Raw genomic sequence first — 57,256 nt, forward strand, 5'->3', positions numbered from 1 at the left:
GTGTTCTGGCAGGGCGACCGCCTCACCGTGCTCATCGACGACACCGTCGCCGCCAGCCTTACCCTCGACCGCACCATCCGCTACCAGCGGACCACCAACCTGTCTCCGATGCGCTGAGACAGACCTGTGCCAGATGTGCTGAGACACCACACACGGCTATAGCCGTGGAAAGTGCTCACATGGGATTCGGGAACCACGTCGGTTGATCACGACGTCGGGCCCCACCGTGACCTGTCGACCTGGACATGTCCAGATGGACTGCTAGCGTGCGCCCATGTCGCTGCGCCACGCCCTCCTGGGTCTGCTCGCCCACGGCCCGGCCAGCGGCTACGACCTCACCCGCGCCTTCGACGGCAGCATCGGCCGCTACGCCTGGCACGCCGGCCACAGCCGCATCTACCCGGAGCTCGCCAAGATGACCGAGGCCGGGCAGGTCGTCGTCGAGGAGACGGGCCCGCGCGGGCGGAAGACCTACGCGCTCACCGACGACGGCCGCCTCGAGCTGCGGCGCTGGATGCTGCACTGGCCCGAGCAGACCACCGTGCGCGACGAGACGGTGCTGCGGATGTTCCTCGTGCAGTCCCTCGAGCCCGAGGACGCGCGCCGGCTGCTGGAGGGCATCGCCGCCCACTGCGCGGACCGGATCGCGGAGCTGCGCCCACTGATGGACGCCGAGGACGCCGAGCACTCTCCGGGCGCGCAGGTCCCGTTCGGCCGGCTCGCCGGCGAGTACGGGCTGCGCCAGTACGAGGCCGTGCACGGGTGGGCACTGTGGAGCCTGGCGCGGCTCGGGGCTACGGTGCCGGGCTGACCAGGCCGGTCACGCCGTAGCGGTGGGCTCCTGCGCGTGCGCCTCGGCCCACGCGCGGGCCTTCGGCCCGGTGCGCGCGCCGTACCAGCCGTTCCAGACCGAGAGCCCGACGATGACGGCGACGAGCATGGCCGTCGACAGCCCGACCATGACGTCGAGCGGCAGCAGGTAGATCAGCGGGACGCGCACGATCGCCAGGAGCAGCAGGCCGACGCCCCACACCACGGCCGACACCCGGAACGTGCGGCGCACGGGCGGCAGCGTCCGGTAGAGCTCCGCCATCTCGCGGGCCCGGCGCGGCTGCGAGGTCTGGTACGCCGAGAGCGTCAGCGGCGTGCCGCCGAGCAGGCTCGCGAGGAAGACCAGGCCGACCAGCCCGGTGGTGAACGAGTCGGTGACCAGCAGGAATCGCGGGTCGCCGTCGACGAACGCCAGCGCGAGCCCGACGCCGAACACCGTGAGCATCAGCGCCGCGAACCACGTGACCCGGCGCGTGCGCACCGCCACCCACGCCAGCCGCACCCCGGCGACGAGCGAGGCGACGAGCAGCGCCACCCAGTCGGTCGCGCCCGCGAGCCGCAGCGCGTAGTAGGCGACGAGCGGGGCGCCGACGTCGAAGAACAGCCCGGAGAACTGCTGCAGGACCGAGTAGCCGGGCTCGTCGTCGCCCTCGTTCTTCCCGTGCTCCACGGGAGCAGCGTCCACCTGTCCAGCACGACATGTCAACCAGGACATGTCACTCGTCGGCGTCCAGACCGCGCTCGATGGCGTATCTCGTCAGCTCGACGCGGTTGGTGAGCTGGAGCTTGCGCAGGGAGTTCTGGACGTGGTTCTCCACCGTGCGGTGCGAGAGCGTCAGCCGGGTGGCGATCGCGCGGGCGGTGAGACCCTTGGCGACGAGGCGGAGCACCTCGGTCTCGCGCGGGGTGAGCTGCGGGGCGTCCGGGGCCTCGGTCTCGCGGCGCCGGTACTCGCCGAGCACGAGGCCCGCCAGGCCGGGGGAGAACACGGCCTGGCCGGCGGCGGTGCGGGTGACCGCGTCGACCAGCTCGTCCATGCCGGCGGACTTGACGAGGTAGCCCGACGCCCCGGCGCGCACGGCCTCGATGACGTCGCCGTGCTCGGTGCTGGCCGAGAGCACGAGCACGCGGGTGTCGGGCAGCGCCGTCCGGATCTGCTCGGTCGCCTGCGCGCCGGAGAGCTCGGGGAGCTGCAGGTCCATGAGCACGACGTCGGGGCGCACGGCCTTCGCGATGCGCACCGCGGCGGCGCCGTCGGGAGCGGTCGCGACGACGTCGACCTCCCGCTCGGCGAGGTCGCGGGCGACGCCCTCGCGCCAGATCGGGTGGTCGTCGACGACCATGACCCGCACCGTCACGGCTTCCTCCTCCGCGGGACGACGACCTCCCACTCGGTGCCCTCGCCGGGCCCGGTGTGCAGCGTGATGGTGCCGCCGAGGGCGTCCACCCGTCCCCGCATCGACGCGGCCACGCCGAGGTGACCCTCGGCGACGGCCTCGTCCAGCCGGCCCTCGGGGATGCCGACGCCGTCGTCGCGCAGGCTCACGGTGACCGCCGCCGGGTCGTCCTCCACGAGCACCCACAGGCCGGCGCCGGGACCCGCGTGGGCGGCGGCGTTGCCCGCGCCCTCGCGCACCACCGCGGCCAGCTCGTCGACCACCGTGGCGGGCAGGAGCACCGGCTCCGCGGGCACGGCGAGGGATGCGTGGGCGGGCAGGACCCCGGCGAGCCGCGACGACAGGTCGACCGTGCCGTCGGGACCCGGCGTCGGCGCCGACGTGATCAACCGGCGCAGCGCGACCTCCTGCTCGCCGGCGAGGCGGGCCAGCTCGAGGCCGGGAGCACTGTCGTCGGCGGTGCTCGTCCTCGCCAGCTCGTCGCCCCGCCGCCGGACGAGCGCGAGGACCTGGAGCACGCCGTCGTGGATGTCGCGGGCGAGGCGCTCGCGCTCGGCGGTCGCGGCCTCGCGGGCGGCGGCGGCGCGCAGCTGCTCGACCAAGCGGCGCATGGTGTCGGCGGCGAGCCCGACCGCGAGCCCGGCGATGACGAGGAGCTGGGCGTCGAAGAGCAGGTCGCCGTCGAGGGCGCGCCGCACGCCGAACAGCACCCCGACCGTGACCACCGCGCCGGCGAGCCCGCCCCGCCACCCCAGCGCGATCGCCATCGCCAGCACCGGACCGGCCGACCACACCGTCGTGATCACCGAGCCGCCCTGCGCCAGGCGCTCCGGGGTGTCGACGAGCAGCGTCGACGCGGTGGCGAGGGCCGTGATCAGCAGGTCGGCGACCGCGGTGCCGGCGTCGCCGCGGCGCAGGTAGCGCACCGACGACACGGCGGTCCACGCGACCATCACGGCGACCACGGCCACCCCGAGCGCCGGGCGCGCCCACTCCCCGGCGAAGCGCGCGACGTTGACCAGCGCCGCGACCAGCGTCACGACCCGGTACACCACGAGGCCGCGCCACAGCGGGACCAGCTGGGGGTGCGCCCGCGCGCGCGGCGAGACGTCGGGGCTCGTCACGGCACCTCCCCCGGCGTGGTCGGCGAGCGTCGCGGGCACGGACGACACCCTCGCCCCACCCGGCCGTGGGCGGGATGGGGGGAACTACTCACCGGAGGACCCGTCCTCGTTCCCCGGACGGATGCCCCCGGTCACTGGCCAATCGGCGAACGGCCTACCGCGAGGTATCGATCGTGGCAGAAGATCCCGGAAGGGCTAACGCCGCGCCACGTGGGGCCGAACAGCCGAGCACCAGAACGCCTGCTCGGACCCACGTCGGGCGCCATCAGAGGGGGACACATGGATCGATGGACGATGGTCGTCGAGGCGGTGCCCGACGCCCTCCGGGCGATCCGGGTCGACGAGGAGGACCACCGCCCGATCGACGTCGGGCTCGTCGACGGCGACGCCGGGACGCTGGGTGACTCGCTGGCCGCGGCGGTCGCGGCGCAGGACGGTCCGCCGGACCACCTCGTGCTGGTCGTGCCCGGCGATCTCGACCAGCACCGCTTCGCCGCCCTGACCGAGGCCGTCGAGCTCGCCGGCCTCCCCGACCCGTCGTGGCTGCCGGAGGCCGTGGCGTTCGCGGGCTCCCGCCTCGTGACCTTCGCGGCCGGCACCCCGGTCGTGGTCGTCGACGCGCGGGGCGACGAGCCCGTCGTCTGGCGGACCCGGACCGCGGACGACGGCGTGGAGATCGGCACCGGCGGGGCGGGCGATCTCGGCGCCCGGCTCGACGCGCTGCTCACCGGCGTCGTGCACGCGAAGCTCGCGGTCGTCGCGCCCGAGATCGCCGAGGCGCTGCGCCGGCGGACCGACCCCGTCGGGCGCCGCGACGCCGCCCACCTCGGCCGGGAGCTGCGCGAGGCGCGGCGGCTGATGTGCGCCACCGACGGCGAGGAGCTCGTCGTGACCGCCGGCGAGGCCGAGGTCTACCTCGACCGCGCGGAGTTCACCGACCTCCTCGACCACGCCCTGCGCGACACCGCCGACGCCTCCGAGGGCGCCCGCGCGCCGCACGCGGTCGTGGTCGCCGACGAGCACACCCCCGTCGTCGAGCACCTCGCCGGCGCCTGGCGGGCCCGCGTGGTCGCCGCGCCCGCCGGGGCGAGCTCGTTGGCGGGTGCCGCGGCGCTGGTCCTGCCGCGCCCGAACCTCGTCGACGACCCGGCCCCGACCGACGACCTCCCGCTCCTCGCCCGCACCATGCGCGCGTCGCACGGGACGGCGGTCGTCCAGGTACCGCGGCCGACGCCGGTCCCCAGCGGCCCGCCCGGCTGGGCCGTGCCCGCCCTGACGGGCCTGCTCGCGCTGAGCCTGGTGGGCGCCGCCGCCGTGCTCGTGACCGACGCCGGCGCCCCGCCCGCCGCCGACGCGGGCGCGGCGGTGCCGGCGACCCCCGTGCAGCCGATCGGGTTCGACCTGCCCGGGGAGGGCGGTTAGGCCTGGCTCGGCGAGGTGACGGCCTGGACGTACTGCTCCGGGTCCTTCTCCTCGAACGACAGCCCGCGCCCCTCGGCGTGCTCGACCTTGAACTGCTCGAACTTCGCCCCGAGCTCCTGGCGGAAGGCGAGCGAGGTGCCCTTGCGGAAGGGCGCGAGGTCGTCGCGCTCCTCCTCGGCCATGTGGTGGTTGTTCGCCTGATCGGTCTCGTCGATGGCGTCCCACCACTCCTGGCTGCCGACGGTGGCGTTGCGCGCCTTCTCGGTGCCCTCGCGGATCTCGTCGTGGTCGCCGACGGCGTCCTCGGTGGCGGACGCGTCCTCGTCGTCGACGCGGCGCGCCATCGACGGGTAGAAGTGCTGCTCCTCGGCCGACGCGTGGATCTCGAGCTGGATCGCCAGCGAGTTCCACACCTTCGCGGCCTCCTCGGGCTGCTCCCGCAGGTCGGCCAGCTTGAGGAACTGGCGCCGGAACCAGTCGTGGTCGTCGAGGATCATCTCGGTGATGTCGGCGGACATGGGGACCTTCCGTTCGCGTGGTGGCGTGCCGGTCGTACCCCGAGCCCGTCGGGAGCAACCGGTAGGTCAGCCTCACCTCGCGTGCACGGACCCCGCGGCGTCGACGAACCACACCTCGGTGCCCGCGCCCGCCAGCGACGCCGCGCGCTGCTCGGTGAGGCTGCGGTAGCGGCGGGTGTCGGGCAGGGCGATGACGATCCGCGCGCGCGGGTGTGCCCGACGTCGCTCGGCGGCGGCGTGCTCGGCGGCGGAGAACCAGTCGCCGGCGATCGTCGTCGGGTGGGTCCGCGCCCCGTCGGCCGGCCAGCCGGTGACCTCGACGTGCACGTCGTCGCCGTCCAGCGACGCGACGAGGTCCCGGGCCGGGCCGGTGCCGTCCGCGGAGGCCCGGCGCAGCGTCGCCCCCCGCCGCACGAGCCAGCCGGCGACCAGCGACTGCACGTTGACCACCCGCGACCACGCCTGCAGCGCGTCGTACGGCGGGGGGTCGTAGCAGGGGGAGGTGGTCGGCTCCGCCGTCGTCCGCGTCCGGGTCTCCGGCGCGACCTGCGGCACCGGGTCACTCGCGGGAGATGCTCCGGTTCCCGAAGCGTTCGGCGCGGCGACGACGGGGTCGGCCGTTGTGGGCGGCTCGGTCGCCGGGGACGCGTCGGTTCCCGACGGACTCGCCCCGGCGAGGAGGGGGTCGGTGGCGGCTGCCGGAGGTGCTGCGGTGTCCGCGGTGTCCGGCGACGAGGGGACGGCCGCGACCGTGCGGGACCGCTTCGTCCTGCTGCCCGCACCCGTCGTCCGACGCCCGCGCCGCGGCTTCGGCGCCGGCAGCCGGTTGAGGATCGGTCGGGTGCCGACGCGCTCGAGCTCGCCCTCGGCAGCCAGGCGCCGACAGAGCTGGTTGACGGTCTGGGTCCGCACGCCGCCGCCGAGCTCGCGGGCCAGGGCGGCGTCCGACAGGCCCTCCGGTGACGCGCTGAGCATTCGGAGGACAGCAGCGCGCCGTTCGGTGGGTTCGGGGCTCACCGGGAGGGCCATCCTGTCGTTCCCCTCCGTGTTCGACGCGTGGAGCTGGGGATCCGTCGCGTGACGGCACGCGCATCCACGTGCGTGACCAATCCGTGACCCGTATGGTAACGAGGCATGCTGGCACTGACGGAGACGGCGGCCGAGGCCATCTCGTCCATCCTCGAGTCCAACGAGATGCCCGAGGGGTCGGGTCTGCGCATCGCGGCCACCCCGAACATGGCGGAGGAGGGCCTCGAGCTCTCGGTCGCCCCGACGCCCGCCGCGGACGACACCGTGCTCGAGGGCGGCGGCGCCGTCATCTTCCTCGAGCCCCAGGCCGCGTCGGCCCTGGACGACAAGGTGCTCGACGTGGAGCGGGTGCCCGACGCCGAGCGCGGCGACGGGGACGAGTTCCGCTTCGCCATCACGCCGCAGTCCGAGCTCCAGGACTGACCCCAGGACCGACCCCAGGACCGACCGGGGTCGCCGGGGCCGCCCCGGCGCCCCTCATCCCTGCGCCGGGTCGTGGGTGAGCGGCTGCCCGTCGCCCTCGACCCGTTCCCGCGGGAGCTCCCGACGCCACCCCGCGAGGTGGGGGTGCCCGGGCTCCAGCTCCTCGCACTGTCGCAGCGCCAGCTCCACCGTCGCCCGGTACGCGCGCTCCCGCGCCCACGCCGGCGGTGCCGTCGACGTCGCCAGCGCCTCGGCCACCGCCGCCTTCGCCGCGACCGCCTGCGGGTCGCCGTAGCGGGCCAGGACCTCCTGCGCGCGCCGGTGCCGCTCCGGCCGCGCCCGGATCGGCCGGCCGTCGACGGACCGGGTCGGGTGCGGGAGGTGGATCGTCGCGCCGGGCACGTAGCCGGCGGGGATGGGGTCGGTCGCCGCGTGCGTGCGCCCGCGGGCGAGCAGCCGCGGCAGCAGGTGGGTGTGCGGGCCGTCGGGGCTCGTCCCGTCCGGTGGCGGGATCGGCGTGAACACCTCGAGCCGCGCCACGCCCGTGCGGAACACGCGGTGCGGCCCGGCCTCGACCAGCGTCCCGGCGACCGCGCCGGCCTCGCTCAGCGGCCGGCCCTCGACGGACCGCAGGGCCGCCAGGAGCGCCGCATCGCTGGTCCGCACGCAGGCCTCGAGGTGCGGCGCGCCGACGCCGAGGTCGACGAGCACGGCGTCGCGGTCCTCGTCGCGCAGCGCGTCGACGTCGGGGCCGAGCTCGGTGACGACCGAGCGCCCGCCCGCGGGCAGGAACAGGCACAGCGCGACGGCCTGGCTCCAGCTCTCGCCCGCACGCCGCTCCCACGCGACGGGCCGGACGTCCTCGGTCAGCCGGACGTCGACGCCGCCGCGCGGGGTGACGACGGTGGCCCGACCCCCCGCGTGCGTGACCTCGGCCGGCTCGTCGGGGTCGCGCAGGAACTCGGCGAGGGCACCGAAGGTCCCCACGCTCCAGCCGGCGTCGGGGTCGTCGACCCACGCCAGGAGGTCGTCGGCCACCTCAGGCGGTCGGGCCGCCGACCGTGGTGACGAGCTCGCCGTCCGACGACACGACCAGCTCGACGTCGCGCACCCGCCCGGCCGCCCGGACGTCCGCGAGGGCCTCCCGCAACGCCTCGAGCGCGGCCGGCGCGGCCTGGACCGACAGGCTCTCGACCTCGGTGCGGATCGAGAGCTTCTGCTCGGACTTCGCGCGACGGATGCCGCCGATGACGTCGGAGGCCACCGTGAGGACCTGCGGGTCGGCCTCGGCCGAGGTGGCGAGCTCGTGGATGTCGGGCCACGACGCGAGGTGCACCGAGCCCTCCTGCCACCACGACCAGACCTCCTCGGCGACGAACGGCAGCACCGGCGCGAACAGCCGCTGCAGCACGCGCAGGGCCGCCGCGAGGGTGGCGCGCGCCGAGTCGCGGCCGGCCTCGTCGAACTCGCCGTAGGCGCGCGACTTGACCAGCTCGAGGTAGTCGTCGCAGAAGAACCAGAAGAACTGCTCGGTGACCTCGAGGGCGACGGCGTAGTCGTAGTCGTCGAGGGCCGCGGTCGCCTTCTCGACGACCTCGGTGAGCCGCGCGAGCAGCGCGCGGTCCAGGGGCGCCGACACCGCGGACAGGTCGGGCTCGCCCCCGGCGTCGACGGGTCCGGCTCCGCTGCGCTGCGTGTCCCCGTCCACGGGTCCAGCTCCGCTGCGCTGCGTGTCCCCGTCGACGGGTCCAGCTCCGCTGCGCTGCGTGTCCCCCACCCCGACCCCGAGGATGAACTTCGAGGCGTTGAGCAGCTTCATCGCGAGCCGCCGGCCGACCTTCATCTGCCCGCGGTCGAAGGCCGTGTCCACACCGGGTCGCCCGCCAGCGGCCCAGTACCGCACCGCGTCGGACCCGAACTCCTCGAGCAGGCCCATCGGGGTGACGACGTTGCCCTTGGACTTGGACATCTTCTTGCGGTCCGGGTCGAGGATCCACCCGGACAGCGCGGCGTGCGCCCACGGCAGGCTGTCGTGCTCGAGGTGGCTGCGCAGCACCGTCGAGAACAGCCAGGTGCGGATGATGTCGTGGCCCTGCGGGCGCAGGTCCATGGGGAACACGCGCGCGAACAGGTCGTCGTCGACGCTCCACAGGCCCGCGATCTGCGGGGTCAGCGACGAGGTGGCCCAGGTGTCGAGGACGTCGGGGTCACCGGTGAAACCGCCCGGCACGTCGCGCTGCTCGGCGGTGTAACCGGGCGGGACGTCGGTGGTCGGGTCGACCGGCAGGGCGGCGTCGTCCGGGGTGAGGGGCTTGTCGGGGATGACCTCGCCGTCGCCGTCGAGCGGGTACCAGACGGGCACCGGGACGCCGAAGAAACGCTGGCGGCTGACCAGCCAGTCGCCGTTGAGGCCGCGCACCCAGTCCTCGTAGCGGTGGCGCATGTACTCCGGGTGCCACGCGAGCTCACGGCCCCGGGCGAGCATCTCGTCGCGGACCCCCGCATGATCTCCGGCTGCCTCGCGACCGCCGTTGCGGATGTACCACTGGCGGCTGGAGACGATCTCGAGCGGCTTGTCGCCCTTCTCGTAGAACTTCACCGGCCGGGTCACGGGGCGGACGTCGCCGACCAGCTCGCCGGTCTCCTGGAGCATCGCGACGATCCGCTCCTTGGCGGTGTGCACCGTCGCGCCGGCGAGCTCCTCCCAGCGCTGCCGCCCGGCCTCGGAGGTGATCCAGTCCGGGGTGTCGCGCAGCAGGCGGCCGTCGCGGTTGATGATCGTGCGGTTGGGCAGGTCGAGCTCGCGCCACCACGCGACGTCGGTGAGGTCGCCGAACGTGCAGCACATCGCGATGCCGGCGCCGCGTTCCATCTCGGCGGCCGGGTGCGCGAGCACGGGGACCTCGACGTCGAACAGCGGCGAGCGCACCGTCGTGCCGAACAGCGGCTGGTAGCGCTCGTCGTCGGGGTGGGCGATGAGCGCGACGCACGCCGGGATCAGCTCGGGGCGCGTGGTCTCGATGAACACGTCGTCGGACGCGCCGTTCGGCCCCCCGTCGCCGGGCTCGCCCCGGTGGTAGGCGATGCGGTGCCACGCACCGGTGTGCTCGCGGTCCTCGAGCTCGGCCTGCGCGACCGCCGTGCGGAACGTGACGTCCCAGAGCGTCGGGGCCATCGAGACGTAGGCCTGACCGCGCTCGACGTTGTGCAGGAACGCGCGCTGGCTGATCGCGCGGGCCCGGGCGTCGATGGTCTGGTAGCCGTGCGACCAGTCGACCGACAGGCCGTTGCGACGCCACAGCGCCTCGAACGCCTTCTCGTCCTCGGCCGTCAGCGTCTCGCAGAGCTCGACGAAGTTCTTGCGCGACACCGGGATCTGCTGCTTGCCGGGCTTCTCGGGCGGGGTGAAGTCCGGGTCGTAGGGCAGGCTCGGCTCGCAGCGCACGCCGTAGAAGTTCTGGACGCGACGCTCGGTGGGCAGCCCGTTGTCGTCCCACCCCATGGGGTAGAAGACCTTCTTGCCGCGCATGCGCTGGAACCGGGCGACGATGTCGGTGTGGGTGTAGCTGAACACGTGCCCGACGTGCAGCGACCCCGACACCGTCGGCGGCGGGGTGTCGACCGAGAACACCTGCTCGCGCGTGGCCGACCGGTCGAACGCGTAGGTGCCCTCGTCCTCCCATACGCGCGCCCACCGGTCCTCGAGGCCGTCGAGGGTCGGCTTCTCGGGCACGCGCGTGCCGGGATCGGACTGCACCATGACGCCCAGTTTACCGAGGGGCCTCCAGCCACTTCCGCCCTGCTCAGGGTGTGCTCCGAGCGCCGCGCGGGCACGCCGGGAGCATGACCTCGACGACCACCCCGACCACCATGCGACGGATCACCCAGGACGCTCCCGGCGGGCCGGAGGTCCTGCGCGTCGAGGAGGCGCCGGTCCCCGAGCCGATCCCCACCGAGGTCCGGGTCCGGGTGACGGCGGCGGGCGTGAACCCGGTCGACACGAAGGTCCGCGCGGGCGGCGCCGGCCTCGGCTCGGCCGGCGGGGACATGGCCGCGCCGCCCTTCACGGTCGGCTGGGACGTGGCCGGCGTGGTCGACGCCGTCGGCATGGGCGTCACACGGTTCGCGGTCGGCGACCGCGTGTTCGGCATGCCCTGGTTCCCGCGCCAGGCCGGCGGCTACGGCGAGTACGTGACGGCGCCGTCGCGGCACTTCGCGCACATCCCCGACGGCGTCGACGACGTCACCGCCGCGGCCACCCCGCTCGCCGCGCTCACCGCCTGGCAGATCCTCGTCGACACCGCCGACGTGCAGCGCGACCAGCGTGTGCTGATCCACGCCGCGGGCGGGGGCGTCGGGCACCTCGCGGTGCAGATCGCCACGGCACGCGGCGCACACGTCGTCGGCACCGCCTCGGCCGGCAAGCACGCCGACCTCGTCGCCCTCGGCCTCGACGACGCGATCGACCACCACACCGAGGACATCGCCGAGGCCACCCGGGACATCGACGTCGCCGTCGACCTCACCGAGATCAACGGGCCCTCGTCTCTGGCGGTCCTGCGGCCCGGCGGGCTGGTGGTGTGCGTGCCGTCCGGCGTCCCCGAGGGGCTGCGGGAGCAGGCGGAGGCCGAGGGCAAGCGGGTCACCGACTTCCTCGTCGAGCCCGACGGCGTCGCGCTGACCGGCATCGCGCGGTTGATCGCGGAGGACGTCCTGAAGGTCCGGGTCGCCGGCACCTTCCCGCTCGAGGACGCGGCCGCCGCGCACCGCGAGCTCGAGAAGGGCTCGACGTTCGGCAAGCTCGTGCTGACGCTCTGACCTGCGACGACCCTCGACCCACTCGTTCGGGTGAGGGCTGCTAACGGATCGCGTACCCCGACGACATGAGCGGCAGGTCCGTCGCACGGCGGACACCACACATCTCGTCGGGGGATCGCGCACCATGACCACTGTCCAGCCGCCTCGTCACCGCGCTGCCGCGGGAGCCCGCGAGCCGCACCCGTCGGGGCCGGTGGTCTCCCTGCGCCCGATCGGCACGGAGGACGCCTCGGTCGAGCCGCCCACCGCGCCGATCTCCCGCGCCGCGCTCCACGCCGCCGCGGGGACGCGGGGCGCCCCGGCGCCGGCGCCCGTCATGGCTCCCGTCGCGGCACCGCCGATGCCGCCCGCGATGCCCCGGCCGACCGGCCACGCCGTGCCGGTGGCTGTGCCGGTCGCCGCGCCGATGGCCGCCCCGCGCAACGGCCTGGGCATCGCCGGCCTGGTGCTCGGCCTCTGCGGCCTGGTCGTCGGGCTGATCCCGCTGCTCGGGATGGGGGCGATCCTGCTGGGCGTCGTCGGCCTCGTGCTCGGGCTGGTCGGCGTGACCCGCGCCCGCCGCGGCGCCGCGACCAACACGAAGACCGCGGTCACCGGCGTCGTCGCCTGCGTGCTGGCGGTGGCCCTGGGCATCTGGGGCCTGGTCATCGTGGCCGACGCGGTGACCCAGCTGAACGAGGACCTGTCGTCGATCGGCGCCACCACCCCCGCGGCGAGTGCGCCGGCGGCTCCCGCCACCACGGCCGTCGGCTTCGGCCAGACCTTCACCTACGCCGACGGCCTCGCCGTCTCGGTCAGCGAGCCGACCTCGTACGACCCCTCGCGCTACGCGGCCGGCGCCACGAACCCCTACGCCTACAGCGTCACGGTCCGGATCACGAACAACACCGGCGCCGCGTTCGACCCGGTGCTGCTCCAGGCCGCGATGTCGACCGGCGGCGCCCCGGCCTCCCAGATCTTCGACGCCGAGACGGGCATGCCCCCGCAGAACCAGCTGCAGCCCGGCCGCAGCATGACCTACGAGGTGGCCTTCTCGACGACGACGAACAGCGGCGAGGCCCAGGTCGACATCACCCCGTCCTTCGACCACGAGCCCGCGGTCTTCACCGGCACCCTCTGATCAGACCCCGCCGTGCTCGCGCCACAGCGTGAGCAGGTCCGCCGCCCCGAGGACGTCGACCCCGACGTCCTCGGGGCGTTCGCGGCTGGTGAGGACGGTGAGCAGGGCCCGGGCGGGACCGCGCACCGCGGCGTCGCTCTTGCGGTGTGCGTGCTCGACGACCGGGCCCTCGGCGCGCAGCGTCACGACCCACTCGCCGGCGTCACCGAGCCCCTCGTCCGTCGCGTGCAGGTGCAGCGTGGCCCCGTCGGCGTGCAGGTCGGGCCGGCGCCTGGCGCTCAGGGTCACCATCGCCAGGTGCTCGTCGACCGCGTCGGCGGCGATCACCGGGTCGACGTCGGCGAGCGGGTCCCGGCCCGCCGCGATCTCGGCGTCCGCGCGGTGCACGAGCGTCTCGTGGCACTGCCGGCGCGCCCAGAACGACACCGGCACCGGCCCGCCGAACCCGCCGACCACCGTGTCCTCGCCGGCCGTGCGGATCGCCTGGGTCAGGGCCGCGGCGCCCTCGAGGAGCCAGGTCGACACCTCGTCGTCGGACTCCGGCATCGGCGGGTCGGTCGGTCCCCGACGCACGAGCTTCTCGCCGGGCCGGGAGACGGTGCCGGCGCACCAACGGTGCACGCCGCCGAGGTGGTCGGCGAGGTCGCGCGCGGTCCACTCCGGGCACGTCGGCACGCGCGCCTCCTGCCCCGCGGTGTGCACGGCGTCGGCGAACGCCGCGGTGTGCAGGACGACCTCGTCGAGGAAGCGCTCCGTGGTGGGCACGGTGATGGGCACGGACGCATCCTCGCCCACCACGGGAGACACCGTCAGCGCAGGCGCACGACCAGCTCGCCGTCCTCCTCGGTGGCCGCGTAGGCCGCGACGTCGTCGGCGCCCGTGGCGCAGGTCCCGTCGGCCAGCGAGAACTGGTGGTTGTGCAGCGGGCACATCACCACCTCGCCGTCGATCAGTCCGTCGGCGAGCGGACCGCCGCGGTGCGGGCAGATCGCCCGGAGCGCGTGCAGCCCGCCCGAGCGCGGCCGGAACACCGCGACCGGCTCGTCGCCGACGAGGAACGCCCGCCCCTCGCCGAGCGGGATCTGGTCGACCGGTCCGAGGCGCGCCTCGACCGCCGGCTGTGCGTCGGTGCTCATCGGTGCGAGCCCTCCCGGACGGGGACCTGCGGCAACGGGACCAGCGGCAGCGCGTCGTGGAACTGCCCCGGCGTCGACTCGGTCTGGTCGGCCGCCCACGGGTCGACGTAGCGGTCGACCGAGGCCTGCATCCGCGCGTCGAGCTCGGCGGCGATGCCCTCGGTGTCGTCGACGACGACGGCGATGAGGTGGTCGAGCCCCATCCGCGGCACGAAGTCGTACGTGCGCTCGAGCCAGTTCGCGTTCTCGCGGTAGTACTGCAGGAACCGGCCGGTGATCGTCATGGCCTCCTCGTGGGAGTCGACGGTCGCGAGGATGTCGCCCTTGCGGATCGTCGCGCCCGCCGCGCCGCCGACGTAGATCTGCCACTGGCCACCTTCGATCGCCACCAGCCCCACGTCCTTGACCATCGACTCCGCGCAGTTGCGCGGGCAGCCGGACACGGCGAGCTTCATCTTCGCCGGGCCCTCGATGCCCTTGTAGCGCTCCTCGAGGTCGATGCCGAGCCGCGTGGAGTCGCCGAGCCCGAAGCGACAGAAGTCGGTGCCGACGCAGGTCTTCACCGTGCGGAAGCTCTTGCCGTAGGCCCAGCCCGACGGCATGTCGAGGTCCGCCCACACCTCCGGCAGCTTCTCCTTGGGCACCCCGAGCAGGTCGATGCGCTGCCCGCCGGTCAGCTTGATCATCGGGATGTCGTGCTTCTCGGCGACGTCGGCGATGCGCCGCAGCTGGGCGGCGTCGGTGACCCCGCCGGACATCCGCGGCACCACCGAGAACGTCCCGTCGCGCTGGATGTTGGCGTGCACCCGGTCGTTGATGAACCGGCCGTCGCGCTCGTCCACGACGTCGTCGGGCCACATCATCCGCAGCAGCGCCGTCAGGCCCATCTTCGAGCCGACGTGCTCCCTGCCGTCGGGCGCGAGCGCCGCGAACACCGACGAGACGCTCTTGAGCTCCCGCGTGCGGATCTCGTGCATCAGGGTCGGCTTGTCCAGCGGGATGCCCGGCACGTAGTACGAGTCGGCCGGGTCCTCGGTGCCCGCACCACCCAGCGCCGCCTCGACGACCTCCGTGACCAGGCCCTTGCACGACCCGCAGCCCTTGCCGGCCCGCGTCTGCGCCATGCACGCCGACACCGAGTCGGCGCCGTGCTCCACGCACGCGACGAGGTCGCCCTTGGAGACGCCGTTGCAGTTGCAGATCTGGGTGTCGTCGGGCAGGTCGGCCGCGGCGGACTCGTCGCCGGCCGCACCGAGGTCGAACAGCAGCTTGATGCGCTCCTCGGGCAGCGCCGAGCGGCTGTCGAACGCCTGGGTCAGCGCCGCGACCTTGCTGACGTCGCCGACCAGCGTCGCGCCGATCAGCGTCCCGTCCCGGATGACGACGGTCTGGTAGACCCCGCGCCCGGTCTCGGAGAACTGCACGAACTCGTCGGACTCGCGCTCGGGGGCCTTGACGCCCATCTGCGCGACGTCGACGCCGGCGACCTTGAGCTTCGTCGCCAGCCGCGAGCCGTGGTACTCGGCGTCCGGGTTCGCGCCCGTGACCACGTCGGCGAGGACCGCGGCCTGCTCCCACAGCGGGCCGACGACGCCGTACACCTCGCCGCGGTGCTGGGCGCACTCGCCGACGACGAAGATTGCGTCGTCGTCGACCGAGCGCATCTTGTCGTCGACGACGATGGCGCGCTGCGTCTCGAGCCCCGACACCATCGCGAGCCCGATGTTGGGCCGGATGCCCGCGGTGACCACGACCATGTCGCACGCCAGGTCCGAGCCGTCGGTGAAGCGGACGCCGGAGACGCGCCGCTGCCCCCGATCGGTCGAGCCCCGCTCCGCGGCGTCTCCCGTCGTCAGGATCTCGTTCGTCTTGACCCCGAGGTGCAGGTGCATGCCCATCTGCTCGAGCTTGCTGCGCAGCACCTTCGACGCCTCGGCCTCGAGCTGCTGGTTCATCAGCACCTCGGTCGGGTGCACGACGTGCACCGCGACCCCGTGCTTCTGCAGCCCGGCCGCCGCCTCGAGCCCGAGCAGGCCGCCGCCGATGACGACGGCGGTCCGGTGGCTGTCCCCGATGGTCGAGCTCCGCTGCGCTGCGTCGCCCTCGACGTGGGCGAGCATCGCCTGCGCGTCGTCCAGCGACCGGAACCCGAACACCCCGCGCGTGAGCTCGGTGTTCGACGCCCACATGCCCTCCACGGGCGGGAAGAACGAGCGGCTGCCGGTGGCCAGCACGAGCACGTCGTACGGGGTCACCGACCCGTCGTCGCCGAGGACGACCTTCGCGTGCCGGTCGATGCGCACGATGCGGACGCCGGCGTGGAGCGTGATCCCGTTCTCGTCGTACCAGTCGAGCGGGTTGAGGTAGAGGTCGTCGGCGTCGTCGTTGTCCACCGCCTCGCCGGTCCCGACGGTCGAGCTCCGCTGCGCTGCGTCTCCCGCCGCGTTCGCCAGGACCTCGGAGAGCAGGATGCGGTTGTAGTTGCCGTAGGGCTCGTCGCCGAAGACGGTGATGGCGAACTGCTCGCCGCCGCCCCGCGCGAGGATCTCCTCGAGCGCGCGGGCGCCGGACATGCCGTTGCCGACGACCACCAGGCGGCGCATCAGACCTCCACCAGGCCGCAGTCGACGACGAGCGTGCCGCTGGTCCCGGCCGGGGCCGAGTAGTGCACCTCGACGGTGGTCCCGGCGAGGAGGTCCTCGACCACGCGCAGCGAGACGTGCATGTCGGACCTGGCGCCCACCGGCAGCCACCGCGCAGGCGCGCCGTCGAACACGAGGACGACCGTGGCGAGCTCGTCGGAGGAGTTGCCCGCGCGCACGTAGAGGACCTGGCCGGTCACGCCCTCGGGCACGGTGTAGGTCAGCGTCGGGTGCAGCAGGGCCGGCTTGTCCAGCCCCTGCCCGTCGAACGCGAACGCGCCCTGCAGGAACCGTGGCGTGGTCATCATGCGGGGGTGTCCTCCCGGGTGGTGGCGGCTTCCAGTGCGACCGCGCAGACCTTGAACTCGGGCATGCGTGAGGCCGGGTCCAGCGCGGGGTTCGTGAGGTCGTTGATCGTCTGCTCGCCCGCCCAGTGGAACGGCGCGAAGACCGTGTCGGGCCGGATCGTCGGGGTCAGCCGGGCGCGCACCCGGGCGCGGCCGCGGCGCGTGCGCAGCAGGAGGTCGCCGCCCTCGGCCACGCCGAGCCGGGCGGCGAGGTCGGGGTGGATGTCGACGGAGGGCTCCGGCTCGGTGTCCAGCAGCGCCTTGGTGCGGCGGGTCTGCGTGCCCGACTGGTAATGGGCGCGGCTGCGGCCGGTGGTCAGGCGGTAGGGGTACTCGTCGTCCGGGGTCTCGGCGGCGTCGCGGTGGTGCACGACGTGGAAGCGGGCGCGCCCGTCGGGCGTCGGGAAGCCGTCCCGGAACAGCCGCGGCGTGCCCGCGTCGTCCTCGGAGCGGCACGGCCAGAACACGCCGCGCTCGGCCTCGATCCGCTCCCAGGTGATGCCCGCGTAGTCGGCCTTGCCGCCGGCGCTGGCGCGGCGCAGCTCGTCGAACACGGCGCGGGGGTCGTCGTCGAAGTGGTCGCCACGCCCGAGGCGCCGGGCCAGGTCGGCGAGCACGGCGAGGTCGCTGCGCACGCCGTCCGGGGCGTCGGTGGCGCGCCGGCGGCGCAGCACGCGACCCTCGAGGTTGGTCATCGTGCCGTCCTCCTCGGCCCACTGCGTGGTGGGCAGGACGACGTCGGCGAGCTCGGCGGTCTCGGAGAGGAAGAGGTCGGAGACGGCGAGGAAGTCGAGGCTGCGCAGCCGCTCGCGCACGTGGGCGGCGCGCGGGGCGGAGACGGCGACGTTGGAGGCCATCACCAGCAGCGCGCGGACGCCGCCGTCGGAGCCGAGGCGGTCGAGCATCTCGTAGGCCGAGACGCCGGGCTGCGGGAGCTCGTCGGGGTCGACGCCCCAGACGCCCGCCACGTGGGCGCGGGCGGCGGGGTCGGCGAGCATCCGGTAGCCGGGCAGCTGGTCGGCCTTCTGCCCGTGCTCGCGCCCGCCCTGCCCGTTGCCCTGGCCGGTCATCGTCGCCCAGCCGCTGGACGGGCGGCCGGGCAGACCGAGGGCGAGCGCCAGGTTGATCCACGCCAGCGCGGTGTCCGACCCCTTCGCGTGCTGCTCGGCGCCCCGACCCGAGAGGATCATCGTCGCCCGGGACTCGGCGAGCAGCCGGACCGCACGCTCCATCACCGCGACCGGGACGCCGGTGATGCGCTCGACGCGGTCGGGCCAGTACTGGCGCAGCGCGCGCTTCACCGCGGGCCAGCCGGTGGTGCGCTCGGCGATGTACGCGGTGTCGACCAGGCGGTGCTTGACCGCGAGGTGCAGCAGGCCGTTGGCCAGGGCGAGGTCGGTGCCGGGCACGGGCTGGAGGTGCACGTCGGCGGCGGCCGCGGTGGCGGTGTAGCGCGGGTCGACGACGAGGTGGGTCGCCCCGCGGTCGCGGCCGGCGGCGAACCACCGCATCGCGGGCGGCATGACGTCGGCCGGGTTGGAGCCGACGAGCAGCACGGTGTCGGCGCGGGCGATGTCGGACAGCGGGAACGGCATGCCGCGGTCCACCCCGAACGCCTTCGTCGCCGCCGCGGCCGCCGACGACATGCAGAAGCGTCCGTTGTAGTCGATCGAGGCGCTGCGCAGTGCGACCCGGACGAACTTGCCGGCCTGGTAGGCCTTCTCGTTGGTCATCCCGCCGCCGCCGAACAGGCCCGCGGCGTCCGGGCCGTAGCGCTCCTGGGCGACGGTCAGCCCGTCGGCGATCCGTTGGAGGGCCTCGTCCCAGGTCGCGGCGCGGAACGGCTCGTTGCGCGCGTCACGGACCAGCGGCGTCGTGAGCCGGTCGGGGTGGCCGAGCAGCTCGGCCGCCGACAGGCCCTTCTCGCAGAGCCCGCCGCGGTTGGTCGGGAACGGCGCGCCGGTCACCTCGAGCACCGGCCCCGCGGCGTGCGCACGCGGGGTCAGCGTCATCGCGCACTGCAGCGAGCAGTACGGGCAGTGCGTGCTGACGCCCTGCTCGGGCGCCGATCCGGAGATCGGCAGGTGGGACCCGGCCATGGCTCCCACGCTGCGGGGGAGCCGTTGCCGGGCGGTTACACGAGCGCTACACCTGGGCGAGCGACGGCGCGGCGCCCGTCACTCCCGGGGCGGCCGGACCGAACTCCTCGGCGATCAGCTCGTAGGAGCGGCGCCGCTCGGCGGCGTCGTGGATCGGGGTGACGATCATGATCTCGTCGGCGTCGGCCTCGCGGGCCCGGCGCTCGAGGTCGTCGCGGACCTCGGCCGGCGTGCCGGCGGTCGTCTTCGACGCCATCGCCTGCTCGACCTGGAGCTCGACGGGGCTCCAGTCGTGGGCGAGCGCCTCCTCCGGGCTCGGCAGCGGGCCGGGGTTGCCGGTGCGCAGGCGCGCCATCGACAGCGCGTGGGCGCGACCCATGGCCCGGGCGCGCTCGGCGTCCTCGCTGCACATGACCGCGGCGGCGAGGATGACGTGCGGGTCCTGCGCGCCGGCGGCGTCGCTGGGACGGAACTGCTGGCGGTAGATGCGTGTTGCCTCGCCCGGGTCGGCGCCGCCGAAGTGGCCGGCGTAGGCGAAGCCGGTGCCGAACGCGGCCGCGGCCTGCCCGCCGTAGTAGCTCGACGCGAGGATCCAGACCGGCGGGAGCGGGACGTCGTCGGGCACGGCGACGATGCCGGCGAACGGGTGGTCGGCGGGGAAGCCGTCGACGTAGCCGCGGAGCTCGGAGAACTGCTCGGGGAAGTCGTCGGCGGTGAGGGCCTCGCGGCTGCGGCGCAGGGCGATCGCGGTGCGCGGGTCGGTGCCGGGTGCGCGCCCGAGACCGAGGTCGATGCGGTCCGGGTAGAGCCCGGCCAGCGCGCGGAACGTCTCGGCGACCTTCAGCGGGGAGTGGTTCGGCAGCATGATCCCGCCGGAGCCGACGCGCAGGGTGCTGGTCGCGCCGGCGGCGGCGCCGATGAGGATCTCGGGGCTGGAGCTCGCGACGCTCGGGATGCCGTGGTGCTCGGCGAGCCACATGCGCCGGTAGCCGGCGCGCTCGACGGTGCGGGCGAGCTCGACGGTCTCGTGCAGGGCCGCCGAGGTGGGCGTGCCGGAGGGGACCGGGGAGAGGTCCAGGACCGAGAGCTCGAGATCGCGCATGTCCGGTGCAACGTCGTCGCGCGGGACGTGTGTTCCGGCGGGTGTCCCGATCCGGGACGTCCCGCGCAGCGCGCTCGGCCGGGGAGATTAAGGTCACTGCTACCGCGTCCTCGTGGCGACGAAGATGCGGCGGTCGTCCGGCGACGAGGCCGGTGTGGGACGTAGGGAGCACGACGGTGCGCATCGGTGTGCCCCGGGAGGCCGGGGAGCACGAGACCCGGGTGGCCGCGACGCCGGCCACGGTGGTCGGGCTGGTCGACCTGGGGGCGACGGTCGTCGTCGCGCCGGGCGCGGGGGAACGCGCGAGCTTCACCGACGACGCCTACGCGGCGGCCGGGGCCGAGCTCGGCGACCCGTGGTCGGCGGACGTGGTGCTCACGCTGCGCCCGCCCGTCGCGGCGGACCTGGACCGGATGGCGCCGGGCACCACGCTCGTCACCATGGTCGGTCCGGCCCGCAACCCGGGGCTCCTCGAGGACCTCGCCGCGCGCGGATTGACGGTGCTCGCCACCGACGCCGTGCCCCGGATCTCCCGTGCCCAGTCACTGGACGTCCTCAGCTCGATGGCCAACATCGCGGGCTACCGGGCGGTGGTCGAGGCCGCGCACCGGTTCGGCCGGTTCTTCACCGGCCAGGTCACCGCGGCGGGCAAGGTGCCGCCGGCGAAGGTGCTGGTCGCGGGCGCGGGCGTCGCCGGGCTCGCGGCGATCGGCGCGGCGAGCAGCCTCGGCGCGGTCGTGCGGGCCACCGACCCGCGTCCCGAGGTCGCCGAGCAGGTCCGGTCGCTGGGCGGGGAGTTCCTCGCCGTGGAGGTCCCCGACGCCGCGCAGGAGTCCTCCGACGGCTACGCCCGCGCCACCTCCGCCGCCTACGACGCGCGCGCCGCGGAGATCTACACCGAGCAGGCCGCCGACGTCGACGTCGTCATCACCACCGCCCTCATCCCCGGCCGCCCCGCGCCCCGCCTGCTCACCGCCGAGGACGTCGCGCTGATGAAGCCCGGCAGCGTGATCGTGGACATGGCCGCGGGGCAGGGCGGCAACGTCGAGGGCTCGGTGCCCGACGAGGTCGTCGTCACCGGGAACGGCGTGACGATCGTCGGCGACACCGACCTCGCCGCCCGCCTGCCCACCCAGGCCTCGCAGCTCTACGGCACCAACCTCGTCAACCTGCTCAAGCTGCTGGTCCCCGAGAAGGACGGGCAGCTGGTCCTCGACCTCGAGGACGTCGTCATCCGCTCGATGACCGTGACCCACCACGGCGACGTGCTCTGGCCGCCCCCGCCGATCCCGGTGTCGGCGGCGCCGGCGGCCGCCGGCGTGCCGGTCGAACCGGTCGCGTCGACGCCGGTCGTCGAGCCGAAGCGGCCGGTGTCGCCCGCCCGGCGCTACGCGCTGGTGGCCGTCGGGTTCGCGCTGCTGTTCACGGCGACGGCGTTCGCGCCGGCCGAGCTCGCCACCAACCTCACGGTGTTCGTGCTGGCCGTGGTCATCGGGTACTACGTCATCGGCAAGGTCCACCACGCCCTGCACACACCGCTGATGTCGGTGACCAACGCGATCTCCGGCGTCGTCGTGGTGGGCGCGCTGCTGCAGTTCGGACAGCACGGCGTCGTGGTGTCGGTGCTCGCGTTCGTCGCCGTGCTGCTGGCCAGCATCAACATCGTCGGCGGCTTCGCGGTGACGCGCCGGATGCTCGCCATGTTCACGAAGGGCCCTGCCCAGGAGAGGACGTCACCGTGAGCGCCGGAGCAGCCGCCACCGCGGCCTACGTCGTCGCGGCCCTGCTCACCGTCATGAGCCTCGCCGGGCTGTCGCGGCACGAGACCGCGCGCTCCGGCGTCGCGTACGGCATCGCCGGCATGGCCGTGGCCCTCGTCGCGACCGTCGTGATGGTGGCCGAGTCGGTGTCCGCGGGCGCGGTCGCGCTGCTCGCCGTGGCCATGGTCGTCGGCGGCGGCATCGGGCTGTGGCGCGCCCGGGTCGTCGAGATGACCGGGATGCCCGAGCTCATCGCGCTGCTGCACAGCTTCGTCGGTCTCGCCGCGGTGCTCGTCGGGTGGAACGGTTACCTCGAGGTGGAGGCGGTCGGACCGGCGCAGACCACCGTCGCGCCGGACCTCCTCGCCATCCACTCGGTCGAGGTCGGCATCGGGGTCTTCATCGGCGCGGTGACGTTCACCGGCTCGCTCGTCGCGTACGGGAAGCTCTCGGGGCGGATGAAGTCGCGCCCGCTGACGCTGCCGGGCAAGAACGCGCTGAACCTGGGCGCGCTCGTGGCGTTCGCGGCGCTGACCGTCGGGTTCACCGTGGCGCCGTCGCTGGGCCTGATGATCGCGATCACCGCGGTGGCGCTGGCGCTGGGCTGGCACCTCGTCGCCTCGATCGGCGGCGGGGACATGCCGGTCGTCGTCTCGATGCTCAACAGCTACTCGGGCTGGGCCGCGGCCGCGTCGGGCTTCCTGCTCGACAACACGCTGCTCATCGTCACCGGGGCGCTCGTCGGGTCGTCCGGTGCGTACCTGTCGTACGTCATGTGCCAGGCGATGAACCGCTCGTTCCTGTCGGTCATCGCCGGGGGCTTCGGCGTCGAGTCCGGGACGGCGGCAGCCGTGGAGGGCGAGCACCGCGAGGTCAGCGCCGAGGAGGTCGCCGCGATGCTCGGCGACGCGTCGTCGGTGGTGATCGTCCCCGGCTACGGCATGGCGGTCGCGCAGGCGCAGTACCCCGTCGCCGACCTCACCCGCCGGCTCACCGACCGCGGCGTCGAGGTCCGCTTCGGCATCCACCCTGTCGCCGGGCGTCTGCCCGGGCACATGAACGTGCTGCTCGCCGAGGCCAAGGTCCCCTACGACATCGTGCTGGAGATGGACGAGATCAACGACGACCTGGCCTCCACCAGCGTCGTCCTCGTCATCGGCGCCAACGACACCGTCAACCCGGCCGCGATGGAGGACCCGGCGAGCCCCATCGCGGGCATGCCGGTGCTGCGCGTCTGGGAGGCCAAGGACGTCGTGGTGTTCAAGCGGTCGATGGCCGTGGGCTACGCCGGCGTGCAGAACCCGCTGTTCTTCCGCGAGAACACCTCGATGATCTTCGGTGACGCCAAGGCCCGCGTGGAGGACATCCTCAAGGCGCTGTGAGGATCGTCAGCAGGTCCTGCCGCTCGAACATCACCGCGGAGTCCACGGCGGTGGGGTGACCCGCGCGGGGGTCGGCGCCGGCCGCGACGAGGACGCGGACGACGGCCTCCTCGCCCTTGAACACCGCGCCGGCGATCGGGGACTGTCCGCGGTCGTTGAGCCGGTCGACGTCCGCGCCCCGCTCCACCAGCGCGGACACCGCGTCGGCGTGCCCGTGGTACGCCGCGAGCATGACGAGCGTGTCGCCGTTCTCGTTGGTGAGGTTCACCGGCACGCCGGCGTCGACGTACTGCGCCAGCGATGCCGCGTCGCCCTCGCGCGCGAAGCCGAACACCCGGATCGCGAGCTCGCGGACGCCTTCGTCGACCGGGGCCTGGCCGGGCGCCGCGGCGCCGGGTGCGGGGGCGGAGGGGTCAGGTGGCTGCGCCATGTGAGCAGTATGGAGTGCTGGAGCACGCAGAAGTGCTCACGAGCCCGCAGGGCACAGCAGGAGCGGCACGCGCTGCTCGGCGTCGGTGAGCGAGCCGTGGTGCCCGACCAGCGCCGTCTCCCGCGGCTCGATCCGCGAGCGCACGAGCGTCCAGTTCCCCCGCGCGGCCGCCACGACGTCGCCGATGCGACCGCGGGCGGTGTCGGTGACCGCGCCGCCGAACCACCCCTCGGCGATCGCCTCGTCCCGCGTGCGCACCCACGCCGCCTCGCCCAGCTCCTCGCGCCACGCCGCCACCACGTCGTCGAGGGCCCCGTCGGCGGCGAACACGTGCCGCACCCGCGCCTCGCCCGCCAGCCGGCGCACGCCCGCGAGCAGCGCCGGCGTGGTGTCGACGTCGACGCGCCAGCCGGCGTCGGTGCCGACCATCCCGTGGTCGGCGACGACGGCGAGCACCGTGTCGGCCGGCAGGTCCTCCGCGATCGCCGCGACCAGCCGGTCGACCACCGCGAGCTGCAGGCGCCACGGCCGGCTGCCCGGACCGTGCGCGTGCCCGACCATGTCGAGGTCGCCGTGGTAGGCGTAGACGAACGTCCGCTCCTCGGCGGCGTCGGTCTGCAGGGCGTCGAGCACCTCGGCCCCGAGGTCGCCCAGCGCCGTGACCCCGCGGAAGCGCCCGCCCCGCAGCGCCGCCCGCGTCAGCCCCGAGCGCCGCTGGATCTCCGGGGCCACCGTGGTCACCGCGACGCCGGCCCGCGCCGCGCGCTGCAGCACGGTCGGCGCGCCCTGCACCTGCTCGGGCGGCAGCTCGGTGCGCAGGTCCACGGGGTCGGCGGCGCCGTGGGCGCACCAGCGCAGCGTGTTGAGCACGACGTCCGCCGGCGCGGCCGGGTCGTCGAGCGGCGGCACACCCATGCTGTAGCCGACGATCCCGTGCTCGCCCGGCGGCAGGCCGGTGCCCAGCGTCGTCACGCTGACCGCCGTCGTCGCCGGGAACCCGGCGACGAGCGTGCGCCCGCGGGCCGCGAGCTCGGCCAGCGCCGGCGCGCGGTCGGCGTGGGCGTCGAGCAGGTCGGCGCCGAGCCCGTCGACCAGCAGCAGCGCGACCCCGCGGGCCGCACCGACGCCGAGGCTGTCCTCGAACCCCGCGACGCCGAGCGCGGCCGCCAGCGACGGGGAGACGTCGGCGAGGGTGCGGGCGGTCCCGACGTCCTCCATGCGGGCCGATCGTAGGAGCCACCGGACGGGACCCGCCGGGACCCTCGCCGTGGCGCAGGGTCATCGCGTCACCACTTCGCGTGAGTTGATCAAGGACAATCGGGCGTCCGAGGACCTATCCTCCCCCGAGGTCCGGTCCGAGCGGAGGGCGCGCGATGACGACGACGTCAGGGGGAGCGGGCGGGGCGACTGCGCCGTCCGCGCAGGAACTGCCAACGGCGGTCGACGACGAGGTGCTCGAGCAGGAGCGCCGGCGCTGGACGCCCGCCAAGATCGCGATCTGGGCAGGGATCGCGGTCCTCGGCGGGCTCGGCTGGGTGATGATCGCCCTCGTCCGCGGCGAGACGGTCAACGCGATCTGGTTCGTCTTCGCGGCGGTGGCGACCTACCTCATCGCCTACCGCTTCTACTCGACCTACATCGAGCGCAAGCTGCTCGAGCCCGACGACCGGCGGGCCACCCCGGCCGAGCACTCGGAGAACGGCCAGGACTACCTGCCGACCGACCGCCGGGTGCTCTACGGGCACCACTTCGCCGCGATCGCCGGCGCCGGGCCCCTCGTCGGCCCCGTGCTCGCCGCGCAGATGGGCTACCTGCCGGGCACGATCTGGATCATCGTCGGCGTCGTCCTCGCCGGGGCCGTGCAGGACTACCTCGTGCTGTTCTTCTCGATGCGCCGCGGCGGGCGCTCGCTGGGACAGATGGCGCGCGACGAGCTCGGCACCGTCGGCGGTGCGGCCGCGGTGATCGCGACGCTCGCCATCATGATCATCCTGATCGCGGTGCTCGCCCTGGTCGTCGTCCAGGCCCTCGGCGAGAGCCCCTGGGGCGTCTTCTCGGTCGCGATGACCATCCCCATCGCCCTGTTCATGGGCTTCTACCTGCGCTACCTGCGCCCCGGGAAGGTCGGCGAGGTCTCGGCGATCGGCGTGGCCCTGCTGCTGCTCGCGATCGTCGCCGGCGGCTGGATCTCCGAGAGCGGGCTCGCCGAGGCCTTCACCCTGAGCCGCACCACCCTCGCGTGGTGCATCGTGATCTACGGCGTCGTCGCCGCCGTGCTGCCGGTGTGGATGCTGCTCGCGCCGCGCGACTACCTGTCGACGTTCATGAAGATCGGCACGATCGTGCTGCTCGCGGTGGCCGTCGTCGTCGTGCGCCCGGAGGTCGCGACGCCCGCGATCAGCGAGTTCGCCGGCCGCTCGGACGGGCCGGTCGTCCCCGGGCCGCTGTTCCCGTTCCTGTTCGTCACCATCGCCTGCGGCGCGCTGTCGGGCTTCCACGCCCTCATCTCGTCGGGCACCACGCCGAAGCTGGTGGAGAAGGAGCGGCAGACCCGCTTCATCGGCTACGGCGGCATGCTCATGGAGTCGTTCGTCGCGATCATGGCCCTGGTCGCGGCCATCTCCATCGACCGCGGCATCTACTTCGCCATGAACGCGCCGACGGCCCTGACCGGCGGCACGGTCGAGACCGCGGCGGCGTTCGTCAACTCCCTCGGGCTGACCGGGGTGAACGTCGCCCCCGACCAGCTGGCGGGCGCGGCGACGATGGTGGGCGAGCAGAGCATCGTCTCGCGCACCGGCGGCGCCCCGACCCTGGCGCTGGGCCTGTCCCAGATCCTGTCGCAGTTCCTGGGCGGCGCCGCCCTCGCGAGCTTCTGGTACCACTTCGCGATCATGTTCGAGGCGCTGTTCATCCTCACCGCCGTCGACGCCGGCACGCGGGTGGCGCGCTTCATGCTGCAGGACGCGGTGGGCACCTTCGTCCCCCGCTTCCGCGACACGTCCTGGCGCACCGGCGCGTGGATCGGGACCGTGGTCATGGTCGGCGGCTGGGGCGGCATCCTGATCATGGGCGTCACCGACCCCCTGGGCGGGATCAACACGCTCTTCCCGCTGTTCGGCATCGCGAACCAGCTGCTCGCGGCCGTCGCGCTCGCGGTGTGCCTCGCGATCGTCGCCCGCCGCGGGACGGTGCGGTACCTGTGGATCGTGCTGGTGCCCCTGGTCGCCGTCGCGGTGATCACGGTGACGGCGTCGCTGTACAAGATCTTCTCGCCGGTGCCCGGCGTCGGGTACTGGGCGCAGCACTTCGCCTACCGGGACGCGATCGCGGCGGGCCGCACCAGCATGGGCGCGGCGCGCAACCCGGCCCAGATGGAGGCGGTGGTCCGCAACACCTTCATCCAGGGCAGCCTCTCGATCGTCTTCCTCGTCCTGACGCTGATCGTCATCGCGGCGGCGACCATCGCCGCCGTCCGCTCGATCCGGGCGGGTGGGCTGCCCGGCCACGAGGACGAGCCGGTGCCGTCGGCGCGCTACGCCCCCTCCGGGCTGATCCCGACGCCGGCCGAGAAGGAGCTCGAGAAGCGGTGGCTGGCGACGGCCGGCGCGCCGGCCCGTGGCGGGGGCGGGCACTGATGCCCGCGGCCGTCCTCACGGGGTGGCGGGCGGTGCGGTGGTGGTTCCGCGGTGTGCTCGGGGCGGACGCCTACGAGCGCTACCTGGCCCACCACGACCGCAGCGGGCACGACCACCCGCCGATGAGCGAGCGCGAGTTCTGGCGCGCCCGCACCGATCACCAGGAGCGGAACCCGCAGGGACGCTGCTGCTGATCCCAGGACGACGACGCCCCCGCCGCTCCGGAGAGCGACGGGGGCGTCGTGGTGGGGCGGGTGCTGCTACGCGACGCCGAGGCGCTGCTTGAGGGCCTCGAGCTCGTCGCGCATGGAGGTCGGGAGCTTGTCCCCGATCGAATCGAACCACTCCTCGATGAGCGGGATCTCCGCCTTCCACTCGTCGAGGTCGACCTTCAGCGACGCCTCGATGTCCTCCATCGGCTCCGACAGCCCGTCGGTGTCGATCTGGCCGGCGTCCGGGACGTGGCCGATCGCGGTCTCCGTGGCGGCGGCCTTGCCCTCGAGCCGCTCGATGATCCACTTGAGGACGCGGCCGTTCTCGCCGAACCCGGGCCACAGGAAGCGGCCGTCGTCACCGCGGCGGAACCAGTTGACGTAGAAGATCCGCGGCAGCTTGTCGGCGTCCGCGCCCTTGCCCACGTCGATCCAGTGCTGGAAGTAGTCGCCGACGTTGTAACCGATGAACGGGATCATGGCCATCGGGTCGCGGCGGACCTGGCCGACGGCGCCGGCCGCGGCCGCGGTCTTCTCCGACGACAGCGTGGCGCCCATGAAGGTGCCGTGCTGCCAGTCGAACGACTCGTTGACCAGCGGGATCGTCGTCTTGCGGCGCCCGCCGAAGAGGATCGCCGAGATCGGCACGCCGTTGGGGTCCTCCCACTCGGGCGCGAGGATCGGGCACTGGCTCATCGGTGTGCAGTACCGCGAGTTCGGGTGGGCGGCGGGCTCCCCGGCGTCGCCGTTGGAGGGCGTCCAGTCCTTGCCCTTCCAGGAGGTGGCGTGGTCGGGCTGCCCCTCCATGCCCTCCCACCAGATGTCCTTGTCGTCGGTGAGGGCGACGTTGGTGAACAGGGAGTTCCCGCGCTCGATGGTGCGCATCGCGTTCGGGTTGGTCTTCCAGTTCGTGCCCGGGGCGACGCCGAAGAAGCCGGCCTCGGGGTTGACCGCGTAGAGACGGCCGTCGGCGCCGAAGCGCATCCACGCGATGTCGTCGCCGAGCGTCTCGACCTTCCAGCCGGGGATCGTCGGTTCGAGCATCGCGAGGTTGGTCTTGCCGCAGGCGCTCGGGAACGCGGCCGCGACGTAGTAGACCTTCTCCTCGGGGCTGATCAGCTTGAGGATCAGCATGTGCTCGGCGAGCCAGCCCTCGTCACGGGCCATCGCCGACGCGATGCGCAGCGAGTAGCACTTCTTGCCGAGCAGCGCGTTGCCGCCGTAGCCGGAGCCGTAGCTCCAGATCGTGCGCTCCTCGGGGAAGTGGGTGATGTACTTCGTCTCGTTGCACGGCCACTTGACGTCGCGCTGGCCCGGCTCGAGCGGGGCGCCGACGGAGTGCAGCGCGGGCACCCAGTCGGTGTCGCCGTCGAGGAGTCGCTGCACCTCGGGGCCCATGCGCGTCATGATGTGCATCGAGGTCACGACGTAGGCCGAGTCGCTGATCTCGACGCCCAGCATCGGGCGCTCGGCGTTCGTCGGGCCCATGCAGAACGGGATGACGTACATCGTCCGCCCGCGCATGCAGCCCCGGTACAGCTCGGTCATGGTGGCCTTCATCTCGGCCGGGTCCATCCAGTTGTTGGTGACCCCCGCGTCGGCCGGGTCGACCGAGCAGATGAAGGTGCGCTCCTCGACCCGCGCGACGTCGTCGGGGTCGGAGGCGGCGTAGAACGAGTTCGGCTTCTTGGCCGGGTCGAGCTGGACGAACGTGCCGGCGTCGACGAGCTCCGTGGTCAGCCGGTCCCACTCGTCCTGGGACCCGTCGCACCACACCACCCGGTCGGGGGTGGTCAGCGCGGCGACCTCCTCGACCCAGTCGAGCACCTCGCGGCGTCGGATCGGCGGGTTCTCGAGTCCTTGGATGGTCGGAACAGCAGTCATGCGTCTCCTCGGTCGCTCGCTCGCCGGAACGCCGCGACCGCGAAGCGGCCCCGGTCGCCTCGGGAACGGACGAACCGCGGAGCACGGCCTCGTGCCCCGCTGACTCGTCCGTCGGGGTGTACGACGTTAACGAGACTTCTTCCGCAGGACACCGCCGACTGCTGTCGGGGGCCTCACTTCCACGATCAAGCTGAACGATTCAGGCCCGATCCGGCAAACCCAGGGTGTCCAGCACCCCCGGCAGGACGTCACCCAGGCCGTCGACGAGGCGGACGGTCGCGACCGCGTCGGCGCGGCTCGGACCGGCCGTGACCACCGCGACGGGCAGGCCGCGGCGGGTCGCGGCGTGGACGAACCGCAGCCCCGACATCACCGTCAGTGACGAGCCGAGGACCACCAGGGACCGTGCCCCCTCGACCAGCCCGAAGCAGTGGTCGACACGCGGGCGGGGCACGGATTCCCCGAAGAAGACGACGTCGGGCTTGAGCGGGCCGTCGCCGCACGACGGGCACGCGGCCATGGTGAAGCGGTCGAGCTCGGCGTCGGGCAGCTCCGCGTCGCCGTCGGGGTTGATCGCCGAGGCCGGCGCGCCGAAGCCGGGGTTCAGGGCGGTCAGGCGCTGCTGGATCTCGGTGCGGCCCGGCGTCGCGCGGCAGCCGAGGCACACGACGCGGTCGAGCGCGCCGTGCAGCTCGACGACGTCGCGCGCGCCCGCGGCCTGGTGCAGGCCGTCGACGTTCTGGGTGATGACCCCGCGGAGCAGGCCGGCGCGCTGCAGCGACGCGACCGCCCGGTGGCCGGCGTTCGGGCGCGCGCCGGCGATCTGCGGCCAGCCGACGTGGCTGCGCGCCCAGTACCGGTGCCGCGCGACGGGGTCGCCGACGAAGGCGTCGTAGGTCATCGGGGCGTGGCGGCGCGCGGCGCTCGTCGGCCCGCGGTAGTCGGGGATGCCGGAGTCGGTGGAGATCCCGGCGCCGGTGAGCACGAGCGCCCCGCCCTCGGCGATCAGCGTCGCGAGCGCGTTGACGTCACCCCGGACGTCGACCTCGGACTCCCACGCCTCCTGCGGCGCGGTGTAGCGCATGAGCGACCGGACCACCGCTCCATGATGCGCCTCCTCCCATGTGAGCGAACTTTGGTGCTATAGGCCCAAAGTTCGCTCACGACCTCAGCGGCCGGGCGACACCGAGGTCATGTGGTAGTCGGGCACGCGGAGCGGGGGCATGGCGGCGCGGGTGAACCAGTCCTTCCACTCCCGCGGCAGGGTCCGCTCGGTGGTGCCGGCCTCGGTGACGCGGCGCAGGAGGTCCAGCGGCGACTCGTTGAACCGGAAGTTGTTCACCTCGCCCGCGATCTCCCCGTTCTCGACGAGGTAGACGCCGTCGCGCGTCAGGCCCGTGAGCAGCAGCGTCGTCGGGTCGACCTCGCGGATGTACCAGAGGCAGGTGAGCAGCAGCCCCCGCTCGGTCGAGGCCACCATCTCCTCGAGCGTGGCGTCCTCGCCGCCGGTGAGCACGAGGTTGTCGGTGGGCGCGGCGAACGGCGCGTCGTACTCCGCGGCGGCCGCGCGCGGGTAGGCGAGCGTGGCCACCGTGCCCTCGCGCACCCACTCGACCCGCCCGGTGGTGGCCCCGTTGTCGAACACCGAGACCTCGTCGCCGGAGTACGTCGTCGCGAGCACCGGGGTGTAGGCGAGGTCGGGGAAGCCGGGCGCGGCCGGATCGCCGGCGAGGGTCAGCGGCAGCGGGCCGAGGCGCTCGCCGACCCGCGTGCCACCGGCGCGGGAGAAGGCCGAGCGGCCCTCCTGCGCCGGGCGCCCGCCCATCGACCAGGCGAGGTAGATCATCAGGTCGGACACCGCGGACGGCGGCAGGAGCGTCTCGTACCGCCCGGCGGGCAGCGCGATCCGCCGCCGGCCCCACGGCAGCCGGTCGCGCAGCCGCTCGACCAGCGCGGCGACGTCGACGTCCGCCACGTCGAGCGCGCCCTCGCCGCCCCAGACCGAGGTGCCGGTCGCCGGGTCCTTGAGGTTGAGCTCGACCGACCCGCCCGGCTCGACCCAGCGGCGGCGCACGCCCGCCGAGGTCCCGAGCCACGAGGTGGTCACGTGGTGCTCGGCGAACCCGAACGACGCCTCGTCGGGCCGGAACGACGCCCCGAGCTCCTCGGCGAGGCGGGCGAACACCGCCATCGACGTCTCGCCGGCGCCGTCGTCCCAGGCGGCGGTGCCGGAGCTGCCGGCGCCCGCTCCGTCCTCCGGCGCGGGCAGCGGCGCCGCGTCCCGCGCCGGTCCGGCCCGTCGCGCGGCCTGCACCGCGCCGGCGACGGCCTCCTCGAGCACCGCGTCGCCCTCGGGGCCCGCGGCGAGCGCGGTGGGCGCGGGCACCGTCGCCACACCGGCCCCGGTGCCGCCCTCGAGCGGTACGAGCATGATCACCGACAGGCGGCGCTCGACGGTCTGCCCGTTGGTCGTCATCGTGGAGTTCGCCCAGCGCACGACCGCCTCGGACACCTCGCGCACCAGTGCCACCGCCCCCGCGTCGGGCGCCCGCCGGGCGGCGATCGTCAGCGCGCGCTCCACCAGCGCGGACCCGGGCGCGCTCACGATCCGCTCCCCGTGTTGAGGACGGTGACCTGCCGGAACAGCGCCGACGGGCACCCGTGACTGACCGGTGCGACCTGACCGGGCTGCGCCTTGCCGCAGTTGAACGCCCCGCCGAGCCGCCACGTCGACCGTCCGCCGACGGCCTCGAGCGAGCCCCAGAAGTCCGTCGTCGTCGCCTGGTACGCGACGTCGCGGACCTGCCCGACGAGCTCGCCGCCGCGGATGCGGTGGAAGCGCTGGCCCGTGAACTGGAAGTTGTAGCGCTGCATGTCGATCGACCAGGAGCGGTCGCCGACGATGTAGATCCCGTCCTCGACGCCGTCGATGAGCGCCGCGGTGGGCCGGTCGGTGTCCGGGTCGGCGCGCAGCGACACGTTGGCCATCCGCTGCAGCGGCACGTGCTCGGCGGAGTCGGCGTAGGCGCAGCCGTTGGAGCGGCCCAGACCCAGCCGCGGGGCGAACGACCGGTCGACCTGGTACCCGACGAGCACGCCGTCGCGGACGAGGTCGAACTCCTGCGCGGCGACGCCGTCGTCGTCGTAGCCGACGCTCGCGAGCCCGTGCGGGACGGTGCGGTCGCCGGTGACGGTGAGGACGTCGCTGCCGTAGCGCAGGGCGCCGAGCTGGTCGGGGGTGGCGAAGCTCGTGCCGGCGTAGGCGGCCTCGTAGCCGATCGCCCGGTCGTACTCGGTGGCGTGCCCGATCGACTCGTGGATCACCAGCCACAGGTTGGTGGGGTCGATGACGAGGTCGGTCGGGCCCGCCTCGACGCTCGGCGCGCGGACCTTCTCGGCGAGCAGTTCGGGCAGCTCGGCGAGCTCGGCGTCCCAGTCCCACCCGGTGCCGGTGAGGTACTCCCAGCCGCGGCCCACCGGCGGGGCGAGCGTGCGCAGCGTCTCGAAGCCGCCGCCGGCGCGGTCCACGGTGGTGATCGTGACGTCGGGGTCGATGCGGACCCGCTGCTGGGTCGTGCGCGTGCCGGCGGTGTCGGCGTAGAAGGTCTGCTCCTTGACCTGCACGCAGCTCGCCGCGACGTGGTCGACGCCCGGGGCCGCGAGCAGCGCGGTCGAGCGCTCGGTGAGCAGCGCGATCTTGTCGGCGACGTCGACGCGCCACGGGTCGAGGTCGTAGGGCGAGACCCAGGTGGCGTCGGGGTGCACCGGCTCGTCGGCGAGGACCACGCGCTCGGTGGCGAGCGCGGCGAGGGTCCCGGACACCTCGACGGCCCGGCGCGCGGTCGCCGCGGCGGTGTCCGGCGTGAGGTCGACGTGGGCGGCGAACCCCCAGACACCGTCGCGCAGCACGCGCACCGCGAGCCCCATCGTCTCCTGGTCCGCGGCGACGACGACCCGGCCGTCGCGCAGCTCGAGGTGCTGGGTGCGCAGGCGGTGCACGCGCAGGTCCGCGTGCTGCGCACCGCCGCGGCGGGCGGCGTCGAGCGCGGCGTCGGCGAGCGCGGCACGGGGCAGCGCGAGGAAGTCCTGGTCCACCGCGCGCGTCACGGGGCTCGTCACGGCCGCCGAACCTACCGGCACACCGCGAGCCGTTTCCCGATCAGCCGTCGGGATCAGTCGCGCACCCACCGTCCGGTGGCCGGGTCGATCGTCGGCGCGGGCGGGACCGGGCCCTCGTCCCAGGGCGGCGCCTCGGGACCGGTCGTCGTCGTGCTCCCGTCGGGTCCGATGCGCGTGAGGACGTCGGCGTGGGCGTCGCCGTCGAGGTCGGTGCCGAGCACGAGCGCGTCGGGCTCGGTGACGACGACGGTGTCGGGGCGCCCGTCGGCGTCGCTGTCGACGGTGGCCGGGCCCAGCACGTGCGCGCCGTCGGTGACGAGCAGCTCCGCGGGCCCGGCGGGGTCGACGTGCGCGTCGGGGAGCCCCTCGGGGATCTCGGCCTCGACCATGCCCCGGAGGCTAGGTCGCGGACGCGGCGCGTGGGTGCGGTTCGGGCACATCCACGGGCACACTGACGGGCACATCGACGCGGTCGCGCAGCGCGGCGAGTCGGCGGAGCAGGGCCTCCGCGCGGTCGCGGCCCTCGCGCGCCTCGGCCGCGGTGCGGGCGGCGGCGCGGTCGGCCTCGGTGCGGTCGGTGCCCGCGCGGCGGATGGCGCGCTCGGCGGCGGCGAGCGCGTCGTCGAGGTCGCGCGCCCGGTCGGACAGCGCGGCGTCGAGGGCGAGCGTCACCTCCCGCTCCGTGGAGATCAGGGCGTCGGCGAGCACCCGCTCGAGGTCGCCGCGCACCTCGGCGAGCGCCTCGACCGACCACTGGCGCAGGTGCGCCCGGTCGGCGGCCAGGCGGCGGGCGCGGGCGACCCAGCCGGCGGCGCCCAGGCCGAGGCCGACCGACACGGGCACGAGCGCGGCGCCCAGCGCGGCCGGCGCGATCGGCACGGCGAGCAGGGGCAGCAGCGCCAGCCGGGACAGGCCCAGCCCGCCGGAGGCGCCGGCGACGACGAGCAGGCGGTCCTCGGCCGGGCGGGTCCGGGGCGCGGGGACGAGGGCGGGTTCGCCACGGTCGGCCACCCGGAGCGCGGGCAGCTCCGTGGCGGGCACGAGGTCGGCGAGCGTGGCGGCGACGAGCGCGCGCAGCCGGGCCCCGAGCCCCTCGACGACCGCGCCGGCCAGGGCCTCGACCTGGCCCGCGAGCTCCCGGGGGACCGCGGCGAGCCCGGCGCGGTCGGCCTCGTCGATGCGCGTGCGCACGGCCGCGGCGAGGGCCCGCACCCGCGCGGCGAGGTCGTCGGCCGCGGCGACCCGGGCGGCGGCGAGGTCGGCGCGCCAGCGGGTGTGGTGGTCGCGGCGCAGGGCGGCCCGGGCGGCGAGCAGGTCGTCGCGGCGGCGCGCGAGGTCGCCGGGCCCGTCGGCCGGGGTCCGCAGGGCGGCCCGGGTGGCCTCGGCGCGGGCGGCGACGCCGTCGAGCGCGGCCGCGAGCCGGCGCAGCGCGTTGGCCTCGGCGAGCATCCGCCGCCGGCGCGCCACGAGCCGGTGCAGCTCGCGCTGCAGGGCGGCGAGGCCCGAGCGCCGGCGCAGCGCCTCCGCGCCCGCCGCGGGCACGTCGGGCGCGCGCCGGGCGAGGGCCGCCGACACCGGGAACCACGGCGCCTCGGCGAGGCGGGGCACGTGCTCGGCGACGAGGGTCCGGTCGGCCTCGAGGACGGTGCGCCAGCCCCGGTGCGCCTCGGTGCGCGTGAGGGCGAAGAGCACGGTGTCGACGCGGTCCGCGGCGCGGCCGAGCGCGTCGAGCTCGCCGGCCCCGAGCGGCGCGGCGGCGTCGGCGAGGACCAGCGCTGCCGTGGCCCCGTCGACCGGCCAGGCGTCCGGGTCGGCGCCGCGGGCGGGCACGACGAGGTCGAGCTCCTCGAGCAGCGGGACGTCCGGGAACGCCTCGGGCCTCGCGCGCCGCGCCCCGTCGGCGTCCGGCGCGGGCGGTGCGTCGAGCCCGAGCAGCGCGGCCAGCAGCTCGCCGCGCCCGCGACCCGGGGCGCCCACGAGCACGACCGTCGGCCGGGCCGGGGTCGGCGGTGCGGAGGCCCGGGATGCGGCGTCGGGGTCGAGGCGCGCGAGCAGGGCAGCGAGCGCCTCGCGGGTGCGCGCGACCTCGCCGGGGACCTCGCCGACGGCGCTCACGCCACCTGCCCCGCCGCCAGCTCCCGCCACAGCCGTACGTAGGTGCGGTGCACGACGTGCGCGAGGTCGGCGATGCGCCGCGGCGAGCCCCAGGACCCGTACGCCCGCCACCACGCGGCGCGCCGGGCGGCGTGGCCGGCGAGCTCCACGGGGTGGGCCCCCGGCCGGGCCAGGCGGACGTCGGGCGGACCGGGGCCGGCGAGCCGGTCGACCTCGTCGAGCAGGTCCGCGGGCAGTCCCAGCGCGCCGGCGCGCAGCCGGGCGCGCGCGTCGAGCAGCGCGCGCTCGCCGAACGCCTCGCGCCGCCGCAGCGCGCCCACGGCGTCGACGAGGCGCTCGTTACCCCTGCCCAGCGCCACGAGGTCGCGCACCCCGGCGGTGGCGGCGTGCAGGTCGGTGCGCGCGCGGACCTCGTCGTCCAGCCGGCCCACGAGGGTCGCGAGCCCCGAGGCGGCGAGCAGGGCCTCGCACAGCTCGCCGACCCCGGCCGCGGCGTCCGCCCGCAGCAGCGCGAGCCCGAGGGCGAGGCCGCGCAGGTCGAGCAGCTCGAGCAGGCGCAGGCGGGCCTCGACCGGGACCGGGAGCTCGGCGGACGTGAACAGCTCGGCGTCGAGCAGCGCCACCTCGAGCACCGCGGGGTCGGCGCCGGCGAGCAGGCGCAGCGCGCCCACGTCCTCGGTGCGCAGCGCCCCCGTGACCGCGGTCTCGGCGAGCAGCCCGATCACCGGCGTCACCGGCCCCACCCGGTCGCCGAGGCGTCGCCCCAGGTCGACCGCGAGCTCGCGGCCGTCGTCGGGGCCCACCGTGTCGGCGCGCCCCAGCACGGCGACGACCCCGGCCGGCCCGTGCGCGGCCGGCCCGGGCAGGACGTCGAGGTCGCCCGCGTGCGCGGTCGCGGGCAGCACGACCAGCGCCGCGTCGGCGTGCGCGCCCCCGGTCGGCCCCTCGGGGCGCCGCGCGGAGCCCGTGCCCGGCGTGTCGATGACCGTGAGGCCGTCGAGGGCCGCGCTCGTCAGCGTCACCACGAGGTGGTCGACGTCCTCGGGCCGCACCCCGAGCCGGTCGCCGACCGCGGCCGGCACCCGCCCGCCGGCGGCCAGCGGCAGGGGCCGGCGGGTGCCGTCGACGAGGACGACGTCGAGCCGGTCGGCCGGCCCGCGGACGTAGTGGGCGGTCAGCCCCGTGCACTCGCCCGCCCCGGTCGGCGCGACCCGCCGCCCGACCAGCGCGTTGACCAGCGTCGACTTGCCCGACGAGACCGGACCGGCGACGACGAGCGAGGGCGTGGCGAGCATCCGGGCCGCGACGGCCTCGACCGCGTCGGCCGTGGGCAGCGACACCCGCGGCGCCACCGCACGGCATGTCGCGACGACGGCGCTGCGCAGAGGGCCCACAGTCCTCGCAGAGTAGGCGCCGGATCCGTCACGCAGGGCCGGTTCCGGGAGGTCGCGGAGGGTTTCGCGTGATCGCCCGTCAGGGGAGACTGCTCACGAACCGTCACCCGGGAGGGAAACGATCGTGCTCGACACCGGCACGTACCTCTTCATCGTCGTCGTGGGCACGATCCTCACGCTCATCGTGGGGCAGATCCTCATGCGGTCGGGCATCGGTTTCCTGCAGGACGTCTTCGACTCCGACGAGGTCGCCCGCTCGACGAACCGCCTGCTCGGCGTGCTGTTCCACCTCATCGCCCTGGGCTTCCTCGCCCTCATCTCGACCTACCGGCCGTTCGACGTGCAGGGCACGGTCCAGATCGTCGTCACCCAGCTCGGCGGCGTCATGCTCCTGCTCGGCGTCCTGCACGGGCTGACGCTGCTGCTGCTCGCCCGGGTCCGCAGCCGGCGCCGCAGCGAGACGCTCGAGTCGGAGATGACCGCGCAGTACGAGCAGTCGCGGCGCGCTCGGCAGACCCCACGTCAGCAGGTGATCGAGGGCGGTCCCCCGTCCGGCGGAGGCTCCTGAGGACGCGGGACGCCACGGGGTCCGTCCGGGGCGCCGCCGTTCGCCCGTCCGGGTCATCGTCGGCCGGATGGTTAATGCGTCCCTCGTCCACCGCGATGAGCGGGTGTGACCCTCGTCCCGTTGACCCGTCGCCCGGCAGGTGTCGTGGCCGAGCCCCTGACGGCGCCCCTGCCGCGGCTCGCCGACGTCGTGCACGCCGTGACCGCGACCTTCGGCTCGACCGGGTGGACGCTGCGCTTCGGCCCCTCCGACCAGCAGGTCGTCGTCGACCGCCTCGCCGACGCCCATCCGGCCGCCCGCCGGCTCGTCGGGGCGGTGCTCGGCGTGCCCGCGGCCGTCGTCCGCGTCCGGATCACCCCGGACGGCGCGACCCTCGCCCCGCTGCGTCGGCACTGACCGGACGCCCGACCACCGCGGCGCCGGGTGCGGGCCTGCGTGTGAAGATCGGGGGGTGCGGCCGGGACACGAGACGCTGACGTCGGGCGATGCCCCGCGGCGCTCGGTGCTGAGCTTCACCGACCGCGGCGGACGGCTGACCGCCGGACAGCAGCGCGCCTGGGACCGGCTGTGGCCGCGCTACGGCGCCCTGGCCCCCGGCTTCGACCGGGCCGGCGCCGGCCCGACGCCCCCGGTGCGCGACGGCCGGCTGGACGCGCCGGCCTGGTTCGGCCGCGAGGCCCCGGTGCGCCTCGAGATCGGCTCCGGGATGGGCGAGACCACGGCCGCGCTCGCCCTCGCCGAGCCCGACGCCGACCACGTCGCCGTCGAGGTCTACCCGCCCGGTCTCGGGCAGCTGCTCATGCGCATCGAGGAGCACGGCATCACCAACCTGCGGCTGCTGCGCGGCGACGCCGTCGTCGTCCTCGAGGAGCTGATCGCGCCGGACTCCCTCGCCGGCCTGCGCGTCTACTACCCCGACCCGTGGCCCAAGCGCCGCCACCACAAGCGCCGCCTCGTCCAGCCGGCCACCGTCGCGCTCATGGCCTCGCGGCTCGCGCCCGGCGCCACGCTGCACCTGGCCACCGACGTCGCCGACTACGCCGAACAGATGCGCGAGGTCACCGACGCCGAGCCGCTCCTGACCAACCCGCACGGTGGTTTCGCACCCCGCCCGGCGTGGCGTCCGCGCACCAAGTTCGAGTCCCGCGCCGAGCAGGAGGGACGGCCCAGCCGCGACCTGCTCCTGGTGCGCACCGGACCGGAGGGGAGCGCGCCCTGAGCACCCGTCGCGTCCGGCGCCGGGCGGTTAGAGTCGGGCCCGTGTCGCCGTCCCCCTCGCCCGCCGACCTGGCCACCCCGCCCGCGCCGCTGACCGGCGGGATCGAGGACGCCGTCGACGCCGCGGCGACGGTCGAGCCGCCGCCGGGGCGCACGCTGCTCGTCTGGGACGCCCCCAACATCGACATGAGCCTCGGCTCGCTGCTCGGCACCCGCCCGACCTCGGCGTTCCGGCCCCGCTTCGACGCGGTCGGCCGCTGGCTGCTCTCCGAGGCCGGTCCGGAGGGCATCGCCGAGGCCACGGTGTTCACCAACGTCGTGCCCGGCTCCACCGAGATCGTGCGGCCGTGGGTCGAGGCGCTGCGCAACGTCGGCTTCGCGGTGTTCGCCAAGCCGAAGACGGCCGAGGACTCGGACGTCGACGAGGACATGCTCGCCCACATCGAGCTGCGGCGGAACGAGGGCGGCCTGTCCCACGTCGTCGTGGCGTCGGGCGACGGGCGCGCCTTCCGCGAGCCGCTCGAGGAGCTCGTGGCCGAGGGCATCACGGTCACGGTGATCGGGTTCCGCGAGTACGCCGCGTTCGCGGTGGCGTCGGAGATCGTCGACTTCCTCGACCTCGAGGACATCGAGGGCGTCTTCCGCGAGCCGCTGCCGCGCGTCAGCCTCGACACGCTGCCCGACGCCGGCGCCTGGCTGCCGCCGCTGCGCTCCCTGCGGTCGCTGCTGGAGCGGTAGGCCCCCGGCCACGGTTTGCAGCGAACGGGCTGTTCGCTGCTTCTACGCGCACGAACGCCCCGTTGGCGTCGACGGCCCGGCGAGGTGCGCCAGGATGGGCCGGTGACGACCGCACGCCGCCTGCACGCCCCGATCGTCCTGCCCTGCGACGAGCCGATGCGCGTCCTGCGCGACGCGGTCGTCGACGTCGACGACGCCGGGCGGATCGTGCACGTCGGCCCCGCGGACGGCGCCCCGGCGACCGACGCGCCGACCACCGCGCTCTCCGGCCTGCTCCTCCCGGGCCTGGTCAACGCCCACGCGCACACCCCCCTGACCGTGCTGCGCGGGATGGGCGGCGACCTGCCGCTGATGCGCTGGCTGCTCGAGGTGGTGTGGCCCGCGGAGGCCAAGCTCGGCGGCGCCGACGTGCGCGCCGGGATGCTCGCGGGGTCCGCGGAGATGCTGCGCGGCGGCGTCACGACGTCGGCGGAGATGTACTTCCAGTGCGAGCACGTCGTCGAGGCCGTACTCGAGATCGGGTCCCGGGTGGTGCTGACGCCGGGGATCATCACCGCGCCCGGGATGGAGCGCCTGGGCACGTGGCAGCAGATGCGCGACGCCATCACGCGGTGGATCGACGCCGACGGCCTGCGCTTCGGGCCCGCCGAGCGCGTCGAGCTCGGCTACGGCCCGCACGCGGCGTACACGCTGCCGACCGAGGCGATCGTGACCACGGCGGCGCTCGCGAAGGAGCGGGGCGCGCTGATGCACCTGCACGTCGCGGAGGCCCACGGCGAGGACGACGCCGTGCGCGCCGAGTTCGGCTCGGTGCCGGCGATGCTCGAGGCGACGGGGTCGCTGGGTGGCCGGGTGCTGGCCGCGCACGCGATCCAGCTCTCCGACGACGACATCGCGATCCTCGCCCGTCACGACGTCGCCGTGGCCCACTGCCCCGGCTCGAACGCCAAGCTCGCGGCCGGTGTCGCGCGCCTGGGCGACCTGCGCGCGGCGGGCATCCGCACCGGCCTGGGCACCGACTCCCCGGCGTCCAACGACGACCTCGACCTGTGGGAGGAGCAGCGCCTCGCCTCGCTGTTCGCGCGCCAGCGCGGCGCCGACGCCACCGCGCTCACCGCCGTCGACGCCCTCGCCCTCGCCACGCGGGAGGGCGCCCGCGCCCTGGGCCGCGACGACCTGGGCGTCCTCGCCCCCGGTGCCTGGGCGGACGTCGTGCACGTCTCGCTCGACGACGCCGCCTTCGTCGACCCGCACGACGACGCCCAGCTCGTCTCGAACCTCGTCTGGGCGAGCGGGTCGCGCGGGGTGCGCGACGTCTGGGTGGCGGGCGAGCCGGTGCTGGCCGACGGCATCCTCGTGCGCGTCGACCCCGACGAGGTCCTCGCCGGGGCCCGCCGCGTGGCGCAGAAGGTCAAGGCCTGACCGCGCCGGGCCCACGTCCTCAGAGCACCCCGCTGAGGTCCGTCCGCGCGGGCTCGGCGGGAGAGCGGAGCGGGCTGTGGCCGCCGGGGTCCACGACCTCGACCGCGGCCGCGACGTCGCGGTGCACGGCGCCGACCGCGGTGAACGCCGGCCACACCTCGGCGCGGGCGAGCAGGTCGCGGACCGGGCCGCGCACGGTCGCCAGGTGCAGGGCCACGCCGCGGTCGGCGAGCCGCTCGCGCAGCGCGTCGAGGGCGTGCGCGCCGTCGGTGTCGGTGTCGCTGACCGCCGACGCGTCGAGCACGACCGCGCGCAGGTCGGGGCGGTCCTCGACGATGCCGGTCACCTGGTCGGTCAGCCGCTCGGCGTTGGCGAAGTAGAGCGGCCCGTCGACCCGCAGCAGCAGGACCGCGGCGTCGGTGAGCACCTCGTAGCGGGCGGTGTTGCGGTAGACGGCGCTGCCGGGGACCCGGCCGAGCTCGGCGGTGTGCGGACGCGCCGAGCGCCAGAGGAACACGGCGAGGCTGAAGACCACCCCGGCGGCCAGGCCCGGCTCGACCCCGAGGGCCAGGGTCGCGGCGAACGTGAGCAGGACCGCGACGCCGTCGCTGCGCCGGGTGCGCCACGCGGAGACCGCGGAGGCACGGTCGACGAGCCCGAGGACCGCGACGACGACCACCGCGGCGAGCACCGCGCTCGGCAGGTGGAAGAACAGCGGCGTCAGCACCAGCGCGGTCACGGCCACGACGAGCGCGGCCACGAGGGACGCGACCGGGGTGCGGGCCCCGGCCTGGAAGCTCACGGCGCTGCGCGAGAACCCGCCGGCCACCGGGAACGCCTGGAACACGCCCGCCGCGGCGTTGGCCGCACCGACGGCGATCAGCTCCTGGTTCGGGTCGACCCGCTGGCCGGCCTTCGCGGCGAGCGCCTTCGCGACCGCGATCCCCTCCATGTAGGCGACGAGCGCGATGGCCGCGGCGGACGGGGCGAGGGCGGTGAGGTCGGCGACCGCGAGCGGCGGGACCACCGGCGCGGGCAGCCCGGCGGGCACCGTCTCGAGGATGCGGACCCCGCGCTCGCCGAGGCCGGCCAGAGCGCTCACCGCGGTGGCCACCACGACCACCAGCAGCGGCCCCGGCAGGCGCGGGACGAAGCGCCGCAGGACCAGCAGCGCGGCGACGCTGCCGAGCCCGACGAGGGCGGTCAGTCCCTGCGTCGTCCCCAGCGCGCCCGCCACCGAGGTGACGATCCCGACGAAGTCCTCGGCGCGCGGGATGCGCAGCCCGAGCAGGTCCTTCAGCTGGCTGGCCGCGATGACCAGCGCCGCTGCGGAGGTGAAGCCGGAGAGCACCGAGTGGGACAGGAAGCTCACGAGCACACCGAGACGGAGCGCGCCGAGCAGCAGCTGGAGGGCCCCGACCATGAGCGCGAGCAGGCCGGCGAGGGCCGCGTAGCGCCACGGGTCGCCGGCGGCGAGCGGGGCGAGGGCGGTGCTGGTGAGCAGCGCCGTGATCGCCACCGGCCCGACCGCGAGCGCCCCCGAGGTGCCGAGCAGCGCGTAGACCACCACCGGCACGATCGCCGCGTAGAGGCCCGCGACCGGCGGGAGCCCGGCGAGGCTCGCGTAGGCCATGCTCTGGGGGACGAGCATGACGGCGACGGTGAGCCCCGCGACGGCGTCGGTGCGCAGCGACGCGCGGTCCGAGCGGCGCACGAAGCCGACGAGAGGGACCAGCCGCTCGAGGAGAGGGGTCCGGGCGGCCCGTCGCGGCGTGGTCATGGCGTCTCCGGTTCCTCACGGGAGCAGGACACGCCTATTGTTCCTACATTTCGTCGGCGACGGCGTGGGTCGAAGGTCCCGGAACCGCGGGCCCCCCGGCGCCCGATCCGGGATCAGGGGGAACCGTCGGGTCAGGCGGTGCGTCCGGCCGGGATGCGTGGCTAGTGTCGCCCCCCATGAGTGGCGAGTACCGGGCGGCCTACGACCGCAGCATGAACGACCCCGACGGCTTCTGGCGCGACGCGGCGGGTCTGATCGACTGGTACCGCGAGCCCGAGACGATCATGGACACGTCGGCGCTGCCGTTCTCGCGCTGGTTCGCCGGCGGCGAGATGAACACCTGCCACAACGCCCTCGACCGTCACGTCGACGCGGGCCGCGGCGACCAGGTCGCGCTGATCCACGACTCGCCCGTCACCGACGACCGCCAGCGCTTCACCTACCGCGAGCTGCGCGACGAGGTGGCCCGCTTCGCCGGCGTCCTGCGCTCGGTGGGCGTCGACAAGGGCGACCGAGTGATCATCTACATGCCGATGGTCCCGCAGGCCGCGATCGCCATGCTCGCCTGCGCGCGCCTCGGCGCCGTCCACTCGGTGGTCTTCGGCGGGTTCGCCGCGCGCGAGCTCGCCGTGCGCATCGACGACGCCCGGCCCTCGGCGATCGTCAGCGCGTCCTGCGGCATCGAGGGCAAGCGGGTGATCGAGTACAAGCCGCTGCTCGACAAGGCCATCGAGCTCTCCTCCCACGACCCCGGCCGCTCGATCGTCCTCCAGCGCCCGCAGGCCGAGGCCACGATGGGCGAGCGCGACGTCGACTGGGCCGAGGCGATGCGCAACGCCGAGCCCGTCGACTGCGTGCCGGTCGCCGCCACCGACCCGCTCTACGTCCTCTACACCTCGGGCACCACCGGCAAGCCCAAGGGCGTCCAGCGCGACAACGGCGGCCACGCGGTGGCGCTGCGCTGGTCGATGGAGAACATCTACGACGTCGGGCCCGGCGAGGTCATGTTCACCGCCTCCGACGTCGGCTGGGTCGTCGGGCACTCCTACATCGTCTACGCGCCCCTGCTCACCGGGGCGACGACCGTGCTCTACGAGGGCAAGCCGATCGGCACGCCCGACGCCGGCCAGTTCTGGCGGGTCGTGCAGGAGCACGGGGTCAAGGCGCTGTTCACCGCGCCGACCGCCTTCCGCGGCATCAAGAAGGAGGACCCGGACGCGACGTACCTCCAGCAGTACGACATCTCCTCGCTCCAGACCCTCTTCCTCGCCGGCGAGCGCCTCGACCCCGAGACCTGGATGTGGGCGTCGGAGAAGCTGGGCGTGCCGGTGGTCGACCACTGGTGGCAGACCGAGACGGGGTGGCCGATCGCGGCGAACCTGCGCGGGCTCGAGCCGATGGAGCTCAAGGCGGGGTCGCCGTCGGTGATCGTGCCCGGGTACCAGGTGGAGATCCTCGACGTCGACGGCACCGTCCTGCCGCGCGGCGAGGAGGGCGCGATCACGATCAAGCTGCCGCTGCCCCCGGGCTGCCTGCAGACGCTGTGGGACGACGACGAGCGCTTCCGCGAGTCCTACATGAGCCGCTACGAGGGCTACTACCTCACCGGCGACGGCGGGTACCTCGACGAGGACGGCTACCTCTACGTCATGGGCCGCACCGACGACGTCATCAACGTCGCCGGCCACCGCCTGTCGACCGGCTCCATGGAGGAGGTCCTCTCCGGGCACCCCGACGTCGCCGAGTGCGCCGTCATCGGCGTGCACGACGCGATGAAGGGCCAGGTCCCCCGCGGCTTCGTGGTGCTCAAGGCGGGCGTCGAGCGCGAGGAGTCCGAGCTCGCGGCGGAGCTCGTCGCGATGGTCCGCGACGAGGTCGGCGCCGTGGCGTCGTTCAAGGACGTCGCCGTCGTCCCGGCCCTGCCCAAGACCCGCTCGGGCAAGGTGCTGCGCAAGACCATGCGCGGCATCGCCGACGGCAAGGACGAGGCCGTGCCGTCGACGATCGACGACGCCGGCGTGCTCGACACCCTGCGCCCGGTGCTGCAGAAGGGGCCGGGTGCCTGACGGCAGGTGAGCAGAAAGAAGTGCGCCGGCACTTCTTTCTGCTCACGAGCACGCAGTGCACCTCAGCGCTCGTCGGGCGGGAAGTCCGCGCCGACGGCCACGTCGCGCCAGGCCCGCGCCTCGTCGATCCGCTGCTGCCACAGGTGCGGGGCGAGGTCGGCGGCCATCTCGCCCAGCAGCAGGCGGCGGGGCGGGTCGTCGCTGTCGACGGCGCGGATCATCGCCCGGCCGGCGCGGTGCGGGTCGCCGGGCTGGGTGAACGCCTGCGAGCCGTCCATCGCCGCGCGGCGCGGGCCGAGGACCTCGTCGTAGGCGTGCATCGGCGTCGCGCGGACCATGCTGCCGCCGTTCCAGTCGGTGCGGAACGGGCCGGGCTCGACGATCGTGACCCGGATGCCGTAGGGCGCGACCTCCTGCGCCAGCGACTCCGAGAGACCCTCGAGCCCCCACTTCGTCGCGTGGTAGAGCCCGGTGTTGGGGAAGGCGCCGACGCCGCCGATGCTCGAGATCGGCAGCAGGTGCCCGGACCGCTGCGCGCGCATCGTCGGCAGCACCGCCTGCAGCGACCACAGCGCGCCGAACAGGTTGACCTCGACCTGCGCGCGGGCCTCCTCCTCGTCGACCTCCTCGACCCCGCCGGCCAGCCCGTAGCCGGCGTTGGCCACGAGCACGTCGATCCGGCCCGTCTCGGCGGCGACCTGGTTGGTCACCGCGAGCACGGCGGCCCGGTCGGTGACGTCGAGGTCGCGGGTCAGCAGGCGGTCGCCGTGCTGGTCGGCGAGGTCGTCGAGGGTCGTGGCGTCACGTGCGGTCGCCACGACCCGGTCGCCGACGGCCAGCACCTCCTCCACGAGGGCGCGGCCGAGGCCCCGCGACGCGCCGGTCACCAGCCAGGTGCGATCACTCATGCCCCCGACATACCCCGTGGGGGACGGGTGGTGTCAGTCCGCGCGGCCCAGGCCGTCGTCGGGGATGGCCGCGCCGCCGTAGCCGATGTAGTTGCCCGCGGAGTTGCGCAGGCCACCGGCCATGACGTCGTCGATGCTGTGGTTCGCGATCATCGTGCGGACCCCGGCGGTGATGTTGGCGACCGGGTCGAAGATGCCGCGGTCGGCGAGCTCGGGGAGCACCGCGTTGCGGAACGTGGTGTCGATGAGCTGCATGAGCCCCTTCGACGGCGTCCCCGCGGCAGCGTTGGAGTCCCAGTCGTTGACGGCGTCGGCGTTGCCCGTCGACTCCCGCATGATGATCTTCTTGACGCCCGGGGCGAGGCGCTGCGGCAGGCCCATGAGCCCGAGCGCCTTGGCGATCTGGCCGTCCAGCGTGCGCTCGTTGCCGGCCTCGTAGGGCGTCCCGAACTCCAGCGGACCGTTCTCGCGGGTGACGCTCATCGACTTCAGCAGCGAGGACACGTCGTCGGCGTCCCCGGCGCTCGGCTCGTCGGAGGACGAGGACCCGGACGACGAGGACCCTGAGGACGCTGAGGACGCCGACACCGGCATCGCCACCGGGCTGACCGACGCGACGCCGCCGACCGCGGGCGTCGCGCGGTGCTGGGAGGCGAGGGCGAGCGCGGCCGTCGTCGCCGCGGGGTCGGGCGCGACCGGGGCCTCGGCGTCGGCGACGTGGGTGTCGAGCGTCTGGATCGCGGGCAGCACCGCGCCGGCCGCGACCGCCGCGACCAGGATCGAGCCCGTGGTGGAGGACGACCGGGTTCGGCGCACGCCCGTCCGGGTAGGGCTCAGGGAGAACGGAACGGTGTCGGGGTCACCCACTCCGTGTCGGCTCACCGTCACCTCGCGCGGATCGTCGGGGACGGACGGTCGGCGGGACGAGGGGGAGCGACGCCGTGACCGTTCCGTGATCGGACGCCTGGGAACATAGCGAGGTCGTCCGGTGGCTCCGCGTGGCCCTCCCCGGCCCGGGGGCCCGGATCGCGCCCGGTTCGCGTGCCCGCGGCGCCGGGTGGTCCGACGGGCGGGGCGAGGTTGCCGATGCGTCCCCGTGCATGCCCGCGAGCGGCCGCGCGGGCGCGCCGGGCGGTCGTCCCGGCGCCGGGCGGTCGTCCCTCGATCGGCCGCTCGGGTCCCGCGAGGCCGCGGACCCTTCACCGCAGCGAAGCGCCGCCCGTCGTGTCGAGCGTGTCGGGCGCTCAGGTCGCGAGCAGCTCCCCGAGGGCGTCGAGGGCGCGGTCGCCCTCCGCCCGGGCCGCCGCCGACGCTGCGGCCAGCCCGAAGAACCCGTGCACGAGCCCGGCGCCGTCGAGCCGCCGCACGGCCACCCCGGCGGCCTCGAGGGCGTCGGCGTAGGCGCGGCCCTCGTCGCGCAGGGGGTCGAGCTCCGCGGTCGCCACGACGGCCGGGGCCACGCCGTCCAGGCCCCCGGGCTCCGCGGCCGCGCGCAGGGGCGCCACCGACGGGTCGTCGCGCAGGGCGGCGTCGGGCACGTAGCGCTCCCAGAACCACACGAGGTCCGCGCGCGTGAGGAAGGGGCCGTCGGCGTTCTCGGCCACCGACGGCGAGGCCATCGTCGGGTCGAGGCCCGGGTAGAGCAGCAGCTGCGCGTCGAGACGCGGGCCCCAGTCGCGGGCCAGCAGCGCCGCGCCGGCCGCGAGCCCGGCACCGGCGCTGTCGCCGCCGACGACGAGGCGGTCGGACGCTCGCTGCAGCGCGGCCCAGCGCATCGCGGTGTGGGCGTCGGTCAGTGGCGCGGGGTGGGGGTGCTCGGGCGCGAGGCGGTAGTCGACGGACACGACGGTGGCGCCGAGGTGCGTGCAGACCCGCCGCGCGGCGCCGTCGGCGGTGTCGAGGTCGCCCAGCACCCAGCCGCCGCCGTGCAGCCAGACCACCGTGATCGCCGCCTGCTCCCCGGCGGGCTCGTAGACCCGGACCGCCACGTCGGCGTCGGTCCCGGTGCCGCCGGCGGGGGCGACGTCGTCGTGCACCGAGCCGACCGACGGCGGGTCCCCGCGCCGGCGCAGCGCCAGCGTGCGGTAGTTGCGGCGCGCGTCGCCGACGTCGTCGCGGGTCATCGGCAGCAGGCCGTCGGCGGTGAGGGTGGCGACCGCCGTGGCGAGCTCGGGGTCGATCCGGTCGGTGGTCTCGGCCATGGCGGCATCCTCGCCGCCGACCCCGGCGCTCGCCAACGCACCGAGTTCAACCCAGGGGTTGAAGAAGGGGAAGGTCCACGCTATCGTTGTCCTCAACCGCAAGGTTGAACAAGGAGTGAGCGTGGACGACCAGCTCTCGCGGGTGTTCTCGGCCCTGGCCGACCCCATCCGCCGCGACATGGTGGCCCGCCTCGCCGTCGCGGACGCCGGCGTCAACGAGCTCGCGGAGCCCTACGACGTCAGCGTCCAGGCGGTGTCCAAGCACCTCAAGGTGCTGGAGGAGGCGGGCCTCGTCAGCCGCACCAAGCAGGCCCAGCGCCGGCCGGTCCACCTCGAGGCGGAGGTCTTCGACCTGATGACCAAGTGGATCGAGCGCTACCGCCGCCAGGCGGAGGAGCGCTACCGCCGTCTCGACGACGTCCTCGCCGAGATGGACACCGAGCAGTCCCCGACCGACACCCGACACACCGAACGAGGAGCCTCCTGATGAACACCGCGACCCGCGAGACGACGATCACCGCCGACCCGGCCGTGCCGACCATCCTCATCACCCGCGAGTTCGACGCCCCGGTCGACCGGGTCTTCCGCGCCCACGTCGAGCCCGACCTGGTGAAGCGCTGGCTGGGCCCGCGCGGCCTGACCATGGAGATCGACCACTGGGACGCCCGGACCGGCGGCGGCTACCGCTACACCCACCGCGACGACAGCGGGGAGTACCGGTTCTTCGGCTCCTTCCACGAGGTGCGGCCGGACGAGCGGATCGTCCAGACGTTCACCTACGAAGGATTCCCCGACGGCGTCAGCCTCGAGACGCTGACCTTCGTCGACCTGGGCGACGGCCGCACGCGCCTGGAGGGGCTGTCGGTGGTCGACTCGATGGCCGCCCGCGACGCCATGCTCTCCAGCGGCATGGACGTGGGCGTCAAGGAGGGCTACGAGCAGCTCGACGAGCTGCTGGCCGCCGAGTGAGCCGAGCCCGCTAGAGCTCGTCGAAGGGCGCGGCGTAGCGGAACGGCCCGCGGGGCGGGTCGTCGGCGAGGGCGCGGACCCGGAAGTACCCGCCCCACGCCGGGTCGGGCGCCTCGACGCCGTGCTCGCTCGCCGCGCGGAAGCCGAAGCGCGCGTAGAACGCGGGCTCGCCGAGGAGTGCGACGAGCACCTCGTCCCGGGCCTCCGCCGCCGCGACGACGGCGTGCATCAGCGCCGTCCCGACCCCGCGCCCCTGGTGGTCAGGACGGACGGCGATCGGGCCGAGCCCGAGAGCGGGGTGCTCGCCGACGTGCCCGCGGGTGGCGACGACGTGCGCGACCACTGCGTCGCCGACCACCGCCACCAGCGAGAACGCCGGCAGCCAGCCCGCGTCCGCGCGGAGTCGGTCGAGCAGGCCGACCTCGACCGGCTCCGCGGCGCCGTCGGGCACGGGAAAGGCCGCAGCCACCACCGCCCGGACCGCCGCGACGTCGCCGGGCCGTTCGCGTCGGACGAGCACGGGCGCAGCGTGGGGCGGTCGACCGCGGGGCGGCAAGGGGTTTCCCGGCCGCGGAGCAACACCTGCCGGACGACGACGGCCCGCCCTCGGCGATCGAGGAGCGGGCCGTTGACCTGCAGGAACGGTCGTGGAGCGAGTGACGGGAATCGAACCCGCGTTCTCAGCTTGGGAAGCTGATGTTCTACCATTGAACTACACTCGCGCGTTGCGTCCCGGAGCCTACACGGCCTCCCGGCGAGCGCAGGCGGGGCCCGGTGCTCCGGCGCCGAGCGTGACCACACGCGTGTCGTTCACCGCTCGATCACGGTCCGGTCTCGGGTTGGACGCGACCAGATCGCACGGAGCGTCACCACCCGTTGCGTCGTCGGGGTAGATCCACGACCCGGCCCTGCTGCTGCGGCTCGGCATCGTGTTGGCTGGTCAGCGACATGAGCACGGAGAGCGCCGGGGGTGAGGCCGCGATGACTGCCCGTGAGCAGCACGAGCGACCGCTCCCGGAGATGTTCGTCATCGTCGCGTCCGCCGAGGACGCCGACGCGCTCGCGCCGCTCGCCGCCCGCGACCACGAGGTCGCCCCGGTCCTCGTGGCGACGGGCCCCGACCCCATGGCGGTCGACGACGTCCTCGACGAGCTCGGGGCCCTGGCCGGACGCGTGCTGCTGGTCGAGACGCCCGACGACGGGCCGGTGCCCGAGGCCGCCGCGCTCCTGCCGCGCCTCGACGCGCTCGTCGCCGACGACGCGCCCGCGGTCGTCCTCGTCCGCGGTGGATCCCCGACGGCGCTCGCCGCCACCCAGGTGGCGGTGTGGCGCGGCGTCCCGGTGGTGGCGGTGCCCGTCGCCGGGGAGTCGTCGGTCGGGAGCGCGAACCAAGCCGCGATCGCCGCGCTGGTCGCCTCGCAGAGCGCGTGCGACGTCGACCCCGACCAGGTCCGTGCCGCGGCGGCCGCGCAGCGGCTGGTGCGGGAGCGCCCGGGGTCGGGCTCGGGCTCGGGTGGTGGCCGGCGGCTCGTGCGCCTGCCGAACCATCGCACGCTGTCCGCCTGACGAACGTCACCCAGAGCGAGCCAACGGCCTTTCGTCATCACTCAGTGATGAGGAGGGCACGAAAAGTGGAGCCGATTACCCACTCCCGGCTAACGTCATGCATCGCGCGGCTGATGGTCCTGGTGGACAGGCATGGCGCCGGGAGGGCGGGGATCGGTGAGGCAAGCACCGAGGCTGGTTCACGAGGTCCAGAGGCTGGGCGTCACGGTGTCGGTCGCTGCTCTGGTCATCGTCCTCCTCGTCGTGTTCCGCCTGGTCTGGTCGGTGGCGGTGACGACGCCCGCGGACAACCGGCTGCAGAGCGGCCTCCTCGCGCTCGAGGACTCCCACCAGGCCATGCTCGACATGGACGCCTCGCTGCGCGGCTTCCTCGCGACCGGCGACCAGTTCTTCGCCGACGCCGCCACTGCCGCGGCCCCGCGCCTCGCCGCGGCCGACACACAGATGGTCAACCTGCTCGAGGAGCCCCAGCTCCGCCAGGACGTGCTGGCCCTGCTGCTGGCCCAGCAGCGGTGGCGCACCGAGTGGGCCGACCAGGCGCGACGCCTGCCTCCGCCGGGCGGTGCCGAGACGTTCCTCAAGCAGGGCACGGCGCTGTTCGACGACTACCGGGCCCGCAAGGACGCCACCCGCGTCGACGTCCTCGACGAGATCGAGTCGGCCGACCGCAGCGGGATCATCGCGCAGTGGGTCGTCGGCGTGCTCCTCGCGGCGGTCGGCGGGATCACGCTCGTCGTCGCCCTGCGCGGCCGTCGACGGCTCCAGGACCACGTCGTCGCCCCCGTCGACGGGCTGCTCGCCTCGGTGCGGGGCATCGGGGAGGGGCGTCTGGCGCCCCCCGAGCCCGTCAACGGCTCGGCCGAGCTCGTGGCCCTGCGCGACGGGCTGGCCGACATGACCGTCGCCCTGCGCCGCCAGCGGGAGGAGGCCGCCGCCCAGGCCGAGCGGCTGCAGGCCCAGACGGACCGGCTGCGCACCATCCTGATCATGGCCCGCGAGATCGCGGGCAGTCTGAACACCCGCTACGTCATCGACTCGACGGTCCAGGCGGCGGTCGCGGTCACCGACGGCCGGGTGCTGCTGTGGCTGCTCGAGGAGGACGGCAACGGCCTCGAGCTCGCCTACGACTCCGACCGCGGCGCCGTCTCGCCCTTGGAGACCCACTGCAACCTCGGGGTGGGTGTGGTCGGGCGGTCGGCGCGCTACGGCCAGATCTCGCGCGGCGACCCCGACACCGGCGAGGACGCGGCGGTGGCCGTGCCGCTGGTCGTCGGTGCGCGGGTCATCGGCATCCTCGAGTGCTACGACTCCCCGGACGGCGAGGTCGACGGCCAGGCCCTGTCCGCGGTCGAGATGCTCGCGACCCTCTCCGGCTCGGCGATCGAGGCGAGCCGCCTGCACGCCGCCACCGAGCGCCTCTCGCAGTTCGACCCGCTGACGCAGCTGGCCAACCGGCGGCGGCTGGGCGCGGACCTGGACAGCGCGGTGGCGAACGCCAAGCGGCACTCCTCGCCGATGTCGGTGATCATGCTCGACCTCGACCACTTCAAGGAGCTCAACGACCGCTACGGCCACCAACAGGGCGACGTCGTGCTCCAGGAGGTCGCGAGCACCCTGCGGATCGCGATGCGCGACGGCGAGACGGCCTACCGCTACGGCGGCGAGGAGTTCGCCATCCTCGTCACCCGGGGCGGGCCGGACGACGCCGTCAAGCTGGCCGAGCGCCTGCGGGCCCGCGTCGAGGAGGACTTCCGGCGCGGCGACAAGCAGCTGGTGACTGCGTCGTTCGGGGTCGCGGGCCTGCCCGAGCACGCCGGCGACGGCGAGGCCCTGCTCAGCGAGGCCGACCGGGCGCTCTACTCGGCGAAGAACGCCGGCCGCAACCGCGTGCACCGGGCCGGCGGGCTGGTGGACTGACGGCTCAGCGCTGGTCCTCCGGCAGCCCGCGCCGGAAGTTGACGTACGACCGGGACGGCGTCGGCCCCCGCTGGTCCTGGTAGCGCGAGCCGTAGACCGGCGAGCCGTACGGGTGCTCGGCGGGCGACGAGAGCCGGAACAGGCACAGCTGCCCGACCTTCATCCCGGGCCAGAGCCGGATCGGCAGGTTGGCCACGTTCGACAGCTCGAGCGTCACGTGGCCCGAGAAGCCGGGGTCGATGAACCCGGCGGTCGAGTGGGTGAGCAGGCCCAGACGGCCGAGGCTGGAGTTGTGGGTCGGGATGAAGGTGTCTCCGACGAGGAACATCCCGTCCTCCGCCCCGACCTGGATGCAGCGCACAGGGCGTGACCCAGTGGGTTGGACGTCGACGATGCCGCGGTGCAGGTGGTGCCGGCGGTCGGCGGTCTTGAGCCGCGCCACCTTGCGCTCCAGCCGGAACACCTCGAACCACGGCGTGAACGTGACCTGGTGCGCGATGCCCTGCTCGACGCCGTGGAACGTGACGCGCTTCTTCCGTCGGCGGGGGCGCAGACCGAGGCTCGCGGCGAGCTCGGCGACCCCGTCGGCGAGATCCTCGCGCATGTTGACGAACTCGCACCGTCCGACCGCGTCGACGAAGCCGTCCGCGTCCATGAGGCCCTGGAGCAGCGCGAGGCGCTGGCCGATGCTGCCGCGGAGGAACGCGACGGGGATGTGTTTGTTGCCGAGCAGGCCGAGCCCTCGGAGCGCGCTGGAGAGCGACCCGTCCCCGCCGTAACGCCCGCCCGCGTCGCGGGTCCTGCCGACACGACCCTCGCTGAGCCCGCCGATGCGGTAGGCGTACCGGCCGCTCGCCTGCCACACGTCGTGGCCCGCGGCCCGCATCTCCTCGAGGATCTGCTCGTCGCCGGACCCACACGTGACCTCGGCCTTCGTGCTGGTGCCGTCGCCCAGCCACACCCCGAGGACGTAGGGGTCGATCGGGAGGTCGGCCTCGGGGCACCGCACGGCGTTCGCCAGCTCGACGTGGTGGTTCACCTCGGCGTGCCAGCGCAGGCTCGCCGCGATCTCCTCGGTGGTGACGACCTCCGCGGGCCGGTGCCGCTTCCGGGCGGGCTTCGTCGTGGTCCGCCAGAGGTGGGCGGCGTCCGCGGTGATGACCTCACCGTCGGAGAACCGGACGTCGTAGCACGGTCGCCCGAGCATCACCTCGGTCGCCGCGACGACCCGGATGGGCCGGCCGTCGAGGCCGAAGACCTCGTCGCCGACGCGGACCTCGCCCATCGTCGTCCAGCCCGTGGGCGTCGGGATCGGCGTGTCGACCGCGAGGGCCTTGCCCTCCAGGCGACCCGCGATGTCCTCCGGCAGCGAGATGACCTCGTAGGTCGAGCCGAGCACGAACTCGCCCGGGTGCAGCACGAACGCCTCGTCGGGCGGTGGCTCGACCATGCGCGTCAGGTCGTCCTGCTGCAGCGACGGGTCGATGTGCGTGTAGGCGTGGTTGTTGAACGTGCGGAAGTGCCGGTCGAGGCGCAGATCGACGCTCGAGGGCTGCAGCAGCGTCGCGTCGAACGGGTCGAGCCCGACCCGCCCGGCCGCGATCTCGGCGCGGATGTCGCCGTCGGAGAGCAGCACGGTCGGACCCTATCGGTCACCGGATCGGCGGCGTCGCGAGCGCGGAGTTCGCGCGCATAGAAGCAGCGAACAGCCCGTTCGCTGCACCAGGCCGGGAACGCGAACGGCGCCCGCGCTGCTCGGAGGCAGCGAGGGCGCCGTTCGCTCGTCCCGGGGAGGTCAGTTCTCCGTCGACGGGTTCTGGACGTTGCCCGCGGTGGCGGCCGTGTCGGGGTCCGAGTCGCCGACGCCGTCGGTCTCGGCGCCCTCGGTGGGCTGACCGCGCTTGACCGCCGCGAGCAGCATCTGCGAGACGTCCATGACCTCGGTGCCGACGGCCTTGGCCTCGCTCTGGCGCTCGGTGAGACCGTCGGTGAGCATCACGCGGCAGAACGGGCAGCCGGTGGCGATCGTGTCGGTCTCGGTGGAGATCGCCTCGTCGACGCGCTCCATGTTGATGCGCTTGCCGATGTGCTCCTCCATCCACATCCGCGCACCACCGGCGCCGCAGCACAGCGCCCGGTCGGCGTGGCGGGGCATCTCCTTGAGCTCGGCGCCCGCCGCCTCGACCAGCTCGCGTGGCGGCGTGTAGACCTCGTTGTGCCGGCCCAGGTAGCACGGGTCGTGGTAGGTCACGGTCTTGCGGCCGGAGCCGTTCCCGTTCGACGAGCCGTGCCCGTTCGTCGACCCCTTCTCCGCGAGGGCCACCGCGGCGGGCGCGGCCTGGTCGCCGTCGTGGCCCGGCGTCCCGTGGCCGTCGGCGGGGATCAGCCCGCGCTCGGTGCCGTCGGAGTGCGGGCCGTGGTACTGCAGGCCCGTCGCCGGGTTGATGTCGAGCTTCGCGGTGGGCACGGGCGAGGACTCCGGCGCCACGGGCACGAGCTTCTTCTCGCGCACCAGCTGGTTGAGCAGCTGGGTGTGGTGGACGACCTCGTAGTGCCCGTCGAGCTGCGGGTACTCGCGCCCGAGGGTGTTCATGCAGTGCGGGCAGGTGGTGACGATCTTGCGCGTCCCCGGCTCGCGACCCTCGAAGACGGCGTCGAGCATCTCCTTGGTCTGCATCGCCATCATCTGGAAGAGGAACTCGTTGCCCGAGCGCCGCGCCGGGTCACCGGTGCAGCTCTCCTCCTTGCCGAGCACGACGTAGTCGACGCCCGCGATGTGCAGCAGCTCCGCGGTGGCGCGCACCGTCTTCTTGGCGTTGTCGTCGAACGCGCCGGCGCAGCCGATGAAGAAGAGGTACTCGGTCTCGGAACGCAGCTCGCCGTCGAACTCGGGCACCTCGAAGGGCAGGTCCTTCGCCCAGTCCATACGGCTGGAGTTGTTCTGGCCCCAGGGGTTGCCCTTGTTCTCGAGGTTGCGGAACAGCACCCCGAGCTCGGCCGGGAACTCCGACTCGATCATGACCTGGTTGCGGCGCATGTCGATGATGTGGTCGACGTGCTCGATGTCGACCGGGCACTGCTCGACGCAGGCGCCGCAGGTGGTGCAGCTCCACAGCACGTCGGGGTCGATGACGCCGAGGGACTCCGCGTCGCCGACGAGCGGGCGGGTGGCCTGCAGGACGTCGGTGCCGCGGTGGCGCTCGTAGCCCGACTCGGGGACGCCGTGGCCGTGCCCGACCTCGGCGCCGCCGGCGTTCGTGGTGCCGTCCTGGGTGGCCGAGCCCTCGTCGGGCATGTCCTTGCCGCCGATCATGTACGGCGCCTTCGCGAACATGTGGTCGCGCAGGTCCATGATCAGCAGCTTCGGCGAGAGCGGCTTGCCGGTGTTCCACGCCGGGCACTGGCTCTGGCAGCGACCGCACTCGGTGCAGGTCGCGAAGTCGAGCATGCCCTTCCAGGTGAAGTCCTCGATCTTGCCGCGACCGAACGACGCCTCCTCGGGCGGGTCCTCGAAGTCGATCGGCTTGCCCTCGTGCTCGATCGGCGGCAGCGGGCCCAGGGCCTTCGGCAGGCGCTTGGCCGAGACGTTGATCGGCGCGATGAAGATGTGGAGGTGCTTCGAGTAGAGCACGACCACGAGGAAGATCAGAGCGACCGCGATGTGCAGCAGCAGGAAGATCGTCTCGAGGACGAAGAGCGTGTCGTACGACAGCCCCGAGAAGAGGTAGCCGACGCCGATCGAGGCCCAGGCGCCCGACTCGTAGGGCAGGTTGCCCGCCGCCGAGGCGGTGCCGCGGAAGGCGAACAGCGTCCAGACGACGTTGAAGATCAGGAAGAGGATCAGCCAGGCGCCGCCGGTGTGGCTGCCGTAGAAGCGCGAGGTGCGCGCCCGGCGCTCCGGCGCCTGCTGCACGCGCATGATCGCGAAGGCGATGATCGAGATCAGCACCATGATCGCGATGAAGTCCTGCAGGAAGCCCAGGACCGACCAGCGCCCGATCAGCGGGATGTGGAAGTCCTCGTCGAACAGGGCGCCGTAGGCCTCGATGTAGACCGTCAGCAGGATGATGAAGCCCCACATCGTGAAGAGGTGGGCGAGGCCGGGGATGGACCAGCGCAGCAGCTTGCGCTGTCCGAACACCTCGACGAACTGGGCGCGCACGCGCTGGCCGAGGCCTTCGGCGCGCTTCGCGTCGGGCTGGCCGGAGGCGATCAGGGAGTAGAGCCACCAGGCCCGCCGGGCCGACACCGCGACCACGACCAGGGTCAGGGCGAGCCCCAGGACCAAACGGACGACCACGACGGGACCTCCCCGTGATCCGGGCCCGTGGTGGAGGACCCGGTGAGACAACTGAGTTGCTGTGTGGGTTGCTGTGACTGCGTCGGCGGCACTGTAACGGCCGGTAGGGCCCTCGGCGCTGCGAGAGGTGACAAGAGCTACTCACCGGTAACCGAAGCGGACCTCCACGTCGGTGCGCCGGTGCCACCGCATCGGGCGATGCTTTGCGAACGTGAACGCGGTCGCGCCACGCCGGAGCGTGATGTCCCGGCTCAGCGTGTGGATCACGATAGGCTCGTCCGGACCAGGAGAACGGGTCGTGGCCACCCGTGGGTCGCGGAGGGTTGACGATGTCGCAACGCCTGTGGGGGAGGGCTCGGAGAACGGGTGCTCACGGGCCCCGGGGCGGTGCGACGTGCCGGTCGTGGGAGGTCTTTGATTCCCTTCGGGCGCCGTGTTTACTCGACCGGTCGAGATCGGCTCCCGGCACCATGACCAGCACGTTCGCGGAGGGATCGCCATGACCGTCACGTTCCTCGGCGCCGACCTGGTCGCGCAGGCGCCGGGGACCGGCGGGCTCCAGGGATGGATCCAGGACAACATCGTCCCGTTGATCCTCCTGGGCATCGCGATCATCATGCTGTGGATCGGCGGCCGCGGTGACAACGCCGGCGTCGCCCGT

General features: G+C 74.3%; 48 protein-coding genes, 1 tRNA gene and 3 pseudogenes (1 of these 52 cut by a window edge). 20 read left to right on the plus strand and 32 right to left on the minus strand.

Going from position 1 to position 57,256, the window contains the following annotated elements; all coding sequences use genetic code 11:
* Positions 1-274 precede the first annotated feature (274 nt).
* Positions 275-811 (plus strand): PadR family transcriptional regulator, encoded by a 537-nt coding sequence (locus PGB27_RS09520; RefSeq protein ID WP_274200139.1) that lies wholly within the window; start codon positions 275-277, stop codon positions 809-811.
* Between the two features lie 9 nt (positions 812-820).
* On the opposite strand, the gene PGB27_RS09525 is transcribed toward PGB27_RS09520, so the two are convergent.
* Genes PGB27_RS09525 through macS form a run of 3 tightly spaced genes read right to left on the minus strand, consistent with a single transcriptional unit; the run spans position 821 to position 3,391 of the window.
* Positions 821-1,501 (minus strand): VC0807 family protein, encoded by a 681-nt coding sequence (locus tag PGB27_RS09525; protein ID WP_274200140.1) that lies wholly within the window; start codon positions 1,499-1,501, stop codon positions 821-823.
* Between the two features lie 46 nt (positions 1,502-1,547).
* Positions 1,548-2,174, minus strand: coding sequence for a response regulator (locus tag PGB27_RS09530; RefSeq protein ID WP_274200597.1), 627 nt, complete (start codon positions 2,172-2,174; stop codon positions 1,548-1,550).
* Positions 2,175-2,185: 11 nt separating this feature from the next.
* Positions 2,186-3,391 (minus strand): MacS family sensor histidine kinase, encoded by a 1,206-nt coding sequence (gene macS, locus PGB27_RS09535; RefSeq protein ID WP_274200141.1) that lies wholly within the window; start codon positions 3,389-3,391, stop codon positions 2,186-2,188.
* Between the two features lie 240 nt (positions 3,392-3,631).
* On the opposite strand from macS, the gene PGB27_RS09540 reads away from it, so the two are divergent.
* On the plus strand, positions 3,632-4,774 hold the full coding sequence (locus tag PGB27_RS09540) for a hypothetical protein (protein WP_274200142.1): 1,143 nt from the start codon (positions 3,632-3,634) through the stop codon (positions 4,772-4,774).
* On the opposite strand, the gene PGB27_RS09545 is transcribed toward PGB27_RS09540, so the two are convergent.
* Together PGB27_RS09545 and PGB27_RS09550 are read right to left on the minus strand one after the other, a co-directional pair.
* The gene (locus tag PGB27_RS09545; protein ID WP_274200143.1) at positions 4,771-5,292 is read right to left on the minus strand and encodes a hemerythrin domain-containing protein; all 522 of its coding nucleotides are present in this window, start codon (positions 5,290-5,292) and stop codon (positions 4,771-4,773) included. The genes PGB27_RS09540 and PGB27_RS09545 overlap by 4 nt on opposite strands.
* A gap of 72 nt (positions 5,293-5,364) precedes the next feature.
* Positions 5,365-6,267 (minus strand): hypothetical protein, encoded by a 903-nt coding sequence (locus PGB27_RS09550; RefSeq protein WP_274200144.1) that lies wholly within the window; start codon positions 6,265-6,267, stop codon positions 5,365-5,367.
* Positions 6,268-6,426: 159 nt separating this feature from the next.
* Between PGB27_RS09550 and PGB27_RS09555 the strand changes: the two genes are divergently transcribed.
* Entirely contained in the window at positions 6,427-6,744 is a 318-nt protein-coding gene (locus PGB27_RS09555) for an adhesin (RefSeq protein ID WP_274200145.1), read from the plus strand.
* Positions 6,745-6,798: 54 nt separating this feature from the next.
* Here PGB27_RS09555 and PGB27_RS09560 read toward each other — a convergent pair whose 3' ends face one another.
* Entirely contained in the window at positions 6,799-7,782 is a 984-nt protein-coding gene (locus tag PGB27_RS09560; RefSeq protein WP_274200146.1) for a DUF6925 family protein, read from the minus strand.
* Between the two features lies 1 nt (position 7,783).
* A complete protein-coding gene (gene valS / locus PGB27_RS09565) occupies positions 7,784-10,504 on the minus strand; it encodes a valine--tRNA ligase (protein ID WP_274200147.1) in 2,721 nt (906 codons plus the stop codon).
* Positions 10,505-10,587: 83 nt separating this feature from the next.
* On the opposite strand from valS, the gene PGB27_RS09570 reads away from it, so the two are divergent.
* A complete protein-coding gene (locus PGB27_RS09570) occupies positions 10,588-11,562 on the plus strand; it encodes an NADP-dependent oxidoreductase (protein WP_332843787.1) in 975 nt (324 codons plus the stop codon).
* 124 nt (positions 11,563-11,686) lie between these two features.
* Positions 11,687-12,682 (plus strand): hypothetical protein, encoded by a 996-nt coding sequence (locus tag PGB27_RS09575; protein WP_274200148.1) that lies wholly within the window; start codon positions 11,687-11,689, stop codon positions 12,680-12,682.
* Here PGB27_RS09575 and PGB27_RS09580 read toward each other — a convergent pair whose 3' ends face one another.
* The 6 genes from PGB27_RS09580 to PGB27_RS09605 are packed head-to-tail and all read right to left on the minus strand — an operon-like array spanning position 12,683 to position 20,008.
* Positions 12,683-13,459: a maleylpyruvate isomerase family mycothiol-dependent enzyme gene (locus PGB27_RS09580; RefSeq protein WP_274200149.1), complete on the minus strand. Its 777-nt coding sequence runs from the start codon at positions 13,457-13,459 to the stop codon at positions 12,683-12,685.
* 32 nt (positions 13,460-13,491) lie between these two features.
* A complete protein-coding gene (locus tag PGB27_RS09585; protein WP_274200150.1) occupies positions 13,492-13,818 on the minus strand; it encodes a Rieske (2Fe-2S) protein in 327 nt (108 codons plus the stop codon).
* Positions 13,815-16,421 (minus strand): nitrite reductase large subunit NirB, encoded by a 2,607-nt coding sequence (gene nirB, locus PGB27_RS09590; protein ID WP_274200151.1) that lies wholly within the window; start codon positions 16,419-16,421, stop codon positions 13,815-13,817. Before nirB ends, PGB27_RS09585 begins: the two co-directional genes overlap by 4 nt.
* Positions 16,421-16,768 carry a molybdopterin oxidoreductase gene (locus PGB27_RS09595; RefSeq protein ID WP_274200152.1) on the minus strand — a complete coding sequence of 116 codons (348 nt, stop codon included), beginning with the start codon at positions 16,766-16,768 and terminating at the stop codon, positions 16,421-16,423. Before PGB27_RS09595 ends, nirB begins: the two co-directional genes overlap by 1 nt.
* On the minus strand, positions 16,765-18,906 hold the full coding sequence (locus tag PGB27_RS09600; RefSeq protein WP_274200153.1) for a molybdopterin oxidoreductase family protein: 2,142 nt from the start codon (positions 18,904-18,906) through the stop codon (positions 16,765-16,767). The genes PGB27_RS09595 and PGB27_RS09600 overlap by 4 nt, the downstream gene beginning before the upstream one ends.
* Positions 18,907-18,952: 46 nt before the next feature.
* Entirely contained in the window at positions 18,953-20,008 is a 1,056-nt protein-coding gene (locus PGB27_RS09605) for an LLM class flavin-dependent oxidoreductase (RefSeq protein ID WP_274200154.1), read from the minus strand.
* A 176-nt stretch (positions 20,009-20,184) separates the two neighbouring features.
* Between PGB27_RS09605 and PGB27_RS09610 the strand changes: the two genes are divergently transcribed.
* Both PGB27_RS09610 and pntB read left to right on the plus strand, forming a co-directional pair.
* Positions 20,185-21,750, plus strand: a complete 1,566-nt coding sequence (locus tag PGB27_RS09610) for a Re/Si-specific NAD(P)(+) transhydrogenase subunit alpha (protein ID WP_274200155.1) — start codon at positions 20,185-20,187, stop codon at positions 21,748-21,750.
* Positions 21,747-23,150, plus strand: a complete 1,404-nt coding sequence (gene pntB / locus PGB27_RS09615; RefSeq protein WP_274200156.1) for a Re/Si-specific NAD(P)(+) transhydrogenase subunit beta — start codon at positions 21,747-21,749, stop codon at positions 23,148-23,150. The genes PGB27_RS09610 and pntB overlap by 4 nt, the downstream gene beginning before the upstream one ends.
* Here the strand turns inward: pntB and PGB27_RS09620 are convergent.
* On the minus strand, positions 23,137-23,580 hold the full coding sequence (locus PGB27_RS09620) for an ankyrin repeat domain-containing protein (protein ID WP_274200157.1): 444 nt from the start codon (positions 23,578-23,580) through the stop codon (positions 23,137-23,139). The two genes, pntB and PGB27_RS09620, sit on opposite strands and share 14 nt — an antisense overlap.
* Before the next feature lie 36 nt (positions 23,581-23,616).
* On the minus strand, positions 23,617-24,798 hold the full coding sequence (locus PGB27_RS09625; protein ID WP_274200158.1) for an alkaline phosphatase family protein: 1,182 nt from the start codon (positions 24,796-24,798) through the stop codon (positions 23,617-23,619).
* 155 nt (positions 24,799-24,953) lie between these two features.
* On the opposite strand from PGB27_RS09625, the gene PGB27_RS09630 reads away from it, so the two are divergent.
* Both PGB27_RS09630 and PGB27_RS09635 read left to right on the plus strand, forming a co-directional pair.
* The gene (locus tag PGB27_RS09630; protein ID WP_274200159.1) at positions 24,954-27,218 is read left to right on the plus strand and encodes a carbon starvation CstA family protein; all 2,265 of its coding nucleotides are present in this window, start codon (positions 24,954-24,956) and stop codon (positions 27,216-27,218) included.
* Positions 27,218-27,412 (plus strand): YbdD/YjiX family protein, encoded by a 195-nt coding sequence (locus tag PGB27_RS09635; RefSeq protein ID WP_274200160.1) that lies wholly within the window; start codon positions 27,218-27,220, stop codon positions 27,410-27,412. Before PGB27_RS09630 ends, PGB27_RS09635 begins: the two co-directional genes overlap by 1 nt.
* Positions 27,413-27,478: 66 nt before the next feature.
* Here the strand turns inward: PGB27_RS09635 and PGB27_RS09640 are convergent, their stop codons facing one another.
* The 7 genes from PGB27_RS09640 to PGB27_RS09670 all read right to left on the minus strand — a co-directional run bounded on the left by PGB27_RS09640 (position 27,479) and on the right by PGB27_RS09670 (position 36,888).
* Positions 27,479-29,314, minus strand: coding sequence for a phosphoenolpyruvate carboxykinase (GTP) (locus tag PGB27_RS09640; protein ID WP_274200161.1), 1,836 nt, complete (start codon positions 29,312-29,314; stop codon positions 27,479-27,481).
* Between the two features lie 199 nt (positions 29,315-29,513).
* Complete coding sequence (locus PGB27_RS09645) at positions 29,514-30,398, minus strand: NAD-dependent protein deacetylase (protein WP_408630046.1); 885 nt, start codon at positions 30,396-30,398, stop codon at positions 29,514-29,516.
* A gap of 84 nt (positions 30,399-30,482) precedes the next feature.
* On the minus strand, positions 30,483-31,919 hold the full coding sequence (locus PGB27_RS09650) for a metallopeptidase TldD-related protein (protein ID WP_274200163.1): 1,437 nt from the start codon (positions 31,917-31,919) through the stop codon (positions 30,483-30,485).
* Complete coding sequence (locus PGB27_RS09655; protein ID WP_274200164.1) at positions 31,916-33,433, minus strand: TldD/PmbA family protein; 1,518 nt, start codon at positions 33,431-33,433, stop codon at positions 31,916-31,918. The genes PGB27_RS09650 and PGB27_RS09655 overlap by 4 nt, the downstream gene beginning before the upstream one ends.
* Positions 33,434-33,486: 53 nt before the next feature.
* Positions 33,487-33,822 (minus strand): DUF6802 family protein, encoded by a 336-nt coding sequence (locus PGB27_RS09660; protein WP_274200165.1) that lies wholly within the window; start codon positions 33,820-33,822, stop codon positions 33,487-33,489.
* A 10-nt stretch (positions 33,823-33,832) separates the two neighbouring features.
* On the minus strand, positions 33,833-35,548 hold the full coding sequence (locus PGB27_RS09665; RefSeq protein WP_274200166.1) for a hypothetical protein: 1,716 nt from the start codon (positions 35,546-35,548) through the stop codon (positions 33,833-33,835).
* The gene (locus PGB27_RS09670; RefSeq protein WP_274200167.1) at positions 35,545-36,888 is read right to left on the minus strand and encodes a dynamin family protein; all 1,344 of its coding nucleotides are present in this window, start codon (positions 36,886-36,888) and stop codon (positions 35,545-35,547) included. Before PGB27_RS09670 ends, PGB27_RS09665 begins: the two co-directional genes overlap by 4 nt.
* Positions 36,889-37,066: 178 nt before the next feature.
* On the opposite strand from PGB27_RS09670, the gene PGB27_RS09675 reads away from it, so the two are divergent.
* The 5 genes from PGB27_RS09675 to PGB27_RS09695 all read left to right on the plus strand — a co-directional run bounded on the left by PGB27_RS09675 (position 37,067) and on the right by PGB27_RS09695 (position 40,888).
* Complete coding sequence (locus PGB27_RS09675; RefSeq protein WP_274200168.1) at positions 37,067-37,510, plus strand: hypothetical protein; 444 nt, start codon at positions 37,067-37,069, stop codon at positions 37,508-37,510.
* A gap of 144 nt (positions 37,511-37,654) precedes the next feature.
* Positions 37,655-37,906: a hypothetical protein gene (locus PGB27_RS09680; protein ID WP_274200169.1), complete on the plus strand. Its 252-nt coding sequence runs from the start codon at positions 37,655-37,657 to the stop codon at positions 37,904-37,906.
* A gap of 55 nt (positions 37,907-37,961) precedes the next feature.
* Positions 37,962-38,729, plus strand: a complete 768-nt coding sequence (gene trmB / locus PGB27_RS09685) for a tRNA (guanosine(46)-N7)-methyltransferase TrmB (protein WP_274200170.1) — start codon at positions 37,962-37,964, stop codon at positions 38,727-38,729.
* 41 nt (positions 38,730-38,770) lie between these two features.
* Entirely contained in the window at positions 38,771-39,466 is a 696-nt protein-coding gene (locus PGB27_RS09690; RefSeq protein ID WP_274200171.1) for an NYN domain-containing protein, read from the plus strand.
* Positions 39,467-39,622: 156 nt separating this feature from the next.
* Positions 39,623-40,888: an amidohydrolase family protein gene (locus PGB27_RS09695; RefSeq protein ID WP_274200599.1), complete on the plus strand. Its 1,266-nt coding sequence runs from the start codon at positions 39,623-39,625 to the stop codon at positions 40,886-40,888.
* Positions 40,889-40,907: 19 nt separating this feature from the next.
* On the opposite strand, the gene PGB27_RS09700 is transcribed toward PGB27_RS09695, so the two are convergent.
* A complete protein-coding gene (locus PGB27_RS09700; RefSeq protein ID WP_274200172.1) occupies positions 40,908-42,668 on the minus strand; it encodes a SulP family inorganic anion transporter in 1,761 nt (586 codons plus the stop codon).
* A 176-nt stretch (positions 42,669-42,844) separates the two neighbouring features.
* On the opposite strand from PGB27_RS09700, the gene PGB27_RS09705 reads away from it, so the two are divergent.
* On the plus strand, positions 42,845-44,734 hold the full coding sequence (locus PGB27_RS09705; protein ID WP_274200173.1) for a propionyl-CoA synthetase: 1,890 nt from the start codon (positions 42,845-42,847) through the stop codon (positions 44,732-44,734).
* Positions 44,735-44,796: 62 nt separating this feature from the next.
* Here PGB27_RS09705 and PGB27_RS09710 read toward each other — a convergent pair whose 3' ends face one another.
* The 3 genes from PGB27_RS09710 to PGB27_RS09720 form a co-directional block, all read right to left on the minus strand.
* On the minus strand, positions 44,797-45,642 hold the full coding sequence (locus tag PGB27_RS09710; protein ID WP_274200174.1) for an oxidoreductase: 846 nt from the start codon (positions 45,640-45,642) through the stop codon (positions 44,797-44,799).
* A 33-nt stretch (positions 45,643-45,675) separates the two neighbouring features.
* A complete protein-coding gene (locus PGB27_RS09715) occupies positions 45,676-46,458 on the minus strand; it encodes a transglycosylase SLT domain-containing protein (RefSeq protein WP_274200175.1) in 783 nt (260 codons plus the stop codon).
* Between the two features lie 428 nt (positions 46,459-46,886).
* Positions 46,887-47,843 carry an alpha/beta hydrolase gene (locus PGB27_RS09720; RefSeq protein WP_274200176.1) on the minus strand — a complete coding sequence of 319 codons (957 nt, stop codon included), beginning with the start codon at positions 47,841-47,843 and terminating at the stop codon, positions 46,887-46,889.
* Positions 47,844-47,964: 121 nt separating this feature from the next.
* Here PGB27_RS09720 and PGB27_RS09725 point away from each other — a divergent pair, with 121 nt between their 5' ends.
* Complete coding sequence (locus tag PGB27_RS09725) at positions 47,965-48,330, plus strand: ArsR/SmtB family transcription factor (protein ID WP_274200177.1); 366 nt, start codon at positions 47,965-47,967, stop codon at positions 48,328-48,330.
* Positions 48,330-48,812: an SRPBCC family protein gene (locus tag PGB27_RS09730; protein ID WP_274200178.1), complete on the plus strand. Its 483-nt coding sequence runs from the start codon at positions 48,330-48,332 to the stop codon at positions 48,810-48,812. Before PGB27_RS09725 ends, PGB27_RS09730 begins: the two co-directional genes overlap by 1 nt.
* 10 nt (positions 48,813-48,822) lie before the next feature.
* On the opposite strand, the gene PGB27_RS09735 is transcribed toward PGB27_RS09730, so the two are convergent.
* Positions 48,823-49,332, minus strand: coding sequence for a GNAT family N-acetyltransferase (locus tag PGB27_RS09735; protein WP_274200179.1), 510 nt, complete (start codon positions 49,330-49,332; stop codon positions 48,823-48,825).
* A gap of 128 nt (positions 49,333-49,460) precedes the next feature.
* Positions 49,461-49,534, minus strand: a tRNA-Gly gene (locus tag PGB27_RS09740).
* A 226-nt stretch (positions 49,535-49,760) separates the two neighbouring features.
* On the opposite strand from PGB27_RS09740, the gene PGB27_RS09745 reads away from it, so the two are divergent.
* Both PGB27_RS09745 and PGB27_RS09750 read left to right on the plus strand, forming a co-directional pair.
* Positions 49,761-50,378, plus strand: coding sequence for a glycosyltransferase family protein (locus PGB27_RS09745; RefSeq protein WP_274200180.1), 618 nt, complete (start codon positions 49,761-49,763; stop codon positions 50,376-50,378).
* 207 nt (positions 50,379-50,585) lie between these two features.
* Complete coding sequence (locus PGB27_RS09750; protein ID WP_274200181.1) at positions 50,586-52,295, plus strand: diguanylate cyclase; 1,710 nt, start codon at positions 50,586-50,588, stop codon at positions 52,293-52,295.
* Between the two features lie 4 nt (positions 52,296-52,299).
* Here PGB27_RS09750 and dcd read toward each other — a convergent pair.
* The 4 genes and pseudogenes from dcd to PGB27_RS09770 all read right to left on the minus strand — a co-directional run.
* Positions 52,300-52,584, minus strand: a pseudogene (dcd, locus tag PGB27_RS09755) (dCTP deaminase); the annotation flags it as partial.
* Between the two features lie 252 nt (positions 52,585-52,836).
* Positions 52,837-53,580 (minus strand): annotated as a pseudogene (locus PGB27_RS29355) (LAGLIDADG family homing endonuclease); the annotation flags it as partial.
* Between the two features lie 45 nt (positions 53,581-53,625).
* Positions 53,626-53,931: pseudogene (locus PGB27_RS09765) on the minus strand (dCTP deaminase); the annotation flags it as partial.
* A 159-nt stretch (positions 53,932-54,090) separates the two neighbouring features.
* Complete coding sequence (locus tag PGB27_RS09770) at positions 54,091-56,595, minus strand: heterodisulfide reductase-related iron-sulfur binding cluster (RefSeq protein ID WP_274200182.1); 2,505 nt, start codon at positions 56,593-56,595, stop codon at positions 54,091-54,093.
* A gap of 499 nt (positions 56,596-57,094) precedes the next feature.
* Between PGB27_RS09770 and PGB27_RS09775 the strand changes: the two genes are divergently transcribed.
* On the plus strand, positions 57,095-57,256 hold the 5' portion of the coding sequence (locus PGB27_RS09775; protein WP_274200183.1) for a hypothetical protein. The gene runs 105 nt beyond the window's last position; only the first 162 of its 267 coding nucleotides appear in the window; it begins with the start codon at positions 57,095-57,097; its stop codon lies off the right edge, out of view.

Source organism: Actinomycetospora lemnae, from assembly GCF_028737315.1.
Classification (GTDB): Bacteria; Actinomycetota; Actinomycetes; order Mycobacteriales; family Pseudonocardiaceae; genus Actinomycetospora; species Actinomycetospora lemnae.

Bases quoted from the DNA above. Each gene is read 5' to 3' on its own strand.
- PGB27_RS09520 (WP_274200139.1), top strand. From the start codon at position 275: ATGTCGCTGCGCCACGCCCTCCTGGGTCTGCTCGCCCACGGCCCGGCC.
- PGB27_RS09530 (WP_274200597.1), bottom strand. From the start codon at position 2,174: ATGGTCGTCGACGACCACCCGATCTGGCGCGAGGGCGTCGCCCGCGAC.
- PGB27_RS09540 (WP_274200142.1), top strand. From the start codon at position 3,632: ATGGATCGATGGACGATGGTCGTCGAGGCGGTGCCCGACGCCCTCCGG.
- PGB27_RS09545 (WP_274200143.1), bottom strand. From the start codon at position 5,292: ATGTCCGCCGACATCACCGAGATGATCCTCGACGACCACGACTGGTTC.
- PGB27_RS09550 (WP_274200144.1), bottom strand. From the start codon at position 6,267: ATGCTCAGCGCGTCACCGGAGGGCCTGTCGGACGCCGCCCTGGCCCGC.
- PGB27_RS09555 (WP_274200145.1), top strand. From the start codon at position 6,427: ATGCTGGCACTGACGGAGACGGCGGCCGAGGCCATCTCGTCCATCCTC.
- valS (WP_274200147.1), bottom strand. From the start codon at position 10,504: ATGGTGCAGTCCGATCCCGGCACGCGCGTGCCCGAGAAGCCGACCCTC.
- PGB27_RS09570 (WP_332843787.1), top strand. From the start codon at position 10,588: ATGACCTCGACGACCACCCCGACCACCATGCGACGGATCACCCAGGAC.
- PGB27_RS09575 (WP_274200148.1), top strand. From the start codon at position 11,687: ATGACCACTGTCCAGCCGCCTCGTCACCGCGCTGCCGCGGGAGCCCGC.
- PGB27_RS09585 (WP_274200150.1), bottom strand. From the start codon at position 13,818: ATGAGCACCGACGCACAGCCGGCGGTCGAGGCGCGCCTCGGACCGGTC.
- nirB (WP_274200151.1), bottom strand. From the start codon at position 16,421: ATGCGCCGCCTGGTGGTCGTCGGCAACGGCATGTCCGGCGCCCGCGCG.
- PGB27_RS09595 (WP_274200152.1), bottom strand. From the start codon at position 16,768: ATGATGACCACGCCACGGTTCCTGCAGGGCGCGTTCGCGTTCGACGGG.
- PGB27_RS09600 (WP_274200153.1), bottom strand. From the start codon at position 18,906: ATGGCCGGGTCCCACCTGCCGATCTCCGGATCGGCGCCCGAGCAGGGC.
- PGB27_RS09605 (WP_274200154.1), bottom strand. From the start codon at position 20,008: ATGCGCGATCTCGAGCTCTCGGTCCTGGACCTCTCCCCGGTCCCCTCC.
- PGB27_RS09620 (WP_274200157.1), bottom strand. From the start codon at position 23,580: ATGGCGCAGCCACCTGACCCCTCCGCCCCCGCACCCGGCGCCGCGGCG.
- PGB27_RS09625 (WP_274200158.1), bottom strand. From the start codon at position 24,798: ATGGAGGACGTCGGGACCGCCCGCACCCTCGCCGACGTCTCCCCGTCG.
- PGB27_RS09630 (WP_274200159.1), top strand. From the start codon at position 24,954: ATGACGACGACGTCAGGGGGAGCGGGCGGGGCGACTGCGCCGTCCGCG.
- PGB27_RS09635 (WP_274200160.1), top strand. From the start codon at position 27,218: ATGCCCGCGGCCGTCCTCACGGGGTGGCGGGCGGTGCGGTGGTGGTTC.
- PGB27_RS09640 (WP_274200161.1), bottom strand. From the start codon at position 29,314: ATGACTGCTGTTCCGACCATCCAAGGACTCGAGAACCCGCCGATCCGA.
- PGB27_RS09645 (WP_408630046.1), bottom strand. From the start codon at position 30,398: ATGCGCTACACCGCGCCGCAGGAGGCGTGGGAGTCCGAGGTCGACGTC.
- PGB27_RS09660 (WP_274200165.1), bottom strand. From the start codon at position 33,822: ATGGTCGAGGCCGAGATCCCCGAGGGGCTCCCCGACGCGCACGTCGAC.
- PGB27_RS09695 (WP_274200599.1), top strand. From the start codon at position 39,623: ATGCGCGTCCTGCGCGACGCGGTCGTCGACGTCGACGACGCCGGGCGG.
- PGB27_RS09700 (WP_274200172.1), bottom strand. From the start codon at position 42,668: ATGACCACGCCGCGACGGGCCGCCCGGACCCCTCTCCTCGAGCGGCTG.
- PGB27_RS09705 (WP_274200173.1), top strand. From the start codon at position 42,845: ATGAGTGGCGAGTACCGGGCGGCCTACGACCGCAGCATGAACGACCCC.
- PGB27_RS09710 (WP_274200174.1), bottom strand. From the start codon at position 45,642: ATGAGTGATCGCACCTGGCTGGTGACCGGCGCGTCGCGGGGCCTCGGC.
- PGB27_RS09720 (WP_274200176.1), bottom strand. From the start codon at position 47,843: ATGGCCGAGACCACCGACCGGATCGACCCCGAGCTCGCCACGGCGGTC.
- PGB27_RS09730 (WP_274200178.1), top strand. From the start codon at position 48,330: ATGAACACCGCGACCCGCGAGACGACGATCACCGCCGACCCGGCCGTG.
- PGB27_RS09745 (WP_274200180.1), top strand. From the start codon at position 49,761: ATGAGCACGGAGAGCGCCGGGGGTGAGGCCGCGATGACTGCCCGTGAG.